This is a genomic window from Rathayibacter sp. AY1E6 (assembly GCF_002931115.1).
In the GTDB taxonomy this organism is placed as follows: Bacteria; Actinomycetota; Actinomycetes; order Actinomycetales; family Microbacteriaceae; genus Rathayibacter.
Genome location: NZ_PSVK01000022.1, coordinates 1 through 51,704 on the forward strand (window position 1 = coordinate 1; position 51,704 = coordinate 51,704).

A 51,704-nucleotide genomic window follows, 5' to 3' on the forward strand; every position below is an offset into this window, starting at 1 on the left:
CCGCCACCCCGCCCGACGCCGCCGATCCCCTCACCGGCGAGGACCCGGTCCGCACGCCGCCCCTGCTCCACGACCTCGACGGAGTGGACGTCGACGTCGACATCACCCCTCCGGCGCAGCCCGGCTCCCTCTCGCTCTCCGTCGCCGCCGACGCCGTCGACCTCGCCGAGTCGGGCTCCACCGCCCTCCAGCGCCGGTTCACGGGCGGGCTCCCCACGGTCACCGTCACCGACTCGCGCGTCGGCGCGCAGAACGACTGGTACGTCCTCGCCTCGGCGAGCGCCCTCACCGGCCCGAGCGCCTCGATCGGAGCCGACCACCTCGGCTGGACCCCGCGCCTGATCACCGGCACCGGCGCCGTCGCGGGCGATCCGGTCGCCTCCTCCCTCGAGGGCGGCGCGGGCCTGCGCGACGCGCTGCTGCTCGGAGCCGCCGGCGGGGCCGGCACCTGGAGCGCCGACGCCGAGCTGCGGCTGCTGGCCGAGCCGGACGTCGAGGCCGGCTCCTACCGCTCGACGATCACGCTGTCGCTGTTCGCCTAGGCGCGGACCAGCGCAACGGCCGGGGACCGCGCCCCGCGGTCACTCCTGAGCGACCGCGACCGCCACGACGAGCGCGGAGTGGACCGTCGGCTCCGAGACGGCGAAGTAGCGGCTCGAGCCCTCGATCCAGGCCTCGGTCGCACCCTCCCTGGTGCGGAAGCGGACGGGCTCGTCGCTCGAGGTCCCGCGCCCGTCGGCCTTCGCGACCGCCTGCGAGCGCAGATCGGCGAGCACCTGCTCCGCCGTCGTCGCCCCGGAGGCCACGCGGTCGCGGACGGTGCGGGCGCGCACCGCGTCGATCCCGATGTCGCGTCCGGTCGCCAGCGCCGCGACCACCGCGCCGTCGCAGTGCGCGATGCTGATCCGCATCCGCTCCAGCGCCGGGTGCTCGCCGCGGAGCACCGGGCGGCCGTGCGGTCCGGAGCAGCGCTCGCAGCGCGCGTCCACGGCGACCTCGAGGGGATCGATCCCGAGCGTCTCGGCGGCCAGCTCGCGCACGAGGACCCGGCCGAGGAGGAAGCCGTCCCGGACCTCGCGCCGACTCGTCGCCTCGTAGCGCAGGCGCTCGGCGAGGGTGAGCAGGCGCAGCATCCGGTGGCGGGCGGAGTCGAGGACCTCGGGCCGCGCCCAGCGCAGCTGCACGTCGTCGGTGGCGAGGAGGGGGAGTCCGGTCATGCCCCGGACGCTACGCACGCCAGGCGACATCGGCGTGACGGGAGGGTGGCCGGAGGGAGACGGGCCGCTGTTGACTGGGAGGCGTGCAGACCTTCCTCCCCTACCCCGACTTCCACCGCAGCGTCCGCGCCCTCGACGGCAAGCGGCTCGGCAAGCAGCGCGTCGAGACGCTGCAGGTCATGCGGGCGCTGACCGTCCCGGGGTACGGCTGGCAGAACCACCCCGTCACGCGGATGTGGCGGGGCTACCGGCCGGCGCTGATGACCTACCAGCGCGAGACCTGCGCGGAGTGGACGGAGCGCGGCTTCGCCGACACGTGCCTCGTGAAGACCGAGGAGGCCCTCGCCGCCGCCCCGGAGGATCTCGCCGCCTACCTGACCGGCGACTACGCGCTCCCGCCGTGGTTCGGCGACGAGCGGCTGCACCTCTCGCACCGCTCGAAGCTCGTGGCCAAGGACGAGGACCACTACGGCCCGCTGTTCCCCGGCACGCCGCCGGGGCTCGGCTACCTCTGGCCCGTCGGCGCCTGAGCTCAGGCCGCGGGCGGGCGGAGGAACGGGATCGCGATGCGCGGACGGAACACCTCGCGCTGGTTCGCCTTCACCAGTCCGCAGATGATCAGCACGAAGTGCACCAGCCAGAGCACGGCGAACAGCGTGATCGGGATGCCGATCGGATAGAAGTCCTTCGCGAGCGGGGTGTCGGAGGCGGCGAAGAGCAGCACGACGTGCGCGCCGAGCGTCACGACCCCGATCAGGATCACCGTCAGGCCCCAGTTCGCCGCGTTCCGCGCGTTCTCGGCGGCGAGCCCGCCCTTCCTCCGGGCGGACGGGTACACGGAGGCCATGACGATGCCGCCCACGATCAGGCTGAGGAACGGGATCCCGATGAACGCGAGGAAGCCGAGAGCGTACGAGAGGGCGCCCGTGGGCGGTGCGGGGACGGCCTGCGGAGGCGCGACCGGAGCGGCCTCCGGGGTCGTCGCGTCGGCCGGTCGAGAGTCGGAGGAGGGGCTCGCCATGCCGACAGCCTAGGGAACGCCGTCCTCCGGGGGCGGTCAGGGTCTTTTCAGGCCTCTGGCCGGGCCTTCGTCTTCGGGGGCTCTCGGGTTAGTCTGTCGAGGTTGACCTGCCGCACGGAGCGTGCAGGGCGTCGGCCGCGGTCGTCGCAGCATCCGGGGGGATTCGCGAAGGAGAAGGTTTGGCGTCCGACAGAAGGACCACCGGTGGTGTGGTCAAGGCGATCGTGGGCTTCCTGGGCATGAGCGTCGTGGCCGGAGTCCTCGTGACCGCCACCGTCACCCCGGCCGTGGCGCTCGCCGGAGTCGCCGCGAACCAGTCGATCGGCGTCTTCGACGGCCTGCCCGACTACCTCGAGGTCGACAAGCTCTCCGAGAAGAGCAACATCTACGCGACCGGCTCCGACGGCCCGCAGCTACTCGCCTCCTTCTACGTCGAGAACCGCGTCGAGGTGCCGCTCGACCGCATCGCCCAGGCCGCCAAGGACGCCGCCGTCTCGGGTGAGGACCCCCGCTTCTACGACCACGGCGGAGTCGACCTCCCCGGCACGCTCCGCGCCGTCGCGCAGACCTACGTGCTCGGCAACGACGTGCAGGGCGGATCCTCGATCACCCAGCAGTACGTGAAGAACGTCCTCGTCGAGAAGGCCGTCCGCAACATCTCGGACGACGCCGAGCGCGCGGCCGCGATCGACGAGGCCACCCGGACCTCCCCCGAGCGCAAGCTCCGCGAGATGAAGCTCGCCATCGGGCTCGAGAAGCAGTACACGAAGGACCAGATCCTCCAGGGCTACCTCAACATCGCGTTCTTCGGAGGCACCACCTACGGCCTCGAGACCGCCGCGAACTACTACTACGCGACCTCGGCCGCGGACCTCTCGATCGCCCAGGCCGCGAGCCTCATCGCGATCGTCAACAACCCGGCCGTCCTGCGGATCGACCAGCCCGACAACCCGGACAACGGCGCCGCGAACGGCTACGCCCGCAACAAGGACCGCCGCGACTACATCATCGGCAAGATGCTCGAGGAGGGGAAGATCTCGCAGGAGGACCACGACGCCGCCGTCGCCGCTCCGATCGAGCCCCGCATCACCCAGCCCAGCACCGGCTGCTCGACCGCGGGCAACGCGGGCTTCTTCTGCGACTACGTCACCAACGTCCTGAAGAACAACGAGATCTTCGGCGCCGACGAGGACACCCGCTGGACCAACTTCCGCCGCGGCGGCCTCGACGTCTACACGACGCTCGACGTCGGCCTGCAGGACGCGGCCGTCGCCGCCGTCGACGCGCAGGTCCCGCAGACCTGGAACTTCGACGTCGGAGCCGTCTCCGTCAGCGTCGAGGTCGGATCCGGGCGCGTGCTCGCGATGACGCAGAACAAGAAGTACTCGCAGGATCCGGACGTCCTCACGACCGACCCGTCCTACAGCGCCGTGAACTACAGCACCGATCGGGCCAACGGCGGATCCTCCGGGATCCAGCCGGGCTCGACCTACAAGCTCTTCACGCTGGTGGAGTGGCTGAAGGAGGGCCACAGCATCAACGAGTCGGTCGACGGGACGCGCAAGTCCACCTGGGGCACCTTCACGGACTCCTGCGTCTCCGGCGGCACCGACACGAGCAACGAGACGAGCGCGAAGAACGACGAGGGCGGAACCGGCGAGGTCGGCACCCCGGTGTCCTTCACGAAGACCTCCCTGAACACCGGCTTCGTCGGCATGGCCCGTGAGCTCGACCTGTGCGGCATCCGCGACACCGCGGTCGACATGGGCGTGAAGCAGGGCAGCGGCGAGGAGCTCGAGCACAACCCGTCGTCGGTGCTCGGCACGAACTACGTCTCGCCCCTCTCGATGGCCGGCGCCTTCGCCACCATCGCCTCCGGCGGCACGACCTGCGACCCCGTCGCGATCGACCGCATCACCGACTCCGCCGGAGCCGACCAGCCGGTGCCCCCGGCGAACTGCCGCCAGTCGATCGACCGCAACGTCGCCGCCACCGCGGCCGTCGCGCTGCAGGCGACCTTCACCGGCGGCGGGACGGCCGTCGCCTCCCGCACCGGCGACGGCGTTCCGCTGATCGGCAAGACCGGCACCACCGACGACGCGAAGGCCACCTGGATGACCGGAGCGAGCACCCGCGTCGCGACCGCCGTCGGCGTGTTCAACGTGAAGGGCGACGCGAACCTGCGCCTCGGCCGCTACTCCTTCGACTCCGGATCCGCCGCCACCGCGCGCCACCGCATCTGGCCGGTCGTCATGCGCGCCGCCGACGCGACCTACGGCGGGACGGACTTCCCGGAGGCCGACGGCTCGCTGCAGGTCGTCCCGAAGGTCGACATCCCGGATGTCGTCGGGCTCTCCTCCGCCGACGCCGAGGCCAAGCTCGAGGCGGCCGGCTTCGGCGTCGTGCAGGGCGGCACGGAGGCGAGCGACGCCGCGGTCGGGACGGTCACCCGCGCCGACCCGTCGGGCTCGGCCCCGCGCGGCACCGCGATCACCGTGTTCACCAGCTCCGGCAACCAGAAGACCGTGCCGAACGTGACGGGCCAGGATCTGGAGGCCGCGAAGAACGCCTTCGGCGCAGCCGGCTTCACGAAGATCACGCTCGCCTGCGCCGAGGACCCGAAGGCGCCCGACGCCGGCCAGGTCACCGGGCAGGAGCCGGCCGGCGGCTCCCCCGTCGCTCCGGACGCCACGCTGAAGGTGACGATCACCGCGAAGAAGTGCCCCTGACCGGCGCCTGACGGCTCGCGAGAACGCGTCCGGCCCGCGAGGATCCTCGGATCCCGCGGGCCGGACGCGTTCCTGTCGGACGACGGCGTCGGAGCCGGCGCTACTGCCCGCGGCCCCGGATCGCGCCGACGATCGCGACGGTCGCGAAGTAGACGATGAGGGCCAGCACGCCGAACGAGGCGAGCGCCCCGCTGGCCTCGGCCCAGGGCCGTCGCTCGTCCGTCATGGTGCCGGGCATGACGATGTCGAGGGCGAACATGCCCACCGCCAGGGCGAAGCAGACGAGGCTCAGCACGAGCAGCGCCCGGACCGCCTTGCCCACGGGGTCGTAGTAGCGCGGGTTCGACATCGTGCCTCCGGTTCTCGTGCTCTCGTGTCTATCCCGCCCGGACCGCTGTGGCAAGCCGTGGGGACGCGAAGACCCCCGCCCCTCCCCCTCCGCGGGCGCCGCTCGCGACGACGGGCGGTGCCGTCGTCACGAGCGGTGTCTCGCGGAAGGAGGAGGGACGGGGGTCGGAGCGGGACCGGCTACGCGGCCAGCGGGAGGGCGGCGGCCGAGGTCACCAGCAGCTCGCCGGCGACGGCGTCGACGCGGACCGCGCCTCCGTCGGAGACCTCGCCGCTGACGAACAGGTCGGCGATCCGGTCGTCGATGGAGCGCTGGACGAGCCGGCGCAGGGGCCGGGCGCCGTACTGCGGCTCGTAGCCGTTCTCGGCGAGCCAGTCGACGGCCGCCTCCGTCACCTCGAGCGTCACCTCGCGGGGAGCGAGGCGGGAGCGCGTGGTGTCGAGGACGATGCCGACGATCTCCCGCAGCTGCTCGCGGCCGAGGCGGCGGAACAGGACGATCTCGTCGATCCGGTTGAGGAACTCGGGGCGCATCGCCTCGCGGAGACGGCCCATGACGCGATCGCGCAGGTCCTTCTCCGAGGCGAAGCCCTCGGCAGACGCGTCGCTCTGAGCGACGAAGCCGAGCGCACCCGACCGCGAGGCCAGGAACTCCGAGCCGAGGTTCGAGGTCATGATGATCACCGTGTTGCGGAAGTCGACCGTCCGCCCCTGGCCGTCGGTCAGACGCCCGTCGTCGAGCACCTGCAGCAGCAGGTTGAACACGTCGGGGTGCGCCTTCTCGATCTCGTCGAAGAGGACCACCGAGTACGGGTTCCGGCGCACGCGCTCGGTCAGCTGACCGGCCTCGTCGTAGCCGACGTACCCGGGAGGGGCGCCGACCAGCCGCGAGACCGTGTGACGCTCGCCGAACTCGCTCATGTCGAAGCGGATGACCGACTGCTCATCGGCGAAGAGGGAGCCCGCGAGGGTGCGCGCCAGCTCCGTCTTGCCGACACCGGTCGGACCGAGGAAGAGGAACGAGCCGACCGGGCGCGAGGAGTCGCCGAGGCCTGTGCGGCTGCGGCGGACGGCCCGGGCGACCGCGGTGACCGCGTCGTCCTGGCCGATGACCCGCTGGTGCAGCTCGGTCTCGAGGTGGGCGAGGCGCTCGCGCTCCCCCTCCGTGAGCCGCGACACCGGGATGCCGGTGGCGCGGGCGATGACGGCCGCGATCTCGGTCTCGCCGACGACCGCCTCCGCGGGGGCGCTGCCGGTGGCCGCGTCGAGCTCCGCCTGCACGGCGCTGATCTCGTCGCGGACGCGGGACGCCTCCTCGTAGTGCTCGGCCGAGACGGCCGCGTTCTTTTCGGCCTCCAGGGTCGCCAGACGCTCGAGCAGAGCTCCGGTGTCGACGCCGGCTCCGAGGCGGAGGCGGAGGCGCGCGCCGGCCTGGTCGATCAGGTCGATCGCCTTGTCGGGCAGCACGCGGTCGGTGAGGTACCGGGCCGAGAGCTCGACGGAGGCGCGCAGGGCCTCGTCCGTGAAGCGCACGCGGTGGTGCTCCTCGTAGGCGGGGCGCAGGCCGTGCAGGATGGCGACCGCGTCCTCGATGCCGGGCTCGCCGACGCGGACCGGCTGGAAGCGCCGCTCCAGTGCCGGGTCCTTCTCGATGGTGCGGTACTCCTTGAGCGTGGTGGCGCCGACGAGGTGCAGCTCGCCCCGGGCCAGACGCGGCTTGAGGATGTTGCCCGCGTCCATGCCGCCCTCGCCGCCGCCGCCCGCACCGACCACGGTGTGAACCTCGTCGATGAAGACGATCAGCTCGCCGGAGTGCGCCGCGATCTCGTCCATGGTGCCGGTGAGGCGCTCCTCGAAGTCGCCGCGGTAGCGGGTGCCGGCCAGCATGCCGGGGAGGTCGAGCGAGATCACGCGCTTGCCGCGCAGCTGCTCGGGGACCTCCTCCGCCACGATCGCGCGGGCGAGGCCCTCGACGATCGCGGTCTTGCCGACGCCGGCCTCGCCGACGAGCACCGGGTTGTTCTTGGTGCGGCGGCTGAGGATCTCGACGGTCTGCTCGATCTCGTCGGCGCGCCCGATGACCGGGTCGAGCCGGCCCTCGCGGGCGAGAGCGGTGAGGTCGGTGCCGAACTTGTCGAGCATCGGAGTGTCGGAGGCGGGCTGTCCCGCCTCCTGCTGCTGCGGGGCCTCGGTCTCGCGCATGCCCTGGGTGAGGGCCTCGGCGGTGACGCCGGCGCGGGCGAGGACCTGCCCGGCGGGGGCGTCCTGGCCGAGCACGAGCGCGAAGAAGAGGTGCTCGGGCTCGATGTAGGTCGAGCCGCTGGAGCGGGCGACCTGGTAGGCGTGGAACAGCGCGCGCTGCGCGCTGGGGGTGATGGTGGCCGCGTTCTGCGAGGCGTGGGCCTCGTCGGCCTGCGGGAGGCGCGCCTCCGCGGCGGTGGCGATGGCGGCGGGGTCGACGCCGATGCGGCGCACGGCCTGCGAGACGGTCTCGTCGTCGATGAGCACGCGGAGCACGTGCAGGGCGTCGAGCTCGGTCTGGCCGCGCTCGAGGGCGAAGCGTCCTGCGGACTGCAGGATGTCGCGGGTACGGGCGGTGAGGAATCGGCTGAGGTCGATCGACCGCGCCGCGCGGGCGCGCTCACCGTCGAGGTAGCGGGCGAGGAAGTCGTCGAACGAGCTCGCTCCGGCCTCGCTGTAGTTGTCGGGCACCTGTCCTCCTGAGGAAGTTGAGTCGGTTACGCTCAAGTTCAACGCAGGGGTGCCGTTCCTATTCCCGCCCCTCCCCCGCGAGATGCCGCTTCGGTCCACGGCACACCGCGGCGGGCGTTCCGACCGGCGTCTCGCGGGGACGGGAAGAGGCACGGACTCCGGGGAGTCCGTGCCTCTCTGCGCCGACGCGCATTTCCTCCGGGGTGGGAGCTCTAGGGGACGAGGTAGCCCGCCGCGCGGAACAGCTCGTACCACTCCGGCCGCGTGAGCGGCAGATCGGAGCCGAGGGCCGCATCGCGCACGCGCTGCTCGTTCGTCGTGCCGAGCACGACCTGCATGCCCGCCGGGTGGCGGGTGATCCAGGCGGTGGCCACGGCGATCGCCGGGACCCCGTACGTCGCTGCGAGCCGGTCGATGACGGCGTTCAGCTCGGGGTAGGCCGGGTTGTCGAGGAAGACGCCGGTGAAGAACCCCGCCTGGAAGGGCGACCAGGCCTGGACGGTGATGTCGTTCAGGCGGCAGTAGTCGAGGATGCCGGCGTCGCGCATGACGGACTGGTCCTCGCCGACCATGTTGGAGGCGACACCCTGCGCGATCAGCGGCGCATGGGTGATCGAGAGCTGCAGCTGGTTCGCCACGATCGGCTGGTTCAGCGACTTCTTCAGCAGCTCGATCTGGTACGGCGTCTGGTTCGAGACGCCGAAGTGCTTCACCTTGCCGGACGCGTGCAGCTCGTCGAATGCGCGGGCCACCTCATCGGGCTCGACGAGCGCGTCGGGCCGGTGCAGGAGCAGCACGTCGACGTAGTCGGTGCGCAGCGCCTTCAGCGAGCCCTCGACCGAGGCGATCAGGTGCTCGTACGAGAAGTCGAAGTAGGGGCCGTCCGGGACGATGCCCGCCTTGGTCTGCAGGACGACCTGCTCGCGCTCCGACGGGGTCAGCGCCATCGCCTCGGCGAAGCGCTCCTCGCAGCGGTGCAGCTCGCCGCCGTACACGTCGGCATGGTCGAAGAAGTCGATGCCGGAGTCGCGGGCGGCGCCGACGAGGCCGCGGATCGCCTCGTCGCTCATCTCGGGGATGCGCATGAGGCCGAGGACGACGTTCGGGGAGTCGACACCGGAGGTGCCGAGGGGGACGTGCTTCACAGGGAGTGCTCCTTCGTTGGATACCTCGTCCACGGTAGGCGCCCCGCCTGGGCGCCGTCCAACAGGGGGCGCTGGTGCGATTCATGCGGTGGAGTGGTGAATCGGCGGAGTGCGTTCACGATGCAGGACGAACGTGGTGCCACGACCCCGATTCCGCGGCAGGGAGGAAGTCCTTCGTCGTTCGTCCTGAGTTCTGAACGGCTTGTCCGCGCACCCCGACGGTGGAAGGCTGCGGCCATGACGATCGAGGTGCGCGCGGCCACCGTCTTCGACGACCTGGCGACGATGGTCGGCCCGAAGCGCCCCGACGCGAGCGTGTGCTGGTGCCTGAGCTACCGGCTCCGCTCCTCCGTCGAGAACCGGGCTCTCGCCGGTCCCGCTCGCGGTGCCCGGGTGCGGGAGCTCGTCGCGGAGGACCCTCCGCCCGGCGTCCTCGCGTACGACGGCGAGGAGGTGGTCGGCTGGGCGGCGGTGCACCCCCGGGCCGACACGAGCTACTCGACGAACCGGCGCATCCCGCACGTGGACGCCCTCGACGTGTGGAGCGTGTGGTGCCTGCGCGTGCGGCCCGGCTTCCGCGGGCGCGGGATCTCGCATCCGCTGCTCGAGGGCGCCGTCGAGTTCGCCCGAGCCCACGGGGCACCGGCGATCGAGGGCTATACGGTCGACAACCGCTGCGCGAAGGTCGAGCAGACGACGGCCAGCGTCGGCTGCACCGCCCCCCTCCGAGCGCGTCGGCTTCGCGTACGCGTCCGACGCGACCTCGGTGCTGAACGGGTTCCCGCGGGTCGTGATGCGTCTTTCTCTCGCACCCGTCAGGACCAGTCGCCGACGTACTAAGAGCGGGCACGCAGCAATGCCCAAAATGCAACAATCCTCTCGTCAGACGGTTCGTCCGATCCGATAATTACTGACGGTTCAACCACAAAAGAAATCTTCGCTTTCGCGAATCCAGCTGCATTTATCCGTTTACGCTGAGCCACACCCGAGTCGACGAGAGCATTCACTAACAATGGCCAGAGCGGGTCATCCGGCCGGGGGATCCAACTAGAAGCCGTTTCACCGGGCGTTGAAAATCTGTCATCAATAACAAAATTCATAGCTTGCCGACTTACGACCTTGCTGAGGAAGCTTTGGCTGAACACCTCTAGCGGCGTTAAGCCTCGATTCTGAACGACGAGTCGATCCAGCCCGTCGAAGCCGATGCGCGTGAGTTCCTCGGCCACTTTGCTAAGACCTGAGACAACCTCGAGCACCCGTCCGGTCGAATCGTCTACGATATGTAGCTCGCCTACGTCGATGCCTTCGCCCGGTTCGAACGTCAACGCTGGATCGGCTGCCCTAGAACCACTTACAATACGCAACACGTCCACTCGCGACCCGCTGAGACCAATAATACCGGTGGTTTCGAAATCAATAGTAAGGATGCGAACTGCACAGCGCACCAACTCAGTCCGCCCGACACTTAGGCCGACCATGTTCAACTTATCAATCGACAGATCGAGAAGCGCCGCGCCTCCCGCAAACCATTTCTGCGTCTCGGCATACGCCGAAATCATCGACCCCACATTCGCCGAGACATTCCCACCAAACTCCGAACCGGCGCCTGCTAAATTGACAAGCCGAGAGTGCATCTCGCCTTCCTGCCGAACAATAGCCTCGACAATTGAAGTGCCGAGAACTTCCTTACCGAATGTTATCCGGTCAGCCGCAAGCGATTGATTACCACTGCGGATACGTCTTAGAAGAAAAGGCACGATGAGCGCATCGTAGTACCGCTCGTGGTCGAAGGTGAAACTTAGGCGGTTTTCTTCTGCCGTTGCCGCGGAGATTCCGCAAAGCACAGTCAGGCGGTCACCCAAATACTGGTGACGTCCCGAAAAGGCCTCTATGCCCAACCCAACTAAAGCAGCAAGGAGGAAGTCCTCCTTGGAGAGCTCCCGCTCACCCAATTCCCACATCTGGCCCGCGCATTCAATCAAGATATCTCGAAGGTCTTCCACAGTCACGCCGACTACTCGCCCATGAGTAAGCTTATTCAGCTCGCGACGCAAGTATGCGTCGAGAAGTATATCGACGAGGTCGACCGTGTTCACCGCCGAATTCTGAATCCGACTCGTCTGTACAAAGTGGTCGAATACCCTTGCGAAAAATGGCAGACGGAGGAGCTCTTTATCCTGCTGCGTCAACGCGAAACGATAGTTGAACCAGGACGGATTTGTCTCAAATATCTGGTTGATTGTCTCAACAGGCCACCGTCCCATTTCGAGAATCCAATGGTCCGTCGACTCGAACGGATCAGCCGCGCTATCTAAGCTTGCACGATATTGGTTGGCAAGATACGAGGACCGCGCCGAGATAACAATCGTGCCATTATGTCCGAGCTTGCCGAGTAGCGGCTTGAGAGTGTCATAGGCATCTCGATAGCCAGCTCCACCCAGGAGTTCATCGAATCCGTCGATGACGAGAACGACAAGTCCATTTCGGCATAGGGTAGCAATTCGATCTGCAGTGAGTACGATGGTTGCCGCCACAGTCGCGTCAAGGACTGCCTCCAACGAAGAGAGTCGTACACCTGAGCAATCGATGTAGAGAAAAAGCGGCTCAATACTCTGAGACTCAGAAACATGGCGCAATCTTGTTCGAGCCATGTTGATGAGGTTGTGGGTCTTACCCACGCCGGCCTCACCGCTCAAGAAATATATTTGTGAAACCCCCTTATGAAGGGCTACCGACGAATCAAGCTTATTCACCAGCGTTGATTCGGAAGAAGCTCCTTGCAGTAAAAAGCTTTCTCCAATGCGATCAATATCTTTAACAAATGGCTCGAGTGGCAAAAGATTTTCTGGCACCGAAAATGAGCCAAAATTCTCCAGATCCCACCGGCTCTTAGTCTGGTAAGAATCAACAACCGCTTCTAGAAGTCGCGGTACGAGCACCGTCCAACTACTGATCTCCCGGAGAAGGTCCAAATATGACCCAAAACGATCGTCTGCTCCTTCTCTTTTCCATTCGCGAGCGCGGTCACCTGCGCGGATTCGAAAAGTGTCTACCCTCCTATCAACCCCTTCACTAATTCGTCGCTGCCATGTGACGACAAAGGGGCTAGTGGTCGACGCCACGTCAAATTGAATTGGCTGACCTCTTTCGGAAAATGGCTCAAGGTCGCGTCGAATTGCTGACTTGAACTGCTTTATCTCAGGATCTTCAGGCGCGATCGACGTCTGTAGGAAAGAGCGCAGCAATTCAAGCCTATCGGCATCTTCTATCTCCACTTCGCACTCGGGCTGCCAGCGATCGAGCATGTAGTAGTTCGCGGCAAAAATACCATCATTCACTCGAAGACTTTGAAAAAAGCCTATTGATCCATTCCTGATGCACACGAGCGGATTTTCGTAGACAACTCCCGTGTACGTTACTTTCAAAAACGGGGTGGAATCGTCCAGCCCAATTTCTTTACCTATTAAAAGCTGCTTTAAAGCATGAAATATTTCGCTGACGGCCGAGCGAAGCGCCTGAAAATCTTCCGGTGGAATGGGCGATGCAATGCCGCCATGACTGAGGAAATTTCGCAGTTGGTTTGCCGACTTGTCTCCTACCATCAGGCGAGCTGCGTCGAGCTGCAACGTGACAAGTCGTAAAATGTTTGGGTTGTGAGAAAACCGAACAGATACACTCCCAAGCAAATTCAAGTACGTTCGATACCCCCCTGAATTGGGGATTCGATCATCCGTGCCACGTAGGCCAATAAGAGGCAGTAGAAGGCAGTAGCTCAAACGCGCTTCCGCTTCGAGAAAAGAAAGCATTTCCCGCAACTTGTCTTCAGTGGGCTCGTTAAGCCCCACTTTTTGAAGTGTCAGGTCTAACGGTAAGGGCGTTACATGCGCATCCATTTTCAAATATTATCGCTCTGAGCGCCGTTGCTGCAAGCAGTGATTACCTAGGTTTATAGATCGAGCGAAAGGCTCCTCACGCGAAAGCAATACTTCGCTTGCCGCCCGCCGCCCGGAGACGAGGAACGGCCCCTCACCCGCGAGGGGAGGGGCCGTTCGCCGTGGAGGCCGGGACGTGGTGTCGACGCCTAGAAGTCCCAGTCCTCGTCCTCGGTGTTCACGGCCTTGCCGATCACGTAGGAGGAGCCGGAGCCCGAGAAGAAGTCGTGATTCTCGTCCGCGTTGGGCGAGAGGGCCGACAGGATCGCGGGGTTCACATCGGTGACCTGCTTGGGGAACATCGGCTCGTAGCCGAGGTTCATCAGCGCCTTGTTGGCGTTGTAGTGCAGGAACTTCTTGACGTCCTCGGTCAGGCCGAGCTGGTCGTAGAGGTCCTGCGTGTACTGCGCCTCGTTGTCGTAGAGCTCGTAGAGCAGCGAGAACGTGTAGTCCTTGATCTCGTCGCGCTTGGCCTGGTCGACCCGCTCGAGCCCCTTCTGGAACTTGTAGCCGATGTAGTAGCCGTGCACGGCCTCGTCGCGGATGATCAGGCGCACGAGGTCGGCCGTGTTGGTGAGCTTGGCGCGCGAGGACCAGTACATCGGCAGGTAGAAGCCCGAGTAGAAGAGGAACGACTCCAGCAGCGTGGAGGCGACCTTCCGCTTCAGCGGGTCGTCGCCGCGGTAGTAGTCCATCACGATGGACGCCTTCTTCTGCAGGTTCGGGTTCTCCATCGACCAGCGGAAGGCCTCGTCGATGTCCTGGGTGTTCGACAGGGTCGAGAACACCGAGGAGTACGACTTGGCGTGGACCGACTCCATGAACGCGATGTTCGTGTAGACGGCCTCCTCGTGAGGCGTGATCGCGTCCGGGATGAGCGAGACGGCGCCGACGGTGCCCTGCACGGTGTCGAGCAGGGTGAGCCCGGTGAACACGCGCATGGTGAGCTGCTGCTCCTGGTGCGTGAGCGTGTTCCACGACTGGATGTCGTTCGACAGCGGGACCTTTTCGGGCAGCCAGAAGTTGCTCGTGAGGCGGTTCCACACCTCGACGTCCTTGTCGTCCTGGATCCGGTTCCAGTTGATCGCCTGGACGGAGTCGACGAGCTTGAGCTTCTCGGGGGGAGTCATGATTCCTTCTCGCTGCTGCGGATGGGTCGTGCGGAGGGGGGTGGGGCTGCGTGCTCTAGAGCATGCACGAGACGCACTGGTCGAGCTCGGTGCCCTCGAGCGCCAGCTGACGGATGCGGATGTAGTAGATCGTCTTGATGCCCTTGCGCCAGGCGTAGATCTGAGCGCGGTTGACGTCGCGGGTGGTCGCCGTGTCCTTGAAGAAGAGCGTGAGCGAGAGGCCCTGGTCGACGTGCTGCGTGGCGGCGGCGTAGGTGTCGATGATCTTCTCGTAGCCGATCTCGTACGCGTCCTGGTAGTACTCCAGGTTGTCGTTCGTCATGAACGGCGCCGGGTAGTAGACGCGGCCGAGCTTGCCCTCCTTGCGGATCTCGATCTTCGACGCGATCGGGTGGATCGAGGACGTCGAGTTGTTGATGTACGAGATCGAGCCGGTCGGCGGGACGGCCTGCAGGTTCTGGTTGTAGATGCCGTGCTCCATGACCGAGGCCTTGAGCGCACGCCAGTCGTCCTGGGTGGGGACCACGATGCCCGAGTCGGCGAAGAGGCGGGAGACGCGCTCGGTGGCCGGCGCCCACTCCTTCTCCGTGTAGGTGTCGAAGAACTCGCCCGAGGCGTACTTCGAGTCGGCGAAGCCCTCGAAGGTGGTGCCGCGCTCGATGGAGAGGTTGTTGGAGGCGCGCAGGGCGTGGAACAGCACCGAGTAGAAGTAGATGTTGGTGAAGTCGATGCCCTCCTCGGATCCGTAGTGGATCCGCTCGCGGGCGAGGTAGCCGTGCAGGTTCATCTGGCCGAGGCCGATGGCGTGCGACTTGTCGTTGCCGTCCTCGATCGAGCGGACCGAGGTGATGTGCGACTGGTCGGACACCGAGGTGAGGCCGCGGATCGCGGTCTCGATGGTGCGGCCGAAGTCGGGCGAGTCCATCGTAAGCGCGATGTTCAGCGAGCCGAGGTTGCAGGAGATGTCCTTGCCGATCTCCGCGTAGGAGAGGTCCTCGTTGTAGGTCGTCGGGGTGTTGACCTGGAGGATCTCGGAGCAGAGGTTGGACATGTTGATGCGGCCCTTGATCGGGTTCGCCTGGTTCACCGTGTCCTCGAACACGATGTAGGGGTAGCCCGACTCGAACTGGATCTCGGCGATGGTCTGGAAGAACTCGCGCGCCGAGATCTTGGTCTTCTTGATGCGCGGGTCGTCGACCATCTCGCGGTACTTCTCCGAGAGGGAGATGTCGCCGAAGGGGATGCCGTAGACGCGCTCGACGTCGTAGGGCGAGAAGAGGTACATGTCCTCGTTGTTCTTCGCGAGCTCGAACGTGATGTCGGGCACGACGACGCCGAGGGAGAGCGTCTTGATGCGGATCTTCTCGTCGGCGTTCTCGCGCTTGGTGTCGAGGAAGCGGAGGATGTCGGGGTGGTGCGCCGAGAGGTACACCGCTCCCGCGCCCTGGCGCGCGCCGAGCTGGTTGGCGTAGCTGAAGCTGTCCTCGAGGAGCTTCATCACGGGGATGATGCCCGAGGACTGGTTCTCGATCTGCTTGATCGGGGCGCCGGCCTCGCGGATGTTCGAGAGCGAGAGGGCGACGCCGCCGCCGCGCTTGGAGAGCTGGAGCGCGGAGTTGATGCCGCGGGCGATCGACTCCATGTTGTCCTCGATGCGCAGCAGGAAGCAGGAGACGAGCTCGCCGCGCTGGGCCTTGCCGGTGTTGAGGAAGGTCGGGGTCGCGGGCTGGAAGCGGCCGGCGACGATCTCCTCGACGAGGGCGGTCGCGAGCGTCTCGTCGCCCTGGGCGAGGCCGAGGGCGGTCATCACGACGCGGTCCTCGAAGCGCTCGAGGTAGCGCTTCCCGTCGAACGTCTTGAGCGTGTACGAGGTGTAGTACTTGAACGCGCCGAGGAAGGTCGCGAAGCGGAACTTCTTCGAGTACGCCAGGTCGTTGAGCTGCTGGATGAACTCGAACGAGTACTGGTCGAGCACGGCCTGCTCGTAGTACTCCTTCTCGACCAGGTAGTCGAGGCGCTCCTTGAGCGTGTGGAAGAACACCGTGTTCTGGTTGACGTGCTGCAGGAAGAACTCGCGAGCGGCCTCGCGGTCCTTGTCGAACTGGATCTCTCCGTTCGGGCCGTAGAGGTTCAGCATCGCGTTGAGCGAGTGGTAGTCCATCTGTGCGGCGTCGCGGGGAGCGTCGATCACTGCTGCGTCCAAAACGTGTCCAATCCTTCGTCGACGGCGCGGACGTCGTCGGGTGTTCCGAATACTTCGAATCGATAGAGGTGCGGCACCTCGCACTTGCGGGCGATGATGTCGCCGGCGAGGCAGTACGCCTCGCCGAAGTTCGTGTTGCCGGCGCCGATGACGCCGCGGATCAGGGAGCGGTTGCACGGATCGTTGAGGAACCGGATGACCTGCTTGGGGACCGCTCCCCCGCCGTTGCCGCCGCCGTAGGTGGGGAGGACGAGCACGTACGGCTCGTGGACGTGGAGCGTGTCGAGGGCGGCTCCGTCGCGGCGGGCGTGGAGCGGGATGCGCTGCGCCGGCCGTCCGAGCTTCTCGATGAACCGGTGCGTGTTCCCCGAGCTGCTGGAGAAGTACACGAGCCCGCTCATCCTTCGGCCCCTCTCCCCGTCAGCTGCTGTTCTCGGTCCCGCCTCTGAGGCGGCTGCGCGGTGAGCCGCAAGGCGGAGGAGGAGGCCGCAGCGGCGCTACGGCGTCCGCCGACGACGCCGCGGATCGCCGTCCGTGCGCCTCAGAGGGTCGCGATCTTGTCGGGGCGGAAGCCGGACCAGTGGTCGTCGTCCGTGATGACGACCGGCGCCTGGAGGTAGCCGAGGGCCTTGACGGCCTCGAGGGCCTTCTCGTCCACGGAGAGGTCGAACACCTCGTAGTCGATGCCCTTGCTGTCGAGGGCGCGGTACGTCGCGGTGCACTGGACGCAGGAGGGCTTGGTGTAGACCGTCACAGCCATGGGTGTCGCCTTTCGGAGGGGGTGTCCCGGTGCCGCTCCCCGACCGGCGGCCCGCGATGCGGGCGGGGTCGGAGGGTGGTCCGGGTGAGTTCTGGGTGCCGGTGGGGCTCTCGCTCCGACCTGCTCAGCAATACTACATATAGGGGGCGGGCCGGTGTCAGCCCACTAGACGTAGTAGTTACAGCCGTGTAGTTATCCACCGGTTCCTCCCCCGTTCATCCACAGGCCGGAGCCCGTGGAACCGCGGGAGGACGCGGATCCGGACGAACCATCCACAGGTGTGGACAGAAGGATCCCGTTCACTGTGTACAACGCGCCACGGCGTGTCGGCATGCCCGACCGGTGGGGTCCGCGCGGCGGCTCGACCACAAGATGTGGTGGTCGGATCGCATCTCGGGGCATGCCCGGACGGTACGCCCGACCACCGACACCGCGAACGGTCAGAGGAGCTGCGCGGCCCACTCCCGGGCGACGGCGCGCAGGTGCGGGAACGGGTCCGCGAGGGCCGCGGACGAGGAGCCCGCCGCCTCCGTCAGCGACACCGCAGCGGTGAAGCCGGGAGTCGGCGCCGCGATCGCCCCGGCGACGAGGAGCGTCCGCGCCCCGGCCGCCTCGGCGAGCGCGAGGACGTGCACCGGGACCTTGCCGGCGGCGGACTGCGCGTCGAAGCGCCCCTCCCCCGTGATGACGACGTCCGCGCCCGCGAGGAGCGCCGGGAGCCCGATCGCCCGTCCGACGGCGTCGGCGCCGGAGGTCGGGCGCGCGCCCCAGGCGAGCAGCCCGAAGCCCGTCCCGCCCGCCGCCCCGGAGCCCGGCGCATCGGGATCCGCGTCCAGGTGCGCAGCGAGACGGCGGAGGCCGCTCTCGAGGAGGAGGACGTCCTCGGGGCCGGCCCCCTTCTGCGGTCCGAAGACGCGGGCCGCCCCGGAGTCGCCGAGCAGCGGGGTCGCGACGTCGCTGAGCACGACCGCGCCTCCGGGCGGCAGAGGACGCAGCCCGCGGACGTCGGCGGCGGCGAGCGCGGGCAGCGCACCGCCTCCCTCGCCGAGGTCGCGGCCGGAGGTGGTGGAGAAGCGTGCGCCGAGCTCGCGGAGCGCTCCGACTCCGCCGTCGGTCGAGGCGCTGCCGCCGATCGCCAGCAGCAGGGCGTGCGCCCCCGCGTCAAGGGCGGCGGCGATCGCGCGGCCGAAGCCGCGCGTGTGCGCGGTGAGCGGTCGGAGCGGGTCGAGCAGCGTGATGCCGCTCGTGGAGGCGAGCTCGACGACGGCTGTCCCGTCGGGGAGCAGCAGCCACCAGGCGCGGACCGGCCGGTCGTCCGGGCCGGGCACGACGACCGGCCGCCGAAGCGACCCCGGGACCGCGAGCGCGAAGGCCTCGACGGTGCCCTCTCCCCCGTCGGCCATCGGCGCGAGGACGATCTCGTCCCCCGCGCGCGCAGCGCTCCAGCCCTCGGCGATCGCCCGCGCGACCTCGACCGCGCTCGCCGACCCCTTGAAGGAGTCGGGCGCGACGACGACCCTCAGCCTGCCCACGCGCTCAGTGTGGCACCGCGCCCGGCGCGGCCTCGAGCGGTCGCCCGTCCGCGACCTCGGTCGCGTCGCCCCCGTCGCGCGTCCACTCGTGGTGAGCGGCGTGTGCCGAACGAGCGGAGTCGCGGCCTCCTCCGATCGACCCCTGGAGCCGCGCGAACGCGCGTGGAGAGGGCCGCAGCCGCACTGCGCCGCCGCTCAGAGCGGGGTCGCGAGCCGGTAGCCGCGCTTGATCACCGTCGCCACGAGCCGCGGTTCGGGGAGGGCCTGACGGAGGCGGCTGACGGCGACGTCGACCGCGTGGTCGTCGAGAGCCTCCGGCGCGGAGGCCGCGAGGACGTGACGCGCGACGGTCGCGCCCTCGGCGGCGACGAGAGTCCGGAACAGCGCGAGCGCGACCGGGGTCAGCGCAACCCGGGTCCCGGCCAGGACCGCGTGCCGGCCTCGGAGCTCGAGAGTGCCGAAGGCCGTCTCGATGCGGGGCGACGCCTGCTCGAGGTGCTCGCAGGTCAGGCGGATGAGCGCGCCCATCCGGAACCGGTCCGGCACGACCGGGAGGATCCCTGCCTCGACCAGGGGTGCTGCGGTCACCGGGCCGACGGCGGCGGCGACCACCGTCTCGCGGAAGGCCGCCTGGAGGTCGTCGAGGCGGCCCGCGGCCTCCGCGACCGTGAAGAGCGCCTCCACCGCCGGCGCGCTGGTGAAGGTGACGGCGTCGATGCCCCCTCCGCAGACCGCGTCGATCAGCCGCAGCACCCGGGCGGAGTCCTCGTGCACGCTCCAACGGTAGGGCGCGGCCGTGAGCACCCGGGCGCCGGCGTCGCAGAGACGCTGCAGCTGAGCCGGGTCGGTGAATCCGTGCAGCTGCACCGCGATCGTGCGGCCGGCGACGCCCTCGCGCAGAGCCAGGTCGACGAGGGAGGTGGTCGTCTCGCGCTCGCTCATCCCGTGGTCGTCGAGACCCGCCGCACGGATCGCTCCGCGCGCCTTGGGCCCGCGGACGAGGATCCGCGCGGAGGACAGCGCGTCGGCCAGCTCGATCCCCGCGGCGTCCGCGGCCTCGAGCCAGCGCCGCAGGCCGTAGGAGGTGGTGGCGAGGAGCACGTCGGGACGGGCGGCGACGATGGCGCGGGTCTCCTCCTCGAGCGCGCCCTCGGTGTCGACGCCGCGCATGCGGATGGTGGGGGCGTGCGTCACGGCGGCACCGCGGCGCTCGAACGCGGCGATCAGGTCCTCGGAGCGGCGGTCGGAGGTGACCCCGATGCGGAAGCCGTCCAGCTGGTCGGGTCGGAACCCCACGGCGGCGTCGGGATCGGTGCCGGTCATGCTCGGCCCCCTCGAGATCTCACGCGGTCAGTGCATCGACCGCTCGGGCGATGCTCTCGGGGTCCCCCGCATCATGGCACGCGGCCTGCCGGACCACCTCGCCGATGACGATCACGGCGGGCGAGCGCGGTGCCAGCTCGGCGAGCAGGCCGAGCACTCCGCCGACCGACGAGACCGTCGTGCGCTGGTCGCGCGACCAGCCCCGCTCGACGATCGCGAGGGGCGTGTCGGCGCGCATCCCCGCGCGCTGCAGCCCGGCGACGAGGTGCGGGAGGGTGTTCACGCCCATCAGCACCACGATCGTCCCGCCCAGCCCGGCCAGATGGCCGAGCTCCTGCTCGCTGAACGGCGCATGGCCCGAGACCACGGTGAAGGCCCTGCTGACCTCGCGATGGGTGACCGGGATCCCGGCGGCGGCGGGCACCGAGATCGCGCTGGTCACTCCGGGGACGACCGTGGAGCCGACGCCGGCCAGCCGGCACGCGCGCACCTCCTCCGACCCGCGGCCGAACACGAACGGATCGCCGCCCTTCAGGCGCACGACGTCCAGACCCGCGAGGGCCCGCTCGATCATCAGCCGCTCGATCTCGTGCTGCGGCACCGCGTGATGACCCGGCGTCTTGCCGACGTCGATCAGCTCGGCGCCGGGCGCCCACTCGGCCAGGCCCTCGTGCGGACCGAGCCGGTCGTAGAGCACCACGTCCGCGTCGCGGAGGGCGCGGCGGGCGGCGAGGGTCATCAGATCCGGATCGCCGGGGCCGCCGCCGACGATGCTGACGTGCCCGACCGGCCGGGTCGGCGCGGGGGCCTCGTCGACGATCCAGGGGCAGAGCTCGGCCGCCGCTGCTCGGAGCGGCGCCGGCCCCTCCACCCACACGATCAGGGCCGGGGGCGCCGGGGTGAGCGCGTCCTCCGCCTCGTGCCGCTCGACGAGTGCGCCGGCGGCTCGGTAGCGGGCGAGCACGCGGCGGGTCCCGGAGGCGGTGCCGATCACGAGCACACGGCGTCCGGCGAGGTCGAGGGAGAGCTGCATCACGAGTCCGATCCGATCCCGGCCGGACCGACGGGGATCCTCGGCCCCGCGACCAGCACGGGTCCGTCCGGTCTCTCGTCCCGGCCGGCGGGCCGGACCTGCCCGCGCTCGCGCACGGTCGCGACGCGCGGATCCGCGGTGTCCGGGGCGTTCACGAAGGAGCGGAAGCGGCGGAGCCGGTCGGGATCGGCGAGGGTCGCCGCCCACTCGTCGACGTAGGTGTCGACGTGCGTGGCCATGGCGGCCTCCAGCTCGGCGGCGATGCCGAGCGAGTCCTCGCAGACCACCTCGCGCACGTGCTCGAGTCCGCCGGGGAGCTCCTCCTGCCAGCGGGCGGTGCGCTGGAGCCGCTCGGCCGTGCGCACGTAGTACATGACGTAGCGGTCGATGTAGCGCACCAGGGTCTCGTCGTCGAGGTCCTGCGCGAGCAGCTGGGCGTGCGCCGGCTGGTAGCCGCCGTTGCCGCCGACGTAGAGGTTCCAGCCGAGGTCGCTCGCGATGACGCCGATGTCCTTCCCCCGCGCCTCGGCGCACTCGCGGGCGCAGCCGCTGACCCCGAGCTTGAACTTGTGCGGCGAGCGGAGACCCCGGTACCGCTCCTCGAGGAAGACCGCCATCCCGACCGCGTCCTGGACTCCGAAGCGGCACCAGGTCGATCCGACGCACGACTTGACCGTGCGCAGCGACTTGCCGTACGCCTGACCCGACTCGAAGCCGGCGTCGACGAGGAGGCGCCAGATCTCGGGCAGCTGCTCGAGGCGGGCGCCGAACATGTCGATCCGCTGCCCGCCGGTGATCTTCGTGTAGAGGCCGTACTGCTCGGCGACCTCGGCGATCACCTTGAGCTTCGCCGGCGTGATCTCGCCTCCGGGGATCCGCGGGACGACGGAGTAGGTGCCGTCCTTCTGCATGTTGGCCAGGGCGCGGTCGTTGGTGTCCTGCAGCGGCGCCTGGCCGCCGTCGAGGATGTAGGCGTTCGTCTGGGTGGCGAGGACGGAGGCGATCACCGGCTTGCACACGTCGCAGCCCAGCCCGGAGCCGAAGCGCTCCATCACCTGCTCGGCCGAGTGCAGCCCGAGGATGCGGACCGACTCGAACAGCTCGCTGCGGCTGAGCGCCACATGCTCGCAGAGGGCGCGGGAGACCTCGACGCCCGCACGGATCAGCTCCGTGTCGAGCAGCTTCTTCACCAGGGGCACGCACGATCCGCACTGGGTGCCCGCGCGGGTGCAGGCCTTGAGCGGCCCCAGCTCGGTGCACCCCTCGCCGATCGCGTGGCGGACCTCGCCGACCGAGACGTTGTTGCACGAGCAGACCTGGGCGTCGTCCGGAAGGTCGCCCGAGGGCGCCTCCGCCCCCGCCGCCGCGAGGTAGGCGCCGGGCTCGGCCGGCAGCTCGCGCCCCAGCAGCGGGCGGAGGGAGGAGTAGGGGCCCGCGTCGCCGACGAACATCCCGCCGAGCAGCGTGCGCGCATCGTCCGAGACGACGACCTTCTGGTAGAGACCGCGGGCCGGATCGGCGTAGACGACCTCGAGCGCTCCCTCCGTGGTGCCGAGGGCGTCGCCGAAGCTGGCGACCTCCACGCCCGAGAGCTTGAGCTTGGTGGCGTCGTCGACCCCCGGGAAGGTCGCGTCGCCGCCGAGGATCCGGTCGGCGACAACCTCCGCCATCGCGTTGGCGGGTGCGACGAGCCCGACGGTGCGGCCGTCGATCGCGGCGACCTCGCCGATGGCCCAGACTCCCGCCCTGCTGGTGCGGCAGGCCTCGTCGACGACCACGCCTCCGCGCGGTGCGACCTCGATCCCGGCCGCCCGGGCGAGCTCGTCGCGCGCCGTGATCCCGATGGAGAAGACCACGAGATCGGCGCTGATGCTGCTGCCGTCGGTCAGCGTGACGCCGAGCACCGTCCCTGTCGGCGAGGTGAGGATCGCGGTGGGCCGGTTGCCGAGGTGCAGCGCGATCCCCTGCGCCGAGATGATGCGGCCGAGGGCCTGCCCGGCGCCCTCGTCGAGCTGCGCGCTCATCAGCCAGCGGCCGGAGTGGACGAGGGCGGTGCGCGCACCGAGACGGTGAGCGCCTCCCGCCGCCTCGAGGCCGAGCAGACCGCCGCCGACCACGACCACGATCGCGGGGCGGCCGCGCCGGGCGCGGAACGCGGCGAGCTCGGCGACGAGCCCGTCCACGTCCTCGAGCGTGCGGTAGACGCGGCCGTGCTCGGCGCCCTCGATCGGCGGGACCGTGGCGGAGGAGCCCGTCGCCAGGACGATCTCGTCGCCCTCGAGGGAGCGGCCGTCCGCGAGCTCGACGCGCAGGCGGTCGGGATCGATCGCGACGACACGGGAGGAGGTGATCAGCCGCGCCGACTCCCACAGAGCGCCGTCGCCCAGAGTCAGGTCGTGCTCGCCGTCGAGGCGCTTCGAGAGTGCGACGCGGTCGTAGGGACGGTGCACCTCCTCGCCGAGGACGGTGATCTCCAGCGCCTCGTCGCCTGCCCGGGCGACGAGCGCGTCGACCAGGCGGTGCGCGGCGGGTCCCGCTCCGACGACGAGCACGCGTCGGGGCCGGGCGGCGGGGTTCGCTCCAGGAGTCATGACGTCCACCGTAGGGACGGCCCGTTTCCCCGCCGTTGCCCCTGTGTAACAGCGTGTGACGCGCGCCTCTCGGCGAGCGCCGCAGGCCGTGAGGGCTTCGTTACGCCCGTGACACCGGAGGCGTGCTCGCACGAAACGCGCGATCCCTACCGTTGCCTCATCGCGTCCGACCGGATGCGGTGGCCCACCCGCAGGAAGAAGGCGCAGCGATGACCCTCCTCGATCGGCTCGCCCCCGCGACCGCCACCACCTGGGTGCCGGTCTGCGCCGTCGGCGACCTCGAGCCGCTCTGGGGCGAGGCCGCCCTGGTCGGCGGTGTGCAGCTCGCCCTGTTCCTCCTGCCCGACGGGCGGGTGCGGGCCGTCTCGAACCTCGACCCCGCGACCGGCGCCGCCGTGCTCTCACGCGGCATCGTCGGCTCGCGTCTGGTCGACGGGGTGCAGCGGCCCACGATCGCCTCCCCCCTGCACAAGGACGTCTTCGACCTCGAGACCGGCGCCTGCTTCACACGAGCGGAGCTGCACCTCGCCACCTGGCAGGTGCGCGAGAGCGACGGCACGATCGAGGTCGCCCAGCGGACCGCTCTGGTCGCCGCGTCCCACGGGACCTCCGACGACGACGGGAGGCGTGCCGTCGCCGCGCTGGTCGAGGCGGTCCGCCGGGCCAACCCGGCGCTGGACGTGCTCGACTCCTTCGTCGACGTGCAGCAGCCCGACGTCCCCGCGACCCTGGGTTCTCTCGAGTCGGGGCGGCCGGCGGTGGTCGTGCCGCTGCTGCTCTCGGCCGGCTACCACGTGCACGTCGACCTCGCCGAGGCCGCGGCGGAGGCGGAGCGGCCGGTGCGGGTCTCGGGCGCGCTCGGACCCGATCCCCGCCTGGCGCGCGTGCTCGCCCGCCGGCTCCACGAGGCAGGGCTCGACGACGGCGACCGCGTCGTGCTCGCCGCTGCCGGCTCGAGCGACGCCGGTGCCGTCGCGGACTGCTGGACCACCGGCCGCCTCCTCGCCGCCGAGCTCGGCCGCGAGGTGAGCACCTCGTTCATCTCGGCCGCCGAGCCGCGGATCGCGGAGGCGGTCGCCGCCGAGCGCGCCGCCCACCCCGGCGCGCGCGTCGTGGTCGCCACCTACCTGCTCGCGCCCGGCTACTTCGCCGGCCTGGCCGCCTCCGCGGGGGCCGACCTCGCCTCCGCTCCCCTCCTCACCGCCGTCGATCCGCCCGCCCGCGAGCTGGTCGACATCGTCTCGGAGCTGTTCGGGCGCAACGCCTGACGCCTCCTCCCCGCACCACCACCGCTCCACCTCCCCGTCCCGAGCGCGCCCTCGCGCGCGCCGCCCACCCTCCGGAGGACCACGATGACTGCTGCACCCCCGACCACCGTCCCCACGACCGCCGCCACATCCACCGGCATCATCCGACGGCCGGGCCGCTGGATCGACGGCTGGAACCCCGAGGACCCCGCCCAGTGGGAGGCGGAGGGACGCTCCGTCGCCGCTCGCAATCTGAGGTGGTCGATCTTCGCCGAGTTCCTCGGCTTCGTCGTCTGGCAGCTCTGGTCGGTCGTCGTCGTCTCGCTGCCGGCGGCCGGGTTCGCCTTCGACACCGGGCAGATCTTCTGGCTCATCTCGATGCCGAGCCTCGTCGGCGCCACCCTGCGGATCCCGTACACGTTCATGGTCCCCCGCTTCGGCGGCCGCAACTGGACGATCGTGTCGGCGGGCCTCCTGCTGATCCCGAGCGTCGGACTCGGCATCGCGGTCTCGAATCCGGAGACCCCGTTCGGCGTCATGCTCCTGGTGGCCGCGCTCGCCGGCTTCGGCGGCGGCAACTTCGCCAGCTCGATGGCGAACATCACCTTCTTCTACCCGCACGCGCAGAAGGGCTGGGCTCTGGGGCTCAACGCCGCGGGCGGCAACCTGGGCGCCTCCGTCGCGCAGCTCGTCGTGCCGATCGCGATCACCGTCGGCGCCGCGGCCACGCTGAACCTGCCGATCGCCGGCTTCCTCTGGGTCCCCCTGATCGTCGTGGCGATGATCGGCGCCGCCAAGCGCATGGACAACCTCTCGACCGCGAAGTCCGACGTCGCCGCCTCCCTCGCCGCGCTCCGCGAGCCGCACCTCTGGCTGCTGGCCGTGCTCTACATCGGCACCTTCGGGTCCTTCATCGGATTCGCCGGCGTGTTCCCGAAGCTCATCGCCGACACCTTCCCCGAGTTCTCCGGCTTCGCCGTCGGCTCGGCGACGGTCGGCCTCGCGTTCCTCGGCTCCCTGGTGGGCTCGCTGTCCCGCCCCTCCGGCGGCCGTCTGGCCGACCGCTTCGGCGGAGCGCCTGTCACGGTCCTCGCCTTCGTCGCCATGGGCGCCGGGATCCTCGGCGTGATCGCGACACTGCCGCTCGGCAGCTTCTGGCTCTTCCTCGCCTGCTTCCTCGTGCTCTTCTCGGCGGCCGGTATCGGCAACGGCGCGACCTACCGCATGATCCCCACGGTGTTCGCCCTCCGCGCCCGCCAGCGCGGCGACGACGGCATCGGCGCCCAGCGCACGTCTGCCGCGGCGCTCGGCCTGATCTCGGCGATCGGCGCCTACGGCGGCTTCGTGATCCCCCAGCTGCTCGGCTTCTCCAAGACCGAGTTCGGCGACTACACCACGGCGCTGGGCTGGTTCGTCGGCGCCTATGCGGTGATGCTCGCGATCACGGCCGGCGTCTACCTCCGCCTCGCCGCGAAGACGGGGACCCGGATCTGACGATGAGCGCACCCGCCCCGACCGACTCCCACTGCCCGTACTGCGCCCTGCAGTGCGCGATGACGCTGACACCCGCGGCGGGCCCCGTACCCGTGGCGGTCGAGGGGAGGGAGTTCCCGACGAACCGGGGCGGGCTCTGCGCCAAGGGCTGGACCTCCGCCGAGCTGCTGGCGAGCGGACAGCGACTGGTCTCCCCGCTGCTGCGCGGCGCCGACGGCGTCCTCGCGGAGGCGTCGTGGGAGGAGGCGCTCGACGCGGTCGCCGGGGCGGTGCGCGGCGTCCGGGCGCGGCACGGCGCCGACGCGGTGGCCGTCTTCGGCGGCGGGGGCCTCACCAATGAGAAGGCCTACCAGCTCGGGAAGTTCGCTCGGATCGCTCTCGGCACCTCCCGGATCGACTACAACGGCCGCTTCTGCATGTCCTCGGCCGCGGCGGCCGGCAACCGCGCCTTCGGCGTCGATCGCGGACTGCCGTTCCCGGTGTCCGACCTCGACGACGCCGACACGATCCTGCTCCTGGGCTCGAACGTCGCCGCGACGATGCCGCCGCTTCTCGCCCACTTCGCCGGTGCCCGCTCGCGGGGCGGCCTGGTGGTCGTCGACCCGCGCCGCTCGGCCACCGCGCGGCTGACGGAGGACGGCGCCGGCACGCATCTGCAGCCCGCTCCCGGGACGGATCTGCCGCTCCTCCTCGGGCTGATCCACCTGGTCTTCGCCGAGGGCCTCGCCGACACCGCCTACCTCGCCGCGCGCACGACCGGCGTCGAGGCCCTGCGCCGCAGCGTCTCGTCGTGGTGGCCGGAGCGCACCTCCGCGGTCACGGGCGTGCCGACCTCGCTCCTCCGCTCCCTGGCGCGCCGGCTCGCCGCGGGGCGGTCGTTCGTGCTGACCGGCCGCGGGGTCGAGCAGCACGTCGACGGCACCGACACCGCGACCGCCGCGATCAACCTCGCTCTCGTGCTCGGCCTGGTGGGTCGCGAGGGGTCGGGGTACGGCACGCTCACCGGTCAGGGCAACGGCCAGGGCGGACGCGAGCACGGACAGAAGGCCGATCAGCTCCCGGGGTACCGCTCCATCCGCGATCCGGAGGCGCGGCGCCACGTCGCCGCCGTCTGGGACGTGACGCCCGAATCGATCCCCGGCCCGGGCCTGCCCGCCACCGCCCTGCTCGCCGAGCTCGGACGCTCCGTGCACTGCCTGCTGGTGCACGGCTCGAACGTGGTCGTCTCGGCTCCGGACGCCGACGCCGTCCGCGCCGGGCTCGAGGCCCTGGACACGCTGGTCGTCTGCGACTTCTTCCTCTCCGAGACCGCCGCGCTGGCCGATGTGGTGCTCCCGGTGCCGCAGTGGGCGGAGGAGGAGGGCACGATGACCTCGCTCGAGGGCCGGGTGCTCCGCCGCCGCCGGGCGATCGACCCGCCGGCAGGAGTGCGCAGCGAGCTCTGGATCATGAGCGAACTGGCGCGCCGTCTCGACGCCCCCTCGAGCTGGTCGACCGTCCCCTCGGAGGTGTTCGACGAGCTGGCCCGCGCGTCCGCGGGAGGCGTGGCCGACTACTCCGGCCTCTCGCACGCCCTGCTCGACACCGGGATCGCCGCCCACTGGCCCTACCCAGCGGGCGGCACGGGGACGCCGCGCCTCTTCGCTGAGCGCTTCGGGCACCCCGACGGCCGGGCGCGCCTGGTCGCCGTCATCCCCGCCGTCCCCGTCGTCGTGGACCGCGGCGAGGAGCTGACCCTGGTGACCGGCCGCTACCTCCAGCAGTACCAGTCGGGCACCCAGACCCGGCGGGTCGCGGAGCTCGATGCGGCCCGCCCCGAGGCTCGGCTCGAGATCCACCCGGCGACCGCCTCCCGGCTCGGCGTCCGCGACGGAGCACCTGTGGCGATCGGGAACGCGCGCGGCGTGGTCCGCGCCCGCGCGAGCGTCACCGCGGACATCCGCCACGACACGGTGTTCCTGCCCTTCCACTACGCGGGTGAGCAGTGCGCGAACCTCCTCACCGAGGCCGTCGTGGACCCGGTGTCGTCGATGCCCGAGTTCAAGCGCACGCGGGTCTGGGTCCGCGCGGAAGGGACGGCACATGCCTGAGACACCTCCCGAGCGGATCGTCCTGATCGGCTATGGCCCCGTCGGCTCGCGCTTCGTCGAGGAGCTGCTGCCTGCCGTGCGGGCCGGTCTGGTCGCGCTGACGGTGGTCGGCGCCGAGAGCGACGACCCGTACAACCGTGTCCTGCTCGCGGAGTACGCCGTCGGCCGGGCGACCCGCGAGCGCCTCGACCTCGGCGACCGGACGGCGGCGGAGGCGGCGGGCGTCGTCCTGCGCCTGGGAGCGGCCGTCGTGGGGATCGACCGCGCGCGGAACGTCGTGCGGCTGCACGACGGCGAGCGGCTGCCCTACGACCGCCTCGTCCTGGCCACCGGCGCCCGGGCGAACGTGCCGACCCTCGCCGGGATGGAGCGGTCCCGACGCGAGCGGACGGTGCGCGCCGCCGATCCGGAGTCGCTCGACGCGGGCTCCCGGCCCCTCCCGGAGCGGGTGGTGGCGCTGCGCGACCTGGCCGACGCCCGGGTGGTCCGCGAGTCCGTGCGCTCCGGCGCGCGCCTCGTCGTGCTCGGGGCGGGAGTGCTCGGGATCGAGTTCGCCCTCGCGGCCGCCGAGCAGGGCGCGCAGGTGGTGGTGGTCTTCCACGGCGACATCCCGATGGCCCGCAATCTCGACACGGGCGGGGGCCGGATGCTGGCCGCGGCCGCCCGCGCGGCCGGCGTCGAGATGGTGGCGCACGCCCGGTCCGAGAGCGTCCTGCTCGCGCACGACGACCGCGGCCGTGCGCACTTCCAGGCGCTCGTCTGCGCTGACGGCAAGCAGATCGAGGGGGATCTGCTGGTGCTCTCGTGCGGTGTCGGTGCGCGGGTCGAGCTGGCCGCGGGCGCGGAGCTCGCCGTCTCGACCGGGATCCTGGTCGATGAGCAGCTGCGCAGCTGGAGCGACCCGGACGTCTTCGCGATCGGCGACTGCGCGCACGTCGCCCCCCGCGGCTCGGCCCTGCCCGACGGCCGCGTGCCCGGCGGACCGAGCGGACTGATCGGTCCGGGATGGGAGCAGGCGGACCGGCTCGCAGCACGGATCCGGGCGGAGGCGGAGGGCCGCTGCGGCGAGGAGCGCGTCCCCGACGCCCGACCGGCGGTCGTGATGCTGAAGGCCGAGGGCGTCGACCTCGTGGCAGGAGGCGACGTGGCCCCGGAGCCGTGGGACCCGCACCGCCCGGGCGAGGAGCACCTCGAGGTGACGCTGTGGGCTGACCCCGCCCGCGGCGGCTACGCCAAGCTCGTGACCGCAGGAGGAGTGCTGCGCGGGTTCGTCTCGGTGGGTCTGCCCCGGGTCGGCGCCGAGCTCAGCCTCCTCTTCGAGCGGGGCTCGGAGCTGCCGGCGGACCGGTCGAGCCTCCTGCGTCTGGACGCCCCGGATGCGGGCGCCGCGGCGACCGGCGATCCGTTCGCCCCCGATGCCACGGTCTGCTGGTGCAACGGCGTGACGGCGGCGGTGATCACCGATGCGGCTGCGGCGGGACACGGGACGGTCGCCTGCGTCGGGCGGGCGACCCGCGCCGGCACGGGCTGCGGCGGCTGCACCGGTCGTATCGCCGAGCTGCTCGCGCGGACGGCGGTCCCCGCCTGATCGCCGCGAGGACCGGGCCTCGCCGCCTCAGCGGTCGAGCGCCTCCGCGAGGCGCCGGGTGACCGCCCGCAGTTCGAGCTCGGCCCCGCGGACGCGCTCGCCGAGAGCCGCCGCGGTGTCGGCGGCCTGCTCGGCGGCCGCCGCACCCGCCGCCTCGGACGAGGCTCGGTCGGCCGCGACCGACGCGCTGAGCTCGTCCAGCGCCTCCCGGAGGCCCGCCGACTCGTCGCGCAGCACGGAGACGTCGCCCTGCACCGCGCTCAGCTCGCCGCGGAGCCCGGCCACCTCGTCGCGCAGGGCCGCCGTCTCGGCGCGCAGCTCCTCCGTGCGCAGCCGCGCCTGCTCGAACCAGGGGGCGACCAGCCGGTGCACCGCGTCGCGGAGCACGACGCCGCCGCGGCCGAGCCGGGTGGGCGCGGAGCCGGGGTCCTGGAGGAAGTCGTGGTCAGTGGTCATCGTCGTGGTCCCGTCCGGAGAAGCGGCGGTGGAGCACGTCCATCGCCCGCAGATCCTTGTCCATGATGTCGGCCTCGAGGGTGGTGTCGGCGAGGCGGTCGGCGAGGCCCGGCCGGGAGCGGCGCTCGAGCGAGGCCTCGATCAGCTCGACGGAGCGCTCGAACGAGAGCGGTCCGCGCGCCGCGGCCCGGCCCCGCCGACCGAGCGCCTCGAGGTCCACCGCCCCGCTCGCCACGTCCCGCATCGCCTCGAGGAGCGCCGGGGCGGAGCGGGTGATCTTGATGCAGTCGACGCCGTCGATGAGGAACTCCGCTACTCCGCTGGCCGCCGTCACGATCGGCACGGCGCCCGCCGCGGCCGCCTCGACCGGCGCGACGCCGAACGCCTCTCCGGCCCAGGTCGGGAAGAGGAACGCGTCGGCGCGGCCGTGCGCGGCGAGCACCTCGGCGTGCGGCGTCGCTCCGTGGAACTCGACCAGGCCGGCCAGGCCCGCCTCGTCCGCCCGGGCGCGCCAGCCGTCCACGTCTCCGTCGCCGTAGAGGTCCACGCGGAAGTCGCGGGTCTCCTCCGCGAGAGACGCCGCCGCCTCCAGCACCAGCCCGACGCCCTTGTGCTCGCCGAGCGACGCGGCGAACGTGAACCGGGTGGTCCCGCCCTCGCGGTAGCGCCGCGGCTCCGCGGTGTCGGGGGGAACGGACACTCCGCGCCCGATCACCTCGACCTCGCCCAGGCTCAGCCCGCCGGCCTCGATCGCGTCGACGAGGGAGCGGCTGACCGCGACGATCTCGCCGCGGTCGAAGTGGTCGGGGGCCTGGGCGCCGTAGACGCGGAGCACGCGCTCGGGCAGCCCGTCGACCAGGGCGTTCGGGATGCGGTCGCCGAGGTTCCACATCCACGGCGCCTCCACCGCCCGCAGCAGGTCGATCATCGCGAGGCCGCCGATCCCGAGCAGGTTGAAGGCCACCACGTGGGTCGGCGCGAAGTCGCGCAGCTCCTCGAGCAGGATGCGGGTGTTCTCGAACCGCGAGACGGCGCTCTCGTGGTGCAGCAGCTGAGCGATCTCGCCGCCCGTCTGCGGCAGCGGGAAGTAGGTGCGCAGGCTCAACGTGCGGTGCACCTCGACGCCCGAGGGCTCCGGCGGCAGGTAGGTCGGCGTGGTCAGCACGCGCACGGTGTGGCCGCGGGCCGCCATCGCCTCCGCGACGCGCGCACAGGTCATCTCGTATCCGCCGAGCACCTGGGGCGGATAGAGGTTGCTCACGAACAGCAGGCGCATCAGCGCACCTCCCCTCTCGCGGAGGCGTCCGCCGCGATCCGCGCCGTCACCTCGGGCGTGTAGGCCGCGCGGGCCTGGCGGTCGTTGCCGCCGTCCCAGTAGTTGACGAGGTAGAGCCCGGACTGCTGCGTGCGCGGCACGAACGGGAACAGCTGGGCCCGGGGCTCGATCTGCGCGATCCGGTAACCGGCGTCGACCGCGCGCACGTGCAGCCAGATGTCGTCGGCGTCCGGGGCGATCTCGCGGAACGCCTCCCCGTGCGCGGCGATCTCGCCGAGGAGCGCGGCGGGCAGCAGCTGCCCGGAGACGGAGGTGCCGAAGACGTCGGTCGACGCGCGCGTGTCGGCGACCGGCGTCCAGCTCGTGTACGGAGCCACGGCGCCGTCGACGATCCCCACCCGGTGGGCGCGGTAGCAGAGCACGGTCTCGCGGGGGTAGCGCGAGCGGGCGTCGAGCAGGCCCCTCAGCCAGGTGCGCGGGTACACGATGTCGTCGTCGGAGGTGACGAGGTCGCGCTCCCCCGCCCGGCCCGAGAGCAGGTGCGGGTAGTACTTCGTGTGCACGCGGTAGCCGTCGACCAGGCGGATCTCGACGCCGCGGCGGCGGAGGCGTCGCAGCGGCGCGGGCAGGTCGGCGTGCAGGGCCGGGTCGTCGAGCCAGAGCACCAGGCGCGCGGGCCGGGCGTCGCCGCGGGCGATGGACTCGAGCGCCACGTGGACCCGCTGCAGCCGCTCGCCGTGCGTGGTCATCGTCACCACGACCTCGCCCGCCGGATCGACCGCGGAGCGGCGGGAGAAGCGGTTGGCCAGATCGAGCAGCAGCAGCTCGCGCCGGAGCGCGGGCGAGGGGTGGTCGATCGGCCGGGCGGCGATCACGGCGGCGCGGCGCTCCGAGAGGCGCTGAGGGGCGGAGCGGACGACCCGGGCCGCGGAGCGCAGCCGCGTGCGGGGGCGGACACGACGGCCCAGCGCCGCGAGGCGCGTGCGGGGCCGGACGCGCCGGCCGACGGCGGCGAGAGCGGGATGCATCGGTCCAGGTTAGCCGGAGGCGCCCGGGGGCCCTGCGCCGGTCAGGGCTCGTCGACGACCGCGAAGGCCCGCACCGGGAAGGTCCCGAAGCCCCGCACCTTCGGCGGCACGGCGGTGAAGCGCGCCCCTGTCGCCGGCAGCCCGCCGAGGCCGGTGAGGTGCTCGACGACGTGCACTCCCGCGGCGAGGAGGGCCGAGTGCGCGGGCCGCGATCCGCCCGACTCCGTGTCGTCGATGTTCACCGAGTCGATGCCGACCAGCACCGCGCCGGCGGCGACGAGCGCCTCCGCCGCCTCGCCGCTGAGGAAGGGGGCGCCCCTGCCGTACCCGGGCGTGGCGAAGTGCGCGTCCCAGCCGGTGCGGAGGAGGACGGCGGCGCCGCGGACGTCGAGTCCCGCGACCGCGTCCGCACTGATGTCCCGTCCGGTGGCTCCGGTCGCGTCGACCACGACGGCAGGCAGATCGACCAGCGTCTCGAGGCGGAGAGCGGCGAGATCGGCTCCGCCCTCGTAGCGGTGGAACGGGCTGTCGAGGTAGGTGCCCGTGTTCCCGATCATCTCGATGACGTCCATCGCGAACTCGGTGCCGGGCGCGTAGGAGGCGCGGGACGCCTCACGCGTGAGGTGCGGCCGGATGCGCGGAGCGGGCAGGCCCGGGTAGGTCACCAGCCCGTCCGCGACGGTGTGGCTGAGGTCGACGAAGCGGCGCGAGGAGGTCATGCGCCCGATCCTGGCAGGGGCCGGATCGGGCGCACCATCGAGATGCCGCCCCGCGGGGCGGCGTTCCCGCCTCTACTTCTTCGGCAGCGCCGCCGACAGGTCCGCGATCAGGTCGGACGAGTCCTCGAGGCCCACCGAGAGGCGCACCAGCGACTCCGAGACCTCCAGCGGCGTGCCCTTCACCGACGCGTGCGTCATCTCGCTCGGGTAGCCGATCAGCGACTCGACGCCGCCCAGTGACTCCGCGAGCTGGAACAGCTCGGTCGACTCGGCGAACTTCCGGGCCGCGCGCGGCGTCGCGAGCTCGAGCGAGAGCATCCCGCCGAACCGCGACATCTGGCGCTTCGCCAGCTCGTGGCCGGGGTGCGAGGGCAGGCCCGGGTAGTGCACGGCCGTCACCGCCGGGTGCTCGACGAGGAACTCGGCGACCGCCTGCGCGTTGACGGAGTGGCGCTCCATCCGCACCCCGAGGGTCTTGATGCCGCGGACCGTGAGCCACGCGTCCATCGGGCCCGAGATCGCTCCGACCGCGAACTGCAGGAACGCGATCTTCTCGGCCAGCGGCCCCGAGCGCAGGGCGAGCGCGCCGCCGACGACGTCCGAGTGGCCGCCGAGGTACTTCGTGGTCGAGTGCACGACCACGTCGGCACCGAGTGCCAGCGGCTGCTGCAGCGCGGACGAGGCGAAGGTGTTGTCGACGACGACGATCAGGTCGTGCGCGTGGGCCAGGTCGGCGAGCTCGGCGATGTCGCTGATGGTCATCAGCGGGTTCGACGGGGTCTCGACCCAGAGCATCTTCGTCTCGCCGGGGACGATCGCCCGCTGCACCTCGCGGAGGTTCGACATGTCGACGGCCGTGTTGCGCACGCCCCAGGCGCTGTGCACCCGGTCGATCAGGCGGTGGCTGCCGCCGTACGCGTCGTTGCCCAGGACGACGTGGTCGCCGGGCGCGAGGGCGGCGCGCAGCAGGGTGTCCTCGGCGGCGAGGCCGGAGGAGAAGGAGTAGGCGACGTCCGCGCCCTCGAGCGAGGCGATGAGCTCCTGGAGCGAGTCGCGCGTCGGGTTCGCCGAGCGGGCGTACTCGTAGCCGCCCCGGAGACCGCCGATGCCGTCCTGGACGAACGTGGAGGTCATGTAGACGGGCGGCACGACCGCCCCGGTGGTCGGATCGAACTCCTGGCCGGCGTGGATGGCGCGGGTGTCGAAGTGCTGCTTCTTGGGCATGGTGCGGGCTCCCTGGGTCGGAGGTGCGGAGGCGGCGGCCGTCAGGCCGTGGCGTAGGTGAGGAGGTCCTGTCGGGTGATCACCGCGACGGGCTTGCCCTCGTCGGTGACGAGGAGGGCGCTGCGCTCGGTGAGCGCGGCGCGGGCGGCGGTGATGCTCTCGCCGAGCCCGATCAGCGCGAGCGCGTCGCCCACGCAGTCGCCGAGCGGGTCGTTCATCGAGGCGGATCCGGCGAAGACGCGGTCGAGCAGCTCGCGCTCGTCGACGGCTCCGACGACCTCGCCCATCACGACGGGCGGCTCGGCGGTCAGCACCGGCAGCTGCGAGACGCCGTACTCGGTCATGATGCCGATCGCGTCGCGGATCGTGTCGGTCGGGTGAGCGTGCACGAGCGCCGGGAGGTCGGCCTGCCCGCTCGCCGCCCGCGCGCGGAGCACGTCGCGGACGGTGCCCTCGTCGCGCATCTCGAGGAAGCCGTAGGAGCGCATCCAGCGGTCGTTGAAGATCTTGCCGAGGTAGCCGCGCCCGCCGTCCGGAAGGAGCACGACGACGACGTCGTCCGGCCCTAGACCGGCGGCGGCCTTGAGCGCGACGGAGACGGCGAGCCCGCTCGATCCGCCGACGAGCAGCCCCTCCTCGCGGGCGAGGCGGCGGGTCATCGCGAACGACTCGGCGTCGCTGGAGGCGATGATCCGGTCGACCACGCTCGGGTCGTACGCGCTCGGCCAGAAGTCCTCGCCGACGCCCTCGGTCAGGTACGGGCGACCGCCGCCGCCCGAGTAGACGGAGCCCTCGGGGTCGGCGCCGACGATCTGCACGCGGCCCTCCGACACCTCCTTGAGGTAGCGGCCGACGCCGCTGATGGTGCCGCCCGTGCCGACTCCCGCGACGAAGTGGGTGAGCCGGCCGGCGGTGTCGCGCCAGATCTCGGGGCCCGTGGTCTCGTAGTGGCTGAGCGGTCCGTTGAGGTTCGCGTACTGGTTGGGCTTGAAGGCGCCGGGGATCTCGCGGGCGAGGCGGTCCGAGACGGAGTAGTAGGAGGCGGGGTCCTCCGGAGCGACGGCCGTCGGCGTCACGACGATCTCGGCCCCGTAGGCGGTGAGGACGTTGCGCTTGTCCTCCCCCACCTTGTCCGGCAGCACGAACACGCAGCGGTAGCCGCGCTGCTGCGCGACGAGGGCGAGGCCGATGCCGGTGTTGCCGCTGGTCGGCTCCACGATGGTGCCGCCGGGCTTCAGCAGCCCGTCGCGCTCGGCTGCGTCGATGATGCGGGTCGCGATGCGGTCCTTCGACGAGCCGCCGGGGTTCAGGTACTCGACCTTGACCAGCACGGTCGCCTGCACGCCCGCCGCGACCGGACCCAGCTTCACCAGCGGGGTGTCGCCGATGAGGTCGAGCACCGAATCGGCGTAGGCCATCCCGGTCTCCGGGCGTGCGGGAAGGGCGCGATCCAGGCTCATCCCGCCAGCGTAGCAACCGGCTGCGGGCGTGTGACGGGGGTGGGCGGAGGCACAGGGAGCGGTCTCGGGAGGGGAGTGCCGCCGGTCGCGCCGGTGCCCTATCGTGGGGGTCCGCGAGCGCCGCGGTCGACCCGGAACGGACCCCGAATGACCTCACCGATCGCCGCACCGCCGCGGCGTCCGGCCGACATCCACCTCCTCCGCCTGCTCGGCCCGGCGCTGGTCGCCGGAGTCGCCTACCTCGACCCGGGCAACGTCGCCAGCAACATGACGGCCGGCGCCCGGTTCGGCTACCTCCTGGTCTGGGTGGTGGTGCTCGGCAACCTGATGGCCTGGCTCATCCAGTACCTCTCGGCGAAGCTCGGCCTGATGACCGGCCGCAGCCTCCCCGAGCTGCTCGGCGACCGCCTGCGCGGCCGCTGGGGCCGCCGGGCCTACTGGCTGCAGGCCGAGACGGTCGCGATGGCGACCGACCTGGCCGAGGTGATCGGCGGCGCGATCGCGCTGAACCTGCTCTTCGGACTGCCGCTGCTGGCCGGCGGCGTGGTCACCGGCGCGGTCTCGCTGGTGCTGCTGCTCGTGCAGACGCGGGGCGGGGCGCAGCCGTTCGAGCGGGTGATCACGGCGCTGATGGTGCTGATCGCCGTCGGCTTCACGGTCGGCGTGGTCGTCGATCCGCCGGACGCGGGCGCGACCGTCGCCGGTCTCGTGCCGCGCTTCGAGGGCTCGGAGTCGGTGCTGCTCGCCGCCTCGATCCTCGGCGCGACCGTCATGCCCCACGCGATCTACGCCCACTCCGCGCTCGCCCGCGACCGCTTCGGCCACGTCGAGGGCGTCGGCGCGCGCCGGAGGATCCTGGTCGCCACCCGGATCGACGTGACGATCGCGCTCGCCATCGCCGGCACCGTGAACCTCGCGATCCTGCTCCTCGCCGCGCACTCCCTCGCGGGAGTCGCCGGGACCGACAGCCTCGAGGGCGCCCACGCGGCCATCGGGGCGGCGCTCGGACCGGTGGTCGCGACCCTGTTCGCCGTCGGCCTGCTCGCCTCCGGCCTCGCCTCGACCTCGGTCGGCGCGTACGCGGGGGCCGAGATCATGCACGGTCTGCTCCAGGTGCGGGTGCCGCTCGTCGCCCGTCGTCTGGTCACGCTGATCCCGGCGCTCCTGGTGCTCGCGATCGGCTTCGACCCGACGCGCGCGCTGGTGCTCAGCCAGGTGGTCCTGTCGTTCGGCATCCCCTTCGCGCTCGTGCCGCTCGTGATCCTGACGCGCGACCGCCGCCTGATGGGCGACCAGACGAACCGCTGGTTCACCACCCTCGCCGCCGCCCTGGCCGCCGTCTTCCTCATCGTCCTGAACGGCCTGCTGCTCTGGCTCACCTTCGCCCCCTGAGCGGAGCGGCGGCGCATCCTGCGGATCGAGCGGGCCCGTTGGGCATCCCGCTGATCGAGCGGCCCGCTCCTCGGGCGCATCGAGATCCCCCTGACCGCGCATTGATCCGATCCGAAGCCTCGCTCGTTATCCTCTGAGAGCGCCTCTCAGGCGCCTGCGCCCGCCCCAGGCGCCTTCCGCCCTCAGAACGAGAGACGCCGCCGTGCCCAAAGACACGATGTCCGCCAAGAACCGCGCCCGACAGGAGAAGCTCGAGGCCTACAAGCGCGAGCAGGACCGCCGCAAGCGCGGCTCCCGCATCTGGATCTGGTCGCTGTCGGCCCTGGCCGTCCTCGCGGTCGGCGGGATCGTCGCGGTCACCGTCTTCGGGAACCAGCAGATCGTCGAGGCGCGCGAGATCGACGGCCTGCAGACCTTCGACAACGACGCCACCCACGTCGCCGGCGCCGTCGACTACCCGCAGACCCCGCCGGCGGGCGGCCCGCACAACGCCGTGTGGATGAACTGCGGCGTCTACGACGAGCCCGTCCCGAACGAGAACGCGGTGCACGACCTCGAGCACGGCGCCGTCTGGGCCACGTACGACCCCGAGCTCCCGCAGAGCGAGGTCGACGCGCTGATCGCCGCGATGCCCGACACCTACTCCGTCGTCTCGCCCTACGAGGGCCTCGAGTCGCCCATCGTGCTGAGCGCCTGGGACGCCCAGGTCGCGATCGACTCGCCCGAGGACCCCCGCATCGACGCCTTCGTCGAGCGCTTCTGGCAGTCCTCGAGCGCTCCGGAGCCCGGCGCCCCCTGCACCGGAGGGATCGATGCGCCCGGCAAGCAGTAGGGGCCGGATCCTCGTCGCCGCGGTCGCCGTGGTCGCGCTCCTCCTCGGGGCGGCCGGCGGCTACCTCTTCGGCGCGCTCGCCCCGTTCGCCTCCGCCGCGACGCCCTCGAGCGCGAGCGCCGAAGCGGGTTTCGCGCGCGACATGCAGGTGCACCACCTGCAGGGCGCCGAGCTGGCGATGATCGCCCGCGAGCGCAGCGCCGACGACGAGGTCCTCACCGTCTCGAAGGACATCCTGCTCACCCAGCAGCAGCAGGCCGGGCAGCTCTTCGGCTGGCTCAACTCGTGGGGCCTGCCGCAGGCTGCTCCGGAGCCCTCGATGACCTGGATGGGCCGGCCGACCCTGGCCGGAGCCGCCGACGAGCACTCGTCGATGGGGATGGGGACCGAGGACGGCGTCGTGCCCGCGAGCATGCCCGGTCTCGCGACACCGGACCAGATCACCGCCCTCAGCAGCGCGTCGGGCCGCGACTTCGACCGGATGTTCCTCGAGCTGATGATCGCCCACCACCGCGGCGCGATCGACATGGCCGAGGCGCTGCTCGCCCGGAGCCGCGTGACGGTCGCCACCGACTTCGCCTCCTCCGTCGTGAAGGCCCAGGAGGCCGAGATCTCGCTGATGGAGCAGATGCTCGAGGACCGGCCGGCGGAGTGACCGACTCCGGCGCGGGCGACGGCGGATGAGAGCGATGCGCCTCCCCACCGGGGAGGGGCACATGCTCTCCGCCGACGTCGTGCACGGGGCCCGGCGACTCAGACGGCGTCGGCTGGGAGTAGCCCCGCGGGGGCCGCGGCCGCCGATCCGCGGCTCAGCCCTGGAGGGCCGACTCCGTCTGCTGCGCGTAGAGCGAGGCGTAGAGTCCGCCGAGGCCGAGCAGCTCGCGGTGGGTGCCCGATTCGACGATCCGGCCGCCCTCGACGACGTGGATGACGTCGGCCGACACGATGGTCGAGAGCCGGTGAGCGATCGCGATGGTGGTGCGACCGCGGGCGGCGTCGTCGAGCGCGGTCTGGACGATCCGCTCCGAGACGGTGTCGAGGGCGCTGGTCGCCTCGTCGAGGATGAGGACCGCCGGGTCCTTCAACAGGACGCGCGCGATCGCGAGCCGCTGCTTCTCGCCTCCGGAGAGCCGGTAGCCGCGCTCGCCGACCAGCGTGTCGTAGCCGTCGGGGAACGACGTGATCGTCGCGTGGATGTTCGCGGCGCGGGCGGCCGCCTCCAGCTCCTCCTGCGTCGCGTCCGGGCGGGCGTAGCGGAGGTTGTCGCCGATCGTCGCGTGGAAGAGGTAGGTCTCCTGGCTGACGATGCCGATGTGCGAGACGAGCGACTCCTGCCGCAGCTCGCGCACGTCGGTACCGGCGAAGCGCACCGCTCCCCCGGCCACGTCGTAGAGGCGCGGGACGAGGTACGAGATGGTGGTCTTGCCCGCGCCGGAGGGACCGACGAAGGCGACGAACTGGCCCGGCTCGATCGCGACCGAGACGTGGTCGAGCGTCGGGCGCGCGTCCTCCGCCTGGTCGGGGTAGCGGAACACGACGTCGTCGAGCTCGACCCGGCCGAGCTCGCCCGAGACCTCGCGTGCATCTGCCCTGTCCGTGATCGCCGGACGCAGGTCCAGGTACTCGAAGATGCGGGCGAACAGCGCTCCGGCCGTCTGCAGGTCGAGCGCGACGCGCATCAGGCCCAGGAGCGGCCACATCAGGCGCGCCTGCACGGTGGTGAAGGCCACGACGGTTCCGGCGGTGACGGTGGTGCCGCCGAGGATCAGCCAGGCGGCCACAAGGTACACGATCACGGGGATGACCGAGAGGAAGATCTGCACCATCGCGAAGAACCACTGGCCGGACATCTGCTGCCGCACCTGGAGCTCGATCTGCCGGCCGTTCTCGTCGGCGTAGCGCGTCACCTCCGACTCCTGGCGGCCGAAGCTCTTGGCCAGGAGGATGCCCGATACGCTCAGGGTCTCCTGGGTGATCGCGGTCATCTCGGACAGCGACTCCTGCGTCTTCGTCGCGATGCGCGCCCTCACCTGGCCGACGCGGCGCTGGGCCACGACGAGCACCGGAGTGAGGACGAGGGCGACGATCGTCATCTGCCACGAGAGCAGGAGCATCGCGACGACGGCCGCGATCACGGTGACGGTGTTGCCCAGCACGCTCGAGACGGTGTTCGTGAGCACGTTGGCCACGCCGCCCACGTCGTTGGCGAGGCGCGACTGGATGACGCCGGTGCGGGTGCGGGTGAAGAAGCCGAGCTCCATCGCCTGCAGGTGGCGGAAGAGGCGGATGCGCAGCTCCCCCATGACCGTGTTGCCGACGGTCGCGGTGAGGTAGGTCTGCCAGACGCCGAGGATCGCCGAGAACGCCCAGACCAGCACCATGACGCCGACCAGCTCGAGCAGCACCGGGAGGTCCGGGCGTCCGCCTGGCGGGAAGAGCCCACGGTCGAAGGCCAGCTGAGTGAGGAGCGGGGGCACCACCGTGAGGGCGGCGCCGACGAGCACGAGGATCACGGTGAGCGTGAGCTTGGGGCGGTGGTCGCGGAAGAGTCCCGCGATGCGCCGGAGCAGGTCGTCAGCCCTTGGTGGCGCCGGCGAGGAGGCCGCGGACGAAGAACCTCTGGAGGGAGAAGAACACGATGAGCGGCACGATGATCGAGATGAACGCGCCGGCCGTGAGCAGCTCCCACGACTGGCCGTAGGAGCCGGTGAGGTCCTGCAGCGCCTTCGTGATCGGCAGCCCCTGTCCGGAGGTGAAGACCGTCGCGACCAGCAGGTCGTTCCAGACCCAGAGGAACTGGAAGATGCCGAAGGAGGCGATGGCGGGGACCGAGAGCGGGAGCACGATGCGGAAGAAGATCTGGCCGTGTCCGGCGCCGTCCACTCGTGCCGCTTCGATGACCTCGCCGGGGATCTCGGAGATGAAGTTGTGGAGCATGAAGATCGCGAGCGGGAGCGCGAAGATCGTGTGCGCGATCCACACCTTCGCGTAGGAGCCGTCCAACCCGTTCACCCCGAGGCCGGGGAGGATGTAGAGCCCTCCGATGCGCAGGCCGTCCGAGAACAGCTGCAGCAACGGCACGAGCGCCATCTGGATGGGGACGATCTGGAGCGAGAACACGAGGACGAAGAGCGTGTTGCGGCCCTTGAAGTCGATCCAGGCGAACGCGTAGGCGGCGAGGCTGGCGATCGTGATCGGGATCAGCGCCGCCGGCAGCGTGATGACCAGCGAGTTCACGAACGCCTTGCCCAGGGTCAGGCTGTCGCCCGAGTTGAGCGCGTTCGCGTAGTTGTCGAGGGTGAAGCCGGGGTTGGCGAAGATCGTCCACCAGCCGGTCGTCTTGATGTCGTTCGCGGGGCGGAACGACGAGATGAACAGGCCGAGGGTGGGAACGGTCCAGATGACGGCGATGATCAGCGCGGCGAGAGTGGCGCCGCGCGATGTCGTCGCCTTCTTGACCTTGCCGCTGGCCGCCTCGATCCTGGACTCGCCGCGGGCGAGCGCGCGCTCGGTGCTGCGGTCGACCGGAACCTGGATCGGAGTGGGCGTGACGCTCATCGGATCTCCCTCTGCTTGGCGAGCTGGCGGGCGTTGTAGACGACGATCGGGAGCACGAGCAGGAACAGGATGACCGCGAGGGCCGCGCTGTAGCCGCTGCGGGCGCCGAGCTGGAACTGGCGGACCATCTCGAACGCGAGGACCGTGGTGTCGGAGCGGCCGCCGGTCATCGCCGAGACGATGTCGAAGACCTTCAGCGACGCGATCGAGATCGTCGTGAGGACGACCACGATCGAGGAGCGGATGCCTGGGACGGTGACGTTCCAGAAGGACTGCCACGCGCTGGTGCCGTCGAGCGAGGCCGCTTCGAGCTGCTCGGAGGGGACGCCCTTGATGGCGGCGGAGAGCACCGTCATGGCGAATCCGGCCTGGGTCCAGATGAGGACGACGACGAGGAACAGCGTGTTCCACGGCTCGAGTCCCAGCCAGTCGACCGGCGGGGCGCCGAAGGCGGTGAGGATGCCGTTGAGGAGGCCGATCTGCTCGCCCTGGCGCACGTCGTAGAAGAACTTGAAGATGATCGACGCGCCGACGAACGAGATCGCCATCGGCATGAAGACCAGCAGCTTGAAGAACTTCTCGCCGCGGCTCTTGTCGATGAAGACCGCGTAGGCGAGACCGATCGCGGTCGCCGTGATGGGGGCCAGGAGCACCCAGACCACCGTGTTCAGGAAGGCGGTGATGCCGTCGGGGCTGGTGAAGACCCAGACGAAGTTGTCGATGCCGGCGAATCCGGAGCCGTCGTTCTTCATGAACGCGTTGATGGCCGTCGTGATCGTCGGGTAGATCAGGCCGATGAGGATGAAGAAGGCGGCCGGTGCCATGAACGCGATGAGTTGGAGTCCGTAGCCCGCGCCTTTGCGGGACCGGAAGTCGAGCAGGAACAGCGCGCCGCCGATGACGGCGGCCACCACCGCGACCCAGAGGACGGAGTTGTAGAGGCCGAACACCAGCAGGAGGACGACCGGCAGGACGACCGTGACCGCGAGCCGGAGGACCGTGTAGCCGGTGCCGCGGCGGGGCGCGATCTCGACGAAGAAGAGGATGAGCGCCACCACGGCCGCGAAGGCCAGGAGGATGAGCGGGATCTGCGCGAGCGGCGGGATTCCCGCCAGCCATTGGAAGAACCCCGAGATGGTGATGGGGGACATGGACGCCCTTTCGAGTGCGACTCTGGACTCAGGAGGGGCCCGGCCCCGGGATCCGTGGATCCGGGGGCCGGGCCGTCACAGCTGAGCCGCCACTCGGGAGCGGCGGCTCTGCTCCGCTGCTAGGAGGTGTAGCCGGCCTGGATCTCCTCGAGCGCCTGGTCGGTGCTCGTGCCGTCGATCCAGTCGACCATGCCCTTGAAGAAGCTGTCCGAGCCCACTGCCTTCGGCATGAGGTCGGACGCGTCGAAGCGGAACGTGGTGTCCGGGTTCTGGAGGATCGCGATGGAGTCCTTCAGGACGTCGCTGCCCGCGTTGGCCGGGTCGAGACCGGTGTTCGCGGAGATGACGCCGCCGAGGGAGACGCGGCTGTTGGCCCAGTCGGCGCTGGCCAGGTACTCCTGGACCTTCGCGGTGTCCTCGTCGTTCGAGAACGCGGCGACCATCTCGCCACCACCGGTGACGGCCTGGGCGTCGTCGGCCTTGACCGGCGGGGTGAGGAAGGCCCACACGTCGCCGTCCTCGGCCACGTTGGCGCCGGCCGAGGTCAGGAAGCCCTCGAAGAACGAGGCCTGGTGGGTCAGCGCGCAGGTGCCGTTCGCCATGTTCTGGGCGACGTCGCCGAAGGCGGTGGAGTTGATCGACTTCACGTCGCCGTAGCCGGCGTTGACGAGGGTCGGGTCGAGGAGGATCGATCCGACGGAGTCGAACGCGGACTTGATGGCCGGGTCGGTGAAGGGGGTGTCGCCCGCGACCCAGGAGTCGTAGACGTCGGGGCCGGCCTCGCGGAGGACGGCGTCCTCGATCCAGTCGGTTCCGGGCCAGCCGGAGGCCTCACCGGAGTTGAAGCCCGCGCACCAGGACGGTCCGCCGGTCTTCTCGGCGATCGTCTTGCCGAGCGCCTCCATCTCGTCCCACGTCGTGGGAACGGAGACGCCCCACTCCTTGAACTTGGCCGGGGAGTACCAGATGTAGCCCTTGACGGACGCCATCAGCGGCGCGCCGTACTGGGTGCCGTCGACCTGGCCGTACTTCTGCCAGTCCTCGGACCAGTTCTGCTTGACGTTGGCGAGGGCGCCCTCGGGGAGCTCCTGCACCTTGCCGGAGGCGACGGTGTCGGCGAGCAGACCCGGCTGCGGGAAGATCGCGAGGTCGGGGGTGTCGCCACCCTGGACCTTGATGCCGATCTGCTTCTCGAACTCCTTGTCGCCCGTGTACTTGATCTCGATGCCGCTCTCCTTCTCCCAGTCCGCCCAGGACTGCTCGAGAAGGGTGGCCTCGTCGCCGTTGATGGTGCCGTAGACGTTGACGACGCCGTCGGCGGTGCCGACCGTGCCGGCCGAGCTGCCGCCGCCGGCGTTCGGGTCGTTGGGGTCACTGCTGCTGGAGCAGCCCGCGAGTGCGATGCCGGCCGCTGCCAGAACGGCGACCGGGACGGTGATACGGCGGTGCAGGGATGACCGCATTCTTCCTCCTCATTGAGTGGTGGAACCAGCCGAGCAGGCCGCTCCTCGCCGATCGGGATCGGGAGGCTGTGGCGGCTCGAAGCGTGTGCCGCGACGACTCGGATGCTGGTGATGGCGATGCCAGGAGGAACTCCGAGCGGATCACCGGATTCGTGTGGGTGGGCTCCCACGGAGGGAAACCTTTCCACAAGAACGATGAAAGCACAACGCCGGTGATAGAGCGCTCTCTGAGATAACGATTCGGCGTCAGAACAGCGATCGCGGGGCCGGGGCCGAGCGGAGATCGATCTCGGCGCGACGCCCGGCCGCCGGGCGGGGTATAACTTCCTGGAACCGTTTCCAGCATCGAGGCCGGACGGTCGGGAGGAACGCCGTGCCAGGCATCGAAGAGGTGGCCGAGCTCGCAGGAGTGTCGAAGGCGACGGTCTCGCGCGCGCTCAGCGGCCGGGGCTACGTCTCCGCGGGGACGAAGCAGCGCGTCGAGCGCGCCGCGACGAGCCTGGGCTACGTCGTCTCCGCCAACGCCTCCAGCCTCGTCACCGGCCGCAGCAACAACATCGCCGTGATCATCCCGATCATCAACCAGTGGTTCTTCGCCGGGATCATCGAGGGCATCGAGCGCGCCCTGCTCGCCGCCGGCTACGACCTGCTCCTCTACAACATCGACAAGCACCTCGACGCCCGCCGGAGCGTGTTCGAGTACTACCTCGTCCGCAAGCGCGTCGACGCGATCGTCGCCGTCACCCTCGAGATCTCGCCGCACGAGACGGAGGCGCTCCTCGCCCTGGGCAAGCCCATCGTCGGCATCGGCGGCGAGCTCCCCGGCATCCCCACCTTCAGCATCGACGACGTCGCCGCCTCCCGCCTCGCCACGGAGCACCTGCTCTCCCTCGGCCACGAGCGGGTCGTCCACATCGGCGGGCTCGCGGAGGAGGAGATGGACTTCCACGTCCACACGCAGCGCCGCGACGGCTTCCGCCAGGCGCTCGAGGCCGCCGGCCTCGAGCCGGGCGCGCAGGACATCGTGCCCACCACCTTCGACATCCCCGGCGGGCACAGCGCCGGACGGCAGGTCCTCGGCGACCCGCGGACCCGGCCGACGGCGATCTTCGCCGCCTCCGACGAGATCGCGATCGGGATCATCCTCGCGGCGCGCGAGCTCGGCCTCTCGGTGCCCGAGGACGTCTCCGTCATCGGGATCGACGACCACCCCCTCGCCGAGCTCTTCGGTCTCAGCTCGATCCGCCAGGACCCGCGCCAGCAGGGCGAGCTCGCGGTCGCGCTGGTGCTGGACGCGCTGGCCGCCCTCGGTCGAGGCGAGCCCCCTCCCCCGGCCCGCCACACGCTGATCCCCGCCTCGCTGGTGATCCGCACCAGCACCTCGGCGCCGCGGGGGGCGAGAATCGGAGCATGAGCGACTCCGACACCCCCACCGTCCGCGACGTCCCCGAGCGGTCCCGCTTCGTGATCGAGGTCGGCGGCACCCCGGCCGGCTTCGCCGCGTACACCCGTCAGGGCGACGAGGTGACGCTCACCCACACCGTCGTCGACGACGCGTGGGAGGGCCACGGCCTCGGGAGCATCCTCGCGCGGGCCGCGGTCACCGCGATCACGGAGGCGGGCGGCACGGTCGTCCCGCGCTGCCCCTTCGTCGCGGCCTGGCTGCGCAAGCACCCCGACGTCGACGCCCGGGTCCGCTGGCCCGAGGACTGACTCGCTCCGGGGGCGTCCTGCTCCCGATCTCCTGGAGCGCCCAGGTGTTGCCGTCCGGATCGGCGAAGTACGCGTACTGCACGCCGCCCAGGTCCTGGACCTCGCTGATCTCGAGCGAGCGGCCGACGAGCTCCGCGCGAGCGGCGGCGATGTCGTCGACGACGAGGTGGAGGGAGCGGACGACGCCCTCCTCCGGACCGGGGCCCATCCCGCTGCCGACCACGATCGAGCAGGCCGAGCCGGGCGGGGTGAGCTGGACCACGCGCATCGCGGCGGAGGGCCGCACGTCGTGGTCGAGGTGGAAGCCCATCACCTCCGTGTAGAAGGCGACCGCGCGGTCGACGTCGCCGACGGGGAGGGGGACGAGCTCGAGTCGCATCTGCACGCGACCAGTGTGCCGCGCGGCGGAACCGCGCGGGAGGGGTCAGTCCCGCGGGCCGACGACGAGGCGCTCGTGCATGATCTCGACGGCGCGCTCGAGGACGCGGCGGTCCTCGAGGGTGAGATCGGCGAAGATCGGCGTCAGCGCGTCGCCGAGGTCGGTCCGCCAGGCGTTCAGCGCGTCCGCGCCGGCGGGAGCCAGGCGGATCTGCCAGGCGCGCGCGTCGAGGGGATCGGCGATCCGGTCGAGCCAGCCGGTCTCGACGAGGTTCTTCACGATCTTGGTCATCGTGGGCTGCGAGACGCGGCTCTGGGAGGCGAGCTCCCCCAGGCGCATCGGGCCCATCGAGAGGAGCACCGAGAGCGTGCGCCAGACGGCCTGCGACTCCTGGTTGCCGGTCGCCTGGGCGGCGAGGCGGGTGATCCGGTGCGTCACCGAGACGAAGTCGCTCAGGAGCTCGCTGAGCGAGACCTCGCTGGGCGGGACGTCGCGGGCGGGGAGCCCGGCGAGCAGATCGTGAGCAGTCACGCTCCGATCCTAGGGGCGCGCGCCGCCAACGGCCGGGAACGACGAAGGGCGCCGCCTCCGAGGAGACGACGCCCTGCGTCTGCAGGCGTGCCTGCATCACCCCGACGAGCGACCGGCCGGAGCCGGCACCCGCGACGGGTGAAGGGAATTACTTGACGGTGACGGTCGCGCCGGCGCCCTCGAGCTGAGCCTTGGCCTTCTCGGCGGTCTCCTTGTTGACGGCCTCGAGGACCGCCTTGGGGGCACCGTCGACGAGCGCCTTCGCCTCACCGAGGCCGAGGCTGGTGAGGGCGCGCACCTCCTTGATGACCTGGATCTTCTTCTCGCCGGCGGCCTCGAGCACGACGTCGAACTCGGTCTGCTCCTCGACCTCTTCGGCGGGGGCGGCCGGGCCGGCCACACCGGCGGCGGCGACGGGCGCCGCAGCGGTGACCTCGAAGACCTCTTCGAACTTCTTGACGAACTCCGAGAGCTCGATGAGCGTGAGCTCCTTGAAGGCCTCGATGAGCTCGTCCTGCGTGAGCTTTGCCATGATTTTTCTCCTTGTTTTTCTTTGTCTACGAACCGCGCGCGCACTGCTTCCCGGAAGGGGAAGACGTCAGCTCGCGGACTCCTGCTTCTCGCGCAGCGCCTCGACCGTGCGAACGGCCTTCGAGAGCGGAGCGTTGAACAGATATGCGGCGCCGAACAGCGAGGCCTTGAAGGCGCCGGCGAGCTTGCCGAGCAGAACTTCGCGGGACTCGAGGTCGGCGAGCTTGCCCACCTCTTCTGCGGTCAGCGGGTTACCGTCGAAGTAACCGCCCTTGACCACGAGGAGAGGGTTTGCCTTGGCGAAGGCACGCAGCGACTTCGCGACGGCGACAGGGTCGCCGTGCACGAACGCGATGGCCGAGGGGCCAGCGAGCTCGTCGTCGAAGGACGAGATACCGGCGTTGTTCGCCGCGATCTTGGTCAGCGTGTTCTTCACCACGGCGTAGGTTGCGTGCTCACTGATGTCCTTGCGCAGCGTCTTGAGCTGAGCAACAGTGAGACCGCGGTACTCGGTCAGCAGAACGGCCGTCGAGCTCTGGAACTTCTCCGTGAGTTCGGCAACCGAGGCTTCCTTGTTCGCCATGGCTACTCCTGTGAATTCTCGTGCCGGTAGCCCGAAGGCAGGCAAAGAAAAAAGCTCCGGCACAGGGGCGCGGAGCTTCGGGATCGCGGTGAGGCGGAACTGAACTCGTGCACCTGCGCGGGCAATTCGCTTCGCGAATCCTTCGTCCGGTGGCGATCCGCGGGGCCGGGGCCCTGCTCGTGCGCACACCGGAAACCGGCGGTCTTTGGCTTCGGGAAGCGTACGTCATCGCGGCGCGCGGGCGCAAGTCGAGGAGGAGGGCCCGCTCGCGGGATGCTGGAGGCATGACCGGCCCGACCCCCGACTCCGCCCGCGACGTCGACTCCGCGATCGCCTCGGTGGAGGGCGAGCTCAGCATCCTCTTCAACCGCGTGCGGGCGGCGATGCGCTCCTACGCCGAGCGTCTCCACCCGGAGCTGACGCCGCTGGGCTACAAGACGATCTCGGCGCTCGAGCGCCGCGGACCCGTGCACTCGGGCGTGCTGGCCGAGCTCCTCGAGATGGACAAGTCGGCGCTCAGCCGCCAGATCACGGCGCTCGACCGCCTCGGCTTCCTCGAGCGCACCCCCGACCCGCAGGACGGCCGCGCCACGATCCTCTCGGTGACTCCGGCGACCGCCGCGCGGCTGCGCGAGATCCGCAGCTCGAACCAGGCGCTGATGCACGAGGAGCTGCGCAGCTGGGCGCTCGCCGACGTCGAGCTCTTCGCCTCTCTCCTGCACAGGATCAACGACCTTGACATCTGACGCTTAGCACCCCGTCCGTTCGGGGACAATCGCCGGACGCCGCCCGCTCGACTGCGTAGTTTCGGAGGCGATGGACCAGCACTCCTCCTCTCTCCTCCCCCACGACGTCGACGGCGCGCTCGGCTTCGCGCGCGGTCTGAGCGCCGACGCGCCCCGGCCCGGCACCGGTCGCACCGCCGAGCTGCACGGTCTCCTCGAGCGCCTGGCTCGGCACGACCTCGGCGTCGCGCGCGCGGTGGAGCCGCACCTCGACGCTCTCGCGATCCTCGGCGAGGCGGAGCTCGACCCGTCCGGACTCGGAGTCGCCGCCGACGCCGCCTGGGGGGTCTTCGCGGCCGAGGGCGGCGGGGATCCTCTGGTCGCCCGCGAGAGCGACGGCGACTGGCTGCTCGACGGCGTGAAGCCCTGGTGCTCGCTGGCCGACCGCCTCGACGCCGCCCTCGTCACCGCCCACGTCGGGGACGCCTCCGGCGAGCGCCGCCTCTTCGCCGTGGCGCTGCGGGACGGGTCGGCGACGCCGGAGCAGGACGCCTGGCACGCGCGGGGCCTGACGGAGGTGCCCAGCGGACCGGTCCGCTTCTCCGGCACCCGCGCCGTCCCCGTGGGCGACGTCGGCTGGTACCTCTCGCGGCTCGGCTTCGCCTGGGGCGGCATCGGCGTCGCCGCCTGCTGGCACGGCGGAGCCCTCGGAGTCGCGGCGGCCGTCGCGGCGGCGGCGGCCCGACGCGAGGACCCGCACCTCCTGGCCCACCTCGGAGCGATCGACACGGCGCTCTCCGCGTCGCGCCGGGCGCTGGACGAGGCCGCCGCGGCGGTCGACGCGGGCGAGGCCGACGGCCCCCGCGGCTCACTGCTCGCCAAGCGCGTGCGGGCGAGCGTCGCCGGAGCGGTCGAGGAGATCCTGCTCCGCGCCGGCCGCGCGCTCGGCCCGGCTCCGCTCGCCCTCGACGCCGAGCACGCCAAGCGCGTCGCCGACCTCGCGCTCTACGTCCGCCAGCACCACGCCGAGCGCGACGACGCCGCTCTCGGCCGCGCCGTGCTCGCCTCGGGCGAGGCGGCCTCCTGGTGAGCCGGCCCTTCGACGGGCGCCTCGAGGGCACTCCTCTCGAGCACTGGACCGCGGACGGCCGCCGCGACCGCCTCCCGGAGCTGACCCTGCCCGACGGGATCCGGCGCGTCCTGGTGGTCGTGGCGCATGCCGACGACGAGACCCTCGGCTGCGGCGGCACCATCGCGCTCGCGCGTCGGCGCGGGATCGCGGTCGACGTCGTCGTCGTGACCGACGGAGCCGCGGCCGACGGGGAGCGGGACGCGGACCTCGCCGCCGAGCGCCGGCGGGAGGCCTCGGACGCACTGGCGGAGCTCGGCCCCGGCATCGGGCTCGCCTTCCTCGACGTGCCGGACTCGGCGACCCCGGAGCACCACGAGCGCATCGCACGCGAGGTGCGCGAGCGGGCGGCCGGCGCCCCCGGGACCGTCCTGCTCCTCTCCACCTGGACCGGGGACGGTCACCGGGACCACCGCGTGGTCGGCGAGATCTGCGCGGAGGTCGCGCGCGAGCTCGGGCAGCCGCTGCTCGCCGCGCCGATCTGGCTGTGGCACTGGGCGGTCCCGGAGGACCCCGAGGTGCCGTGGGGCGACCTCGTGCGCCTGCCGCTCGACGACGAGCTGCTCGAGCGCACCCGCCGTGCCCGCTCCCGCTATCCCAGCCAGACCCGCCCCGGGCCCGACGGGACCGGTCCGGTGCTCCATCCGCTCTTCCTGCGCACCTTCACCGGGGACGACCGGCTGGTGAGGATCGCATGAGCTACTTCGACGAGCTGTACGCCCGCCACGAGGACCCGTGGGGGTACACGAGCCGCTGGTACGAGCAGCGCAAGCGCGCCCTGACCCTCGCGAGCCTGCCGGAGCAGCGCTACGGCTCCGTGCTGGAGATCGGCGCCTCGATCGGCGTGCTGGCCGAGGCGCTGGCCGACCGGGCCGACCGCCTGCTGGCGATCGACGTGTCGAGCGCCGCCGTCGAGCGCGCCGCCCGCCGCCTCGCTCCGCTCGAGCACGTGCGGGTCGAGCACCACGACATCACCCGCGGCGTGCCGGAGGGTCCGTTCGACCTGGTCGTGCTCTCGGAGGTCGGCTACTACCTCGGCGACGCCCTCCCCGGCGTGCTGCGCACCATCCGCGACGCCCTCGCCCCCGCGGGGGAGCTCGTCACCGTGCACTGGCGGCATCCGATCGAGGAGCTCGCTCTGGACGGCGACGCCGTGCAGTCCGCCGTGGCCGAGCTGGGCCTGCACCGCCTCGCCCGCCACGAGGAGGAGGACGTCCTGCTCGAGGTCCACGCCCGCGACTCCCGCTCGGTCGCCCGCCGGACGGGGCTGGTGTGAGCCGGCTCGCGCAGGTGCTGGTCGTCGTCCCGGCCCTCGACGAGGAGGAGCGGATCGGCGGCCTGATCGCCTCCGTCCGGGCGAGCGCGACCCACCTCGCCCATCGGGCGCCCGGAATCGGGATGCGCCTCGTGGTCGCCGCGGACGGCTGCTCCGACGCGACCGTCGAGCGGGCCCGTGCCG

At 70.9% G+C, this 51,704-nt stretch carries 43 protein-coding genes and 3 pseudogenes; 18 read left to right on the forward strand and 28 right to left on the reverse strand.

Going from position 1 to position 51,704, the window contains the following annotated elements; genetic code table 11:
- The coding region (locus tag C5C46_RS17040) for a hypothetical protein (protein ID WP_104227167.1) at nt 1-542 on the forward strand (542 nt) is incomplete at its 5' end.
- A gap of 39 nt (nt 543-581) precedes the next feature.
- On the opposite strand, the gene C5C46_RS14195 is transcribed toward C5C46_RS17040, so the two are convergent.
- Nucleotides 582-1,217, reverse strand: a complete 636-nt coding sequence (locus C5C46_RS14195) for a 4'-phosphopantetheinyl transferase superfamily protein (protein ID WP_104224364.1) — start codon at nt 1,215-1,217, stop codon at nt 582-584.
- Between the two features lie 83 nt (nt 1,218-1,300).
- Between C5C46_RS14195 and C5C46_RS14200 the strand changes: the two genes are divergently transcribed.
- Nucleotides 1,301-1,747, forward strand: coding sequence for an MSMEG_6728 family protein (locus C5C46_RS14200; protein ID WP_104227168.1), 447 nt, complete (start codon nt 1,301-1,303; stop codon nt 1,745-1,747).
- Between the two features lie 2 nt (nt 1,748-1,749).
- Here the strand turns inward: C5C46_RS14200 and C5C46_RS14205 are convergent, their stop codons facing one another.
- On the reverse strand, nt 1,750-2,238 hold the full coding sequence (locus tag C5C46_RS14205; protein WP_104227169.1) for a DUF4870 domain-containing protein: 489 nt from the start codon (nt 2,236-2,238) through the stop codon (nt 1,750-1,752).
- Nucleotides 2,239-2,417: 179 nt separating this feature from the next.
- Here C5C46_RS14205 and C5C46_RS14210 point away from each other — a divergent pair, with 179 nt between their 5' ends.
- A complete protein-coding gene (locus C5C46_RS14210) occupies nt 2,418-4,967 on the forward strand; it encodes a transglycosylase domain-containing protein (RefSeq protein WP_258059513.1) in 2,550 nt (849 codons plus the stop codon).
- Nucleotides 4,968-5,067: 100 nt separating this feature from the next.
- Here C5C46_RS14210 and C5C46_RS14215 read toward each other — a convergent pair whose 3' ends face one another.
- From C5C46_RS14215 to C5C46_RS14225, 3 genes are all read right to left on the reverse strand, one after another.
- The gene (locus tag C5C46_RS14215) at nt 5,068-5,316 is read right to left on the reverse strand and encodes a hypothetical protein (RefSeq protein ID WP_104224361.1); all 249 of its coding nucleotides are present in this window, start codon (nt 5,314-5,316) and stop codon (nt 5,068-5,070) included.
- Between the two features lie 179 nt (nt 5,317-5,495).
- Nucleotides 5,496-8,027 (reverse strand): ATP-dependent Clp protease ATP-binding subunit, encoded by a 2,532-nt coding sequence (locus tag C5C46_RS14220; protein WP_104227170.1) that lies wholly within the window; start codon nt 8,025-8,027, stop codon nt 5,496-5,498.
- 212 nt (nt 8,028-8,239) lie between these two features.
- The gene (locus C5C46_RS14225) at nt 8,240-9,172 is read right to left on the reverse strand and encodes an aldo/keto reductase family oxidoreductase (RefSeq protein ID WP_258059515.1); all 933 of its coding nucleotides are present in this window, start codon (nt 9,170-9,172) and stop codon (nt 8,240-8,242) included.
- Nucleotides 9,173-9,409: 237 nt separating this feature from the next.
- Between C5C46_RS14225 and C5C46_RS14230 the strand changes: the two are divergent.
- A pseudogene (locus tag C5C46_RS14230) lies at nt 9,410-9,980 on the forward strand (GNAT family N-acetyltransferase); the annotation flags it as partial.
- Nucleotides 9,981-10,008: 28 nt separating this feature from the next.
- Here the strand turns inward: C5C46_RS14230 and C5C46_RS16665 are convergent.
- From C5C46_RS16665 to nirB, 9 genes are all read right to left on the reverse strand, one after another.
- Nucleotides 10,009-13,065 carry a hypothetical protein gene (locus tag C5C46_RS16665; RefSeq protein ID WP_146079003.1) on the reverse strand — a complete coding sequence of 1,019 codons (3,057 nt, stop codon included), beginning with the start codon at nt 13,063-13,065 and terminating at the stop codon, nt 10,009-10,011.
- 188 nt (nt 13,066-13,253) lie between these two features.
- Nucleotides 13,254-14,234, reverse strand: coding sequence for a class 1b ribonucleoside-diphosphate reductase subunit beta (gene nrdF, locus C5C46_RS14235; RefSeq protein WP_104224358.1), 981 nt, complete (start codon nt 14,232-14,234; stop codon nt 13,254-13,256).
- 55 nt (nt 14,235-14,289) lie between these two features.
- The gene (gene nrdE, locus C5C46_RS14240) at nt 14,290-16,395 is read right to left on the reverse strand and encodes a class 1b ribonucleoside-diphosphate reductase subunit alpha (RefSeq protein WP_104227189.1); all 2,106 of its coding nucleotides are present in this window, start codon (nt 16,393-16,395) and stop codon (nt 14,290-14,292) included.
- Nucleotides 16,396-16,421: 26 nt separating this feature from the next.
- On the reverse strand, nt 16,422-16,838 hold the full coding sequence (nrdI, locus tag C5C46_RS14245; RefSeq protein WP_104224357.1) for a class Ib ribonucleoside-diphosphate reductase assembly flavoprotein NrdI: 417 nt from the start codon (nt 16,836-16,838) through the stop codon (nt 16,422-16,424).
- Between the two features lie 140 nt (nt 16,839-16,978).
- On the reverse strand, nt 16,979-17,197 hold the full coding sequence (gene nrdH / locus C5C46_RS14250; RefSeq protein WP_068255139.1) for a glutaredoxin-like protein NrdH: 219 nt from the start codon (nt 17,195-17,197) through the stop codon (nt 16,979-16,981).
- A 440-nt stretch (nt 17,198-17,637) separates the two neighbouring features.
- Nucleotides 17,638-18,720: a glycerate kinase gene (locus C5C46_RS14255; RefSeq protein WP_104227190.1), complete on the reverse strand. Its 1,083-nt coding sequence runs from the start codon at nt 18,718-18,720 to the stop codon at nt 17,638-17,640.
- Between the two features lie 204 nt (nt 18,721-18,924).
- Complete coding sequence (locus C5C46_RS14260) at nt 18,925-20,052, reverse strand: uroporphyrinogen-III synthase (protein ID WP_104227171.1); 1,128 nt, start codon at nt 20,050-20,052, stop codon at nt 18,925-18,927.
- A 19-nt stretch (nt 20,053-20,071) separates the two neighbouring features.
- Nucleotides 20,072-21,085, reverse strand: coding sequence for a uroporphyrinogen-III C-methyltransferase (cobA, locus tag C5C46_RS14265; protein WP_104227191.1), 1,014 nt, complete (start codon nt 21,083-21,085; stop codon nt 20,072-20,074).
- Nucleotides 21,085-23,676, reverse strand: coding sequence for a nitrite reductase large subunit NirB (nirB, locus tag C5C46_RS14270; protein ID WP_104227192.1), 2,592 nt, complete (start codon nt 23,674-23,676; stop codon nt 21,085-21,087). The genes cobA and nirB overlap by 1 nt, the downstream gene beginning before the upstream one ends.
- A 209-nt stretch (nt 23,677-23,885) precedes the next feature.
- Here nirB and nirD point away from each other — a divergent pair, with 209 nt between their 5' ends.
- From nirD to C5C46_RS14290, 4 genes are all read left to right on the forward strand, one after another.
- Nucleotides 23,886-24,944: a nitrite reductase small subunit NirD gene (nirD, locus tag C5C46_RS17375; RefSeq protein WP_104227172.1), complete on the forward strand. Its 1,059-nt coding sequence runs from the start codon at nt 23,886-23,888 to the stop codon at nt 24,942-24,944.
- A gap of 84 nt (nt 24,945-25,028) precedes the next feature.
- Nucleotides 25,029-26,417 (forward strand): MFS transporter, encoded by a 1,389-nt coding sequence (locus tag C5C46_RS14280; protein ID WP_104224352.1) that lies wholly within the window; start codon nt 25,029-25,031, stop codon nt 26,415-26,417.
- Between the two features lie 2 nt (nt 26,418-26,419).
- Complete coding sequence (locus C5C46_RS14285; RefSeq protein WP_104227173.1) at nt 26,420-28,507, forward strand: molybdopterin oxidoreductase family protein; 2,088 nt, start codon at nt 26,420-26,422, stop codon at nt 28,505-28,507.
- Nucleotides 28,500-30,095, forward strand: a complete 1,596-nt coding sequence (locus C5C46_RS14290; protein ID WP_104227174.1) for an NAD(P)/FAD-dependent oxidoreductase — start codon at nt 28,500-28,502, stop codon at nt 30,093-30,095. The genes C5C46_RS14285 and C5C46_RS14290 overlap by 8 nt, the downstream gene beginning before the upstream one ends.
- A gap of 27 nt (nt 30,096-30,122) precedes the next feature.
- On the opposite strand, the gene C5C46_RS14295 is transcribed toward C5C46_RS14290, so the two are convergent.
- From C5C46_RS14295 to C5C46_RS14320, 6 genes are all read right to left on the reverse strand, one after another.
- The gene (locus tag C5C46_RS14295) at nt 30,123-30,551 is read right to left on the reverse strand and encodes a hypothetical protein (RefSeq protein ID WP_104227175.1); all 429 of its coding nucleotides are present in this window, start codon (nt 30,549-30,551) and stop codon (nt 30,123-30,125) included.
- Nucleotides 30,541-31,827 (reverse strand): glycosyltransferase, encoded by a 1,287-nt coding sequence (locus C5C46_RS14300; RefSeq protein ID WP_104224348.1) that lies wholly within the window; start codon nt 31,825-31,827, stop codon nt 30,541-30,543. Before C5C46_RS14300 ends, C5C46_RS14295 begins: the two co-directional genes overlap by 11 nt.
- The gene (locus C5C46_RS14305; RefSeq protein WP_104227176.1) at nt 31,827-32,855 is read right to left on the reverse strand and encodes a glycosyltransferase; all 1,029 of its coding nucleotides are present in this window, start codon (nt 32,853-32,855) and stop codon (nt 31,827-31,829) included. Before C5C46_RS14305 ends, C5C46_RS14300 begins: the two co-directional genes overlap by 1 nt.
- A gap of 41 nt (nt 32,856-32,896) precedes the next feature.
- Nucleotides 32,897-33,574 carry a cyclase family protein gene (locus C5C46_RS14310; protein WP_104227177.1) on the reverse strand — a complete coding sequence of 226 codons (678 nt, stop codon included), beginning with the start codon at nt 33,572-33,574 and terminating at the stop codon, nt 32,897-32,899.
- 72 nt (nt 33,575-33,646) lie between these two features.
- Complete coding sequence (locus C5C46_RS14315) at nt 33,647-34,798, reverse strand: cystathionine gamma-synthase (RefSeq protein ID WP_104224345.1); 1,152 nt, start codon at nt 34,796-34,798, stop codon at nt 33,647-33,649.
- A 41-nt stretch (nt 34,799-34,839) separates the two neighbouring features.
- Nucleotides 34,840-36,216, reverse strand: coding sequence for a cystathionine beta-synthase (locus C5C46_RS14320; protein WP_104227178.1), 1,377 nt, complete (start codon nt 36,214-36,216; stop codon nt 34,840-34,842).
- 189 nt (nt 36,217-36,405) lie between these two features.
- On the opposite strand from C5C46_RS14320, the gene C5C46_RS14325 reads away from it, so the two are divergent.
- The 3 genes from C5C46_RS14325 to C5C46_RS14335 all read left to right on the forward strand — a co-directional run bounded on the left by C5C46_RS14325 (nt 36,406) and on the right by C5C46_RS14335 (nt 39,137).
- Nucleotides 36,406-37,650 carry an Nramp family divalent metal transporter gene (locus C5C46_RS14325; protein WP_104227179.1) on the forward strand — a complete coding sequence of 415 codons (1,245 nt, stop codon included), beginning with the start codon at nt 36,406-36,408 and terminating at the stop codon, nt 37,648-37,650.
- Nucleotides 37,651-37,852: 202 nt separating this feature from the next.
- Nucleotides 37,853-38,482 (forward strand): DUF3105 domain-containing protein, encoded by a 630-nt coding sequence (locus C5C46_RS14330; RefSeq protein ID WP_244230507.1) that lies wholly within the window; start codon nt 37,853-37,855, stop codon nt 38,480-38,482.
- Nucleotides 38,463-39,137, forward strand: a complete 675-nt coding sequence (locus C5C46_RS14335; RefSeq protein WP_104224341.1) for a DUF305 domain-containing protein — start codon at nt 38,463-38,465, stop codon at nt 39,135-39,137. Before C5C46_RS14330 ends, C5C46_RS14335 begins: the two co-directional genes overlap by 20 nt.
- A gap of 154 nt (nt 39,138-39,291) precedes the next feature.
- Here the strand turns inward: C5C46_RS14335 and C5C46_RS14340 are convergent.
- From C5C46_RS14340 to C5C46_RS14355, 4 genes and pseudogenes are all read right to left on the reverse strand, one after another.
- Nucleotides 39,292-41,073 (reverse strand): annotated as a pseudogene (locus C5C46_RS14340) (ABC transporter ATP-binding protein); the annotation flags it as partial.
- Nucleotides 41,057-42,040, reverse strand: a complete 984-nt coding sequence (locus C5C46_RS14345) for a carbohydrate ABC transporter permease (protein ID WP_104224339.1) — start codon at nt 42,038-42,040, stop codon at nt 41,057-41,059. The pseudogene C5C46_RS14340 and the gene C5C46_RS14345, both read right to left, overlap by 17 nt.
- A complete protein-coding gene (locus C5C46_RS14350; protein WP_181027270.1) occupies nt 42,037-43,191 on the reverse strand; it encodes a carbohydrate ABC transporter permease in 1,155 nt (384 codons plus the stop codon). The genes C5C46_RS14345 and C5C46_RS14350 overlap by 4 nt, the downstream gene beginning before the upstream one ends.
- A gap of 119 nt (nt 43,192-43,310) precedes the next feature.
- Complete coding sequence (locus C5C46_RS14355; protein ID WP_104227181.1) at nt 43,311-44,654, reverse strand: ABC transporter substrate-binding protein; 1,344 nt, start codon at nt 44,652-44,654, stop codon at nt 43,311-43,313.
- A 373-nt stretch (nt 44,655-45,027) separates the two neighbouring features.
- Between C5C46_RS14355 and C5C46_RS14360 the strand changes: the two genes are divergently transcribed.
- Entirely contained in the window at nt 45,028-46,068 is a 1,041-nt protein-coding gene (locus C5C46_RS14360; protein WP_104227182.1) for a LacI family DNA-binding transcriptional regulator, read from the forward strand.
- Nucleotides 46,065-46,367, forward strand: a complete 303-nt coding sequence (locus C5C46_RS14365) for a GNAT family N-acetyltransferase (RefSeq protein WP_104224336.1) — start codon at nt 46,065-46,067, stop codon at nt 46,365-46,367. The genes C5C46_RS14360 and C5C46_RS14365 overlap by 4 nt, the downstream gene beginning before the upstream one ends.
- Here the strand turns inward: C5C46_RS14365 and C5C46_RS14370 are convergent.
- From C5C46_RS14370 to rplJ, 4 genes are all read right to left on the reverse strand, one after another.
- Entirely contained in the window at nt 46,264-46,746 is a 483-nt protein-coding gene (locus C5C46_RS14370) for a VOC family protein (protein ID WP_104227183.1), read from the reverse strand. The genes C5C46_RS14365 and C5C46_RS14370 overlap by 104 nt on opposite strands.
- Before the next feature lie 45 nt (nt 46,747-46,791).
- Nucleotides 46,792-47,277: a MarR family winged helix-turn-helix transcriptional regulator gene (locus C5C46_RS14375; RefSeq protein ID WP_258059518.1), complete on the reverse strand. Its 486-nt coding sequence runs from the start codon at nt 47,275-47,277 to the stop codon at nt 46,792-46,794.
- 148 nt (nt 47,278-47,425) lie between these two features.
- Entirely contained in the window at nt 47,426-47,809 is a 384-nt protein-coding gene (gene rplL / locus C5C46_RS14380) for a 50S ribosomal protein L7/L12 (protein WP_104224335.1), read from the reverse strand.
- A gap of 66 nt (nt 47,810-47,875) precedes the next feature.
- Nucleotides 47,876-48,391: a 50S ribosomal protein L10 gene (gene rplJ / locus C5C46_RS14385; RefSeq protein WP_055791018.1), complete on the reverse strand. Its 516-nt coding sequence runs from the start codon at nt 48,389-48,391 to the stop codon at nt 47,876-47,878.
- Between the two features lie 284 nt (nt 48,392-48,675).
- On the opposite strand from rplJ, the gene C5C46_RS14390 reads away from it, so the two are divergent.
- From C5C46_RS14390 to C5C46_RS14410, 5 genes and pseudogenes are all read left to right on the forward strand, one after another.
- Nucleotides 48,676-49,137 (forward strand): MarR family winged helix-turn-helix transcriptional regulator, encoded by a 462-nt coding sequence (locus C5C46_RS14390; protein ID WP_104227184.1) that lies wholly within the window; start codon nt 48,676-48,678, stop codon nt 49,135-49,137.
- A 70-nt stretch (nt 49,138-49,207) separates the two neighbouring features.
- On the forward strand, nt 49,208-50,206 hold the full coding sequence (locus tag C5C46_RS14395) for an acyl-CoA/acyl-ACP dehydrogenase (protein ID WP_104227185.1): 999 nt from the start codon (nt 49,208-49,210) through the stop codon (nt 50,204-50,206).
- Entirely contained in the window at nt 50,203-50,943 is a 741-nt protein-coding gene (locus tag C5C46_RS14400; RefSeq protein ID WP_181136535.1) for a PIG-L deacetylase family protein, read from the forward strand. The genes C5C46_RS14395 and C5C46_RS14400 overlap by 4 nt, the downstream gene beginning before the upstream one ends.
- Nucleotides 50,940-51,521 (forward strand): class I SAM-dependent methyltransferase, encoded by a 582-nt coding sequence (locus tag C5C46_RS14405; protein WP_104227186.1) that lies wholly within the window; start codon nt 50,940-50,942, stop codon nt 51,519-51,521. Before C5C46_RS14400 ends, C5C46_RS14405 begins: the two co-directional genes overlap by 4 nt.
- Nucleotides 51,518-51,704: pseudogene (locus C5C46_RS14410) on the forward strand (hypothetical protein); the annotation flags it as partial. The gene C5C46_RS14405 and the pseudogene C5C46_RS14410, both read left to right, overlap by 4 nt.

Coding starts and splice junctions, on each gene's coding strand:
- C5C46_RS14315 (WP_104224345.1), bottom strand. CDS start 34,798: ATGCCCAAGAAGCAGCACTTCGACACCCGCGCCATCCACGCCGGCCAG.
- nrdE (WP_104227189.1), bottom strand. CDS start 16,395: ATGGACTACCACTCGCTCAACGCGATGCTGAACCTCTACGGCCCGAAC.
- nirB (WP_104227192.1), bottom strand. CDS start 23,676: ATGACTCCTGGAGCGAACCCCGCCGCCCGGCCCCGACGCGTGCTCGTC.
- rplJ (WP_055791018.1), bottom strand. CDS start 48,391: ATGGCGAACAAGGAAGCCTCGGTTGCCGAACTCACGGAGAAGTTCCAG.
- nrdI (WP_104224357.1), bottom strand. CDS start 16,838: ATGAGCGGGCTCGTGTACTTCTCCAGCAGCTCGGGGAACACGCACCGG.
- C5C46_RS14320 (WP_104227178.1), bottom strand. CDS start 36,216: ATGGCCTACGCCGATTCGGTGCTCGACCTCATCGGCGACACCCCGCTG.
- C5C46_RS14325 (WP_104227179.1), top strand. CDS start 36,406: ATGACCTCACCGATCGCCGCACCGCCGCGGCGTCCGGCCGACATCCAC.
- C5C46_RS14205 (WP_104227169.1), bottom strand. CDS start 2,238: ATGGCGAGCCCCTCCTCCGACTCTCGACCGGCCGACGCGACGACCCCG.
- C5C46_RS14290 (WP_104227174.1), top strand. CDS start 28,500: ATGCCTGAGACACCTCCCGAGCGGATCGTCCTGATCGGCTATGGCCCC.
- C5C46_RS14310 (WP_104227177.1), bottom strand. CDS start 33,574: ATGACCTCCTCGCGCCGCTTCGTCGACCTCAGCCACACCGTCGCGGAC.
- C5C46_RS14395 (WP_104227185.1), top strand. CDS start 49,208: ATGGACCAGCACTCCTCCTCTCTCCTCCCCCACGACGTCGACGGCGCG.
- nrdF (WP_104224358.1), bottom strand. CDS start 14,234: ATGACTCCCCCCGAGAAGCTCAAGCTCGTCGACTCCGTCCAGGCGATC.
- C5C46_RS14350 (WP_181027270.1), bottom strand. CDS start 43,191: ATGTCCCCCATCACCATCTCGGGGTTCTTCCAATGGCTGGCGGGAATC.
- C5C46_RS14300 (WP_104224348.1), bottom strand. CDS start 31,827: ATGCGCCTGCTGTTCGTGAGCAACCTCTATCCGCCCCAGGTGCTCGGC.
- C5C46_RS14260 (WP_104227171.1), bottom strand. CDS start 20,052: ATGACCGGCACCGATCCCGACGCCGCCGTGGGGTTCCGACCCGACCAG.
- C5C46_RS14335 (WP_104224341.1), top strand. CDS start 38,463: ATGCGCCCGGCAAGCAGTAGGGGCCGGATCCTCGTCGCCGCGGTCGCC.
- C5C46_RS14405 (WP_104227186.1), top strand. CDS start 50,940: ATGAGCTACTTCGACGAGCTGTACGCCCGCCACGAGGACCCGTGGGGG.
- C5C46_RS14365 (WP_104224336.1), top strand. CDS start 46,065: ATGAGCGACTCCGACACCCCCACCGTCCGCGACGTCCCCGAGCGGTCC.
- nrdH (WP_068255139.1), bottom strand. CDS start 17,197: ATGGCTGTGACGGTCTACACCAAGCCCTCCTGCGTCCAGTGCACCGCG.
- C5C46_RS14390 (WP_104227184.1), top strand. CDS start 48,676: ATGACCGGCCCGACCCCCGACTCCGCCCGCGACGTCGACTCCGCGATC.
- cobA (WP_104227191.1), bottom strand. CDS start 21,085: ATGCAGCTCTCCCTCGACCTCGCCGGACGCCGTGTGCTCGTGATCGGC.
- C5C46_RS14280 (WP_104224352.1), top strand. CDS start 25,029: ATGACTGCTGCACCCCCGACCACCGTCCCCACGACCGCCGCCACATCC.
- C5C46_RS14345 (WP_104224339.1), bottom strand. CDS start 42,040: ATGAGCGTCACGCCCACTCCGATCCAGGTTCCGGTCGACCGCAGCACC.
- C5C46_RS14285 (WP_104227173.1), top strand. CDS start 26,420: ATGAGCGCACCCGCCCCGACCGACTCCCACTGCCCGTACTGCGCCCTG.
- nirD (WP_104227172.1), top strand. CDS start 23,886: ATGACCCTCCTCGATCGGCTCGCCCCCGCGACCGCCACCACCTGGGTG.
- C5C46_RS16665 (WP_146079003.1), bottom strand. CDS start 13,065: ATGGATGCGCATGTAACGCCCTTACCGTTAGACCTGACACTTCAAAAA.
- C5C46_RS14305 (WP_104227176.1), bottom strand. CDS start 32,855: ATGCATCCCGCTCTCGCCGCCGTCGGCCGGCGCGTCCGGCCCCGCACG.
- C5C46_RS14195 (WP_104224364.1), bottom strand. CDS start 1,217: ATGACCGGACTCCCCCTCCTCGCCACCGACGACGTGCAGCTGCGCTGG.
- C5C46_RS14215 (WP_104224361.1), bottom strand. CDS start 5,316: ATGTCGAACCCGCGCTACTACGACCCCGTGGGCAAGGCGGTCCGGGCG.
- C5C46_RS14370 (WP_104227183.1), bottom strand. CDS start 46,746: ATGCGACTCGAGCTCGTCCCCCTCCCCGTCGGCGACGTCGACCGCGCG.
- rplL (WP_104224335.1), bottom strand. CDS start 47,809: ATGGCAAAGCTCACGCAGGACGAGCTCATCGAGGCCTTCAAGGAGCTC.
- C5C46_RS14295 (WP_104227175.1), bottom strand. CDS start 30,551: ATGACCACTGACCACGACTTCCTCCAGGACCCCGGCTCCGCGCCCACC.
- C5C46_RS14355 (WP_104227181.1), bottom strand. CDS start 44,654: ATGCGGTCATCCCTGCACCGCCGTATCACCGTCCCGGTCGCCGTTCTG.